The organism is Hyphomonas sp. (assembly GCF_041398385.1).
Lineage (GTDB): Bacteria > Pseudomonadota > Alphaproteobacteria > Caulobacterales > Hyphomonadaceae > Hyphomonas.
On sequence record NZ_JAWKUW010000005.1, the window covers coordinates 1 to 57,167 of the forward strand.

The 57,167-nt window shown below is 62.7% G+C and carries 51 protein-coding genes (1 of these 51 running past the window's edge); 27 read left to right on the top strand and 24 right to left on the bottom strand.

Annotated elements, in window-relative coordinates; all coding sequences use genetic code 11:
* The 3 genes from R3C13_RS10820 to rplJ all read right to left on the bottom strand — a co-directional run.
* Window positions 1-306, bottom strand: a 306-nt coding sequence (locus R3C13_RS10820; RefSeq protein WP_371310836.1) for a hypothetical protein, incomplete at its 3' end; no start/stop codon positions are given.
* A gap of 152 nt (window positions 307-458) precedes the next feature.
* Window positions 459-839 carry a 50S ribosomal protein L7/L12 gene (gene rplL, locus R3C13_RS10825; RefSeq protein ID WP_371310837.1) on the bottom strand — a complete coding sequence of 127 codons (381 nt, stop codon included), beginning with the start codon at window positions 837-839 and terminating at the stop codon, window positions 459-461.
* 60 nt (window positions 840-899) lie between these two features.
* Complete coding sequence (rplJ, locus tag R3C13_RS10830; protein ID WP_371310838.1) at window positions 900-1,415, bottom strand: 50S ribosomal protein L10; 516 nt, start codon at window positions 1,413-1,415, stop codon at window positions 900-902.
* 497 nt (window positions 1,416-1,912) lie between these two features.
* On the opposite strand from rplJ, the gene R3C13_RS10835 reads away from it, so the two are divergent.
* Complete coding sequence (locus R3C13_RS10835; protein ID WP_371310839.1) at window positions 1,913-2,440, top strand: hypothetical protein; 528 nt, start codon at window positions 1,913-1,915, stop codon at window positions 2,438-2,440.
* Window positions 2,441-2,502: 62 nt separating this feature from the next.
* The gene (locus R3C13_RS10840; RefSeq protein WP_371310840.1) at window positions 2,503-4,596 is read left to right on the top strand and encodes a TonB-dependent receptor; all 2,094 of its coding nucleotides are present in this window, start codon (window positions 2,503-2,505) and stop codon (window positions 4,594-4,596) included.
* Between the two features lie 170 nt (window positions 4,597-4,766).
* Here R3C13_RS10840 and rplA read toward each other — a convergent pair whose 3' ends face one another.
* The 6 genes from rplA to R3C13_RS10870 form a co-directional block, all read right to left on the bottom strand.
* The gene (rplA, locus tag R3C13_RS10845; protein ID WP_371310841.1) at window positions 4,767-5,468 is read right to left on the bottom strand and encodes a 50S ribosomal protein L1; all 702 of its coding nucleotides are present in this window, start codon (window positions 5,466-5,468) and stop codon (window positions 4,767-4,769) included.
* A 4-nt stretch (window positions 5,469-5,472) separates the two neighbouring features.
* Complete coding sequence (rplK, locus tag R3C13_RS10850) at window positions 5,473-5,919, bottom strand: 50S ribosomal protein L11 (RefSeq protein WP_371310842.1); 447 nt, start codon at window positions 5,917-5,919, stop codon at window positions 5,473-5,475.
* Between the two features lie 140 nt (window positions 5,920-6,059).
* On the bottom strand, window positions 6,060-8,342 hold the full coding sequence (locus R3C13_RS10855) for a pentapeptide repeat-containing protein (protein WP_371310843.1): 2,283 nt from the start codon (window positions 8,340-8,342) through the stop codon (window positions 6,060-6,062).
* A gap of 134 nt (window positions 8,343-8,476) precedes the next feature.
* Window positions 8,477-9,328, bottom strand: a complete 852-nt coding sequence (locus R3C13_RS10860) for a M48 family metallopeptidase (RefSeq protein WP_371310844.1) — start codon at window positions 9,326-9,328, stop codon at window positions 8,477-8,479.
* Window positions 9,329-9,464: 136 nt separating this feature from the next.
* Window positions 9,465-11,432: a hypothetical protein gene (locus tag R3C13_RS10865; RefSeq protein ID WP_371310845.1), complete on the bottom strand. Its 1,968-nt coding sequence runs from the start codon at window positions 11,430-11,432 to the stop codon at window positions 9,465-9,467.
* Complete coding sequence (locus R3C13_RS10870) at window positions 11,432-12,892, bottom strand: OmpA family protein (RefSeq protein WP_371310846.1); 1,461 nt, start codon at window positions 12,890-12,892, stop codon at window positions 11,432-11,434. Before R3C13_RS10870 ends, R3C13_RS10865 begins: the two co-directional genes overlap by 1 nt.
* A 98-nt stretch (window positions 12,893-12,990) precedes the next feature.
* Between R3C13_RS10870 and R3C13_RS10875 the strand changes: the two genes are divergently transcribed.
* From R3C13_RS10875 to R3C13_RS10885, 3 genes are all read left to right on the top strand, one after another.
* The gene (locus R3C13_RS10875) at window positions 12,991-13,812 is read left to right on the top strand and encodes a TrmH family RNA methyltransferase (RefSeq protein WP_371310847.1); all 822 of its coding nucleotides are present in this window, start codon (window positions 12,991-12,993) and stop codon (window positions 13,810-13,812) included.
* Window positions 13,809-14,708, top strand: a complete 900-nt coding sequence (locus R3C13_RS10880) for a class I SAM-dependent methyltransferase (protein ID WP_371310848.1) — start codon at window positions 13,809-13,811, stop codon at window positions 14,706-14,708. Before R3C13_RS10875 ends, R3C13_RS10880 begins: the two co-directional genes overlap by 4 nt.
* Before the next feature lie 244 nt (window positions 14,709-14,952).
* Window positions 14,953-17,919, top strand: a complete 2,967-nt coding sequence (locus R3C13_RS10885) for a TonB-dependent receptor domain-containing protein (protein WP_371310849.1) — start codon at window positions 14,953-14,955, stop codon at window positions 17,917-17,919.
* A gap of 177 nt (window positions 17,920-18,096) precedes the next feature.
* Here the strand turns inward: R3C13_RS10885 and R3C13_RS10890 are convergent, their stop codons facing one another.
* The 4 genes from R3C13_RS10890 to R3C13_RS10905 form a co-directional block, all read right to left on the bottom strand.
* On the bottom strand, window positions 18,097-19,215 hold the full coding sequence (locus R3C13_RS10890) for a DUF3667 domain-containing protein (RefSeq protein WP_371310850.1): 1,119 nt from the start codon (window positions 19,213-19,215) through the stop codon (window positions 18,097-18,099).
* A gap of 22 nt (window positions 19,216-19,237) precedes the next feature.
* Window positions 19,238-20,863: a peptide ABC transporter substrate-binding protein gene (locus R3C13_RS10895; protein WP_371310851.1), complete on the bottom strand. Its 1,626-nt coding sequence runs from the start codon at window positions 20,861-20,863 to the stop codon at window positions 19,238-19,240.
* 146 nt (window positions 20,864-21,009) lie between these two features.
* A complete protein-coding gene (locus R3C13_RS10900) occupies window positions 21,010-21,291 on the bottom strand; it encodes a hypothetical protein (RefSeq protein ID WP_371310852.1) in 282 nt (93 codons plus the stop codon).
* 246 nt (window positions 21,292-21,537) lie between these two features.
* Entirely contained in the window at window positions 21,538-21,972 is a 435-nt protein-coding gene (locus R3C13_RS10905; RefSeq protein WP_371310853.1) for a hypothetical protein, read from the bottom strand.
* 204 nt (window positions 21,973-22,176) lie between these two features.
* On the opposite strand from R3C13_RS10905, the gene R3C13_RS10910 reads away from it, so the two are divergent.
* Both R3C13_RS10910 and R3C13_RS10915 read left to right on the top strand, forming a co-directional pair.
* On the top strand, window positions 22,177-23,157 hold the full coding sequence (locus R3C13_RS10910; protein ID WP_371310854.1) for a Gfo/Idh/MocA family protein: 981 nt from the start codon (window positions 22,177-22,179) through the stop codon (window positions 23,155-23,157).
* Between the two features lie 166 nt (window positions 23,158-23,323).
* On the top strand, window positions 23,324-24,688 hold the full coding sequence (locus tag R3C13_RS10915; protein ID WP_371310855.1) for a tryptophanase: 1,365 nt from the start codon (window positions 23,324-23,326) through the stop codon (window positions 24,686-24,688).
* 4 nt (window positions 24,689-24,692) lie between these two features.
* On the opposite strand, the gene R3C13_RS10920 is transcribed toward R3C13_RS10915, so the two are convergent.
* The gene (locus R3C13_RS10920; protein WP_371310856.1) at window positions 24,693-26,696 is read right to left on the bottom strand and encodes a DUF4332 domain-containing protein; all 2,004 of its coding nucleotides are present in this window, start codon (window positions 26,694-26,696) and stop codon (window positions 24,693-24,695) included.
* Window positions 26,697-26,797: 101 nt separating this feature from the next.
* The gene (locus R3C13_RS10925; protein ID WP_371310857.1) at window positions 26,798-28,138 is read right to left on the bottom strand and encodes an acyl-CoA dehydrogenase family protein; all 1,341 of its coding nucleotides are present in this window, start codon (window positions 28,136-28,138) and stop codon (window positions 26,798-26,800) included.
* A 223-nt stretch (window positions 28,139-28,361) separates the two neighbouring features.
* On the opposite strand from R3C13_RS10925, the gene R3C13_RS10930 reads away from it, so the two are divergent.
* Complete coding sequence (locus R3C13_RS10930; protein WP_371310858.1) at window positions 28,362-28,709, top strand: UrcA family protein; 348 nt, start codon at window positions 28,362-28,364, stop codon at window positions 28,707-28,709.
* 139 nt (window positions 28,710-28,848) lie between these two features.
* The gene (locus R3C13_RS10935; RefSeq protein ID WP_371310859.1) at window positions 28,849-29,145 is read left to right on the top strand and encodes a hypothetical protein; all 297 of its coding nucleotides are present in this window, start codon (window positions 28,849-28,851) and stop codon (window positions 29,143-29,145) included.
* An 89-nt stretch (window positions 29,146-29,234) separates the two neighbouring features.
* Here R3C13_RS10935 and R3C13_RS10940 read toward each other — a convergent pair whose 3' ends face one another.
* Complete coding sequence (locus R3C13_RS10940) at window positions 29,235-29,633, bottom strand: VOC family protein (RefSeq protein ID WP_371310860.1); 399 nt, start codon at window positions 29,631-29,633, stop codon at window positions 29,235-29,237.
* Window positions 29,634-29,704: 71 nt separating this feature from the next.
* Between R3C13_RS10940 and R3C13_RS10945 the strand changes: the two genes are divergently transcribed.
* From R3C13_RS10945 to R3C13_RS10960, 4 genes are read left to right on the top strand one after another with little or no spacing between them, the layout of a single operon-like run.
* Complete coding sequence (locus R3C13_RS10945) at window positions 29,705-30,607, top strand: haloalkane dehalogenase (protein WP_371310861.1); 903 nt, start codon at window positions 29,705-29,707, stop codon at window positions 30,605-30,607.
* A 4-nt stretch (window positions 30,608-30,611) separates the two neighbouring features.
* Window positions 30,612-31,004, top strand: coding sequence for a hypothetical protein (locus tag R3C13_RS10950; protein WP_371310862.1), 393 nt, complete (start codon window positions 30,612-30,614; stop codon window positions 31,002-31,004).
* Entirely contained in the window at window positions 31,004-31,435 is a 432-nt protein-coding gene (locus R3C13_RS10955) for an NUDIX domain-containing protein (protein WP_371310863.1), read from the top strand. Before R3C13_RS10950 ends, R3C13_RS10955 begins: the two co-directional genes overlap by 1 nt.
* A 7-nt stretch (window positions 31,436-31,442) precedes the next feature.
* Window positions 31,443-32,081, top strand: a complete 639-nt coding sequence (locus R3C13_RS10960; RefSeq protein ID WP_371310864.1) for an ElyC/SanA/YdcF family protein — start codon at window positions 31,443-31,445, stop codon at window positions 32,079-32,081.
* A 30-nt stretch (window positions 32,082-32,111) separates the two neighbouring features.
* Here R3C13_RS10960 and lysM read toward each other — a convergent pair whose 3' ends face one another.
* On the bottom strand, window positions 32,112-32,645 hold the full coding sequence (lysM, locus tag R3C13_RS10965) for a peptidoglycan-binding protein LysM (protein WP_371310865.1): 534 nt from the start codon (window positions 32,643-32,645) through the stop codon (window positions 32,112-32,114).
* A gap of 172 nt (window positions 32,646-32,817) precedes the next feature.
* Here lysM and R3C13_RS10970 point away from each other — a divergent pair, with 172 nt between their 5' ends.
* The 6 genes from R3C13_RS10970 to R3C13_RS10995 all read left to right on the top strand — a co-directional run bounded on the left by R3C13_RS10970 (window position 32,818) and on the right by R3C13_RS10995 (window position 42,205).
* Window positions 32,818-34,410, top strand: a complete 1,593-nt coding sequence (locus R3C13_RS10970) for a phosphoenolpyruvate carboxykinase (RefSeq protein ID WP_371310866.1) — start codon at window positions 32,818-32,820, stop codon at window positions 34,408-34,410.
* A gap of 74 nt (window positions 34,411-34,484) precedes the next feature.
* Window positions 34,485-35,381, top strand: a complete 897-nt coding sequence (locus tag R3C13_RS10975) for a hypothetical protein (protein WP_371310867.1) — start codon at window positions 34,485-34,487, stop codon at window positions 35,379-35,381.
* A gap of 107 nt (window positions 35,382-35,488) precedes the next feature.
* Entirely contained in the window at window positions 35,489-36,697 is a 1,209-nt protein-coding gene (locus tag R3C13_RS10980; RefSeq protein ID WP_371310868.1) for an acetyl-CoA C-acyltransferase, read from the top strand.
* A 147-nt stretch (window positions 36,698-36,844) separates the two neighbouring features.
* Window positions 36,845-38,005 (top strand): redoxin family protein, encoded by a 1,161-nt coding sequence (locus R3C13_RS10985; protein WP_371310869.1) that lies wholly within the window; start codon window positions 36,845-36,847, stop codon window positions 38,003-38,005.
* Window positions 38,006-38,134: 129 nt separating this feature from the next.
* Window positions 38,135-39,754: a hypothetical protein gene (locus tag R3C13_RS10990; protein WP_371310870.1), complete on the top strand. Its 1,620-nt coding sequence runs from the start codon at window positions 38,135-38,137 to the stop codon at window positions 39,752-39,754.
* 192 nt (window positions 39,755-39,946) lie between these two features.
* Window positions 39,947-42,205, top strand: a complete 2,259-nt coding sequence (locus R3C13_RS10995) for a TonB-dependent receptor (RefSeq protein WP_371310871.1) — start codon at window positions 39,947-39,949, stop codon at window positions 42,203-42,205.
* Window positions 42,206-42,272: 67 nt separating this feature from the next.
* Here the strand turns inward: R3C13_RS10995 and R3C13_RS11000 are convergent, their stop codons facing one another.
* Entirely contained in the window at window positions 42,273-43,727 is a 1,455-nt protein-coding gene (locus tag R3C13_RS11000; RefSeq protein WP_371310872.1) for a TrkH family potassium uptake protein, read from the bottom strand.
* A 39-nt stretch (window positions 43,728-43,766) separates the two neighbouring features.
* Window positions 43,767-44,108: a hypothetical protein gene (locus tag R3C13_RS11005; RefSeq protein ID WP_371310873.1), complete on the bottom strand. Its 342-nt coding sequence runs from the start codon at window positions 44,106-44,108 to the stop codon at window positions 43,767-43,769.
* A 153-nt stretch (window positions 44,109-44,261) separates the two neighbouring features.
* Here R3C13_RS11005 and R3C13_RS11010 point away from each other — a divergent pair, with 153 nt between their 5' ends.
* From R3C13_RS11010 to R3C13_RS11035, 6 genes are all read left to right on the top strand, one after another.
* Window positions 44,262-45,308, top strand: coding sequence for a Glu/Leu/Phe/Val dehydrogenase (locus R3C13_RS11010; RefSeq protein WP_371310874.1), 1,047 nt, complete (start codon window positions 44,262-44,264; stop codon window positions 45,306-45,308).
* 83 nt (window positions 45,309-45,391) lie between these two features.
* Window positions 45,392-46,225, top strand: coding sequence for a universal stress protein (locus R3C13_RS11015; protein ID WP_371310875.1), 834 nt, complete (start codon window positions 45,392-45,394; stop codon window positions 46,223-46,225).
* 14 nt (window positions 46,226-46,239) lie between these two features.
* Window positions 46,240-46,608, top strand: coding sequence for a hypothetical protein (locus R3C13_RS11020; RefSeq protein WP_371310876.1), 369 nt, complete (start codon window positions 46,240-46,242; stop codon window positions 46,606-46,608).
* A gap of 96 nt (window positions 46,609-46,704) precedes the next feature.
* Window positions 46,705-48,606, top strand: a complete 1,902-nt coding sequence (locus R3C13_RS11025) for a DUF3604 domain-containing protein (protein WP_371310877.1) — start codon at window positions 46,705-46,707, stop codon at window positions 48,604-48,606.
* Window positions 48,607-48,623: 17 nt separating this feature from the next.
* On the top strand, window positions 48,624-49,490 hold the full coding sequence (locus R3C13_RS11030; RefSeq protein ID WP_371310878.1) for a peptidyl-prolyl cis-trans isomerase: 867 nt from the start codon (window positions 48,624-48,626) through the stop codon (window positions 49,488-49,490).
* Window position 49,491: 1 nt separating this feature from the next.
* Window positions 49,492-50,472 carry a HupE/UreJ family protein gene (locus R3C13_RS11035; protein WP_371310879.1) on the top strand — a complete coding sequence of 327 codons (981 nt, stop codon included), beginning with the start codon at window positions 49,492-49,494 and terminating at the stop codon, window positions 50,470-50,472.
* Here R3C13_RS11035 and R3C13_RS11040 read toward each other — a convergent pair.
* Window positions 50,469-51,290 (bottom strand): sulfite exporter TauE/SafE family protein, encoded by an 822-nt coding sequence (locus R3C13_RS11040; protein WP_371310880.1) that lies wholly within the window; start codon window positions 51,288-51,290, stop codon window positions 50,469-50,471. The genes R3C13_RS11035 and R3C13_RS11040 overlap by 4 nt on opposite strands.
* Before the next feature lie 310 nt (window positions 51,291-51,600).
* Between R3C13_RS11040 and R3C13_RS11045 the strand changes: the two genes are divergently transcribed.
* Entirely contained in the window at window positions 51,601-52,950 is a 1,350-nt protein-coding gene (locus R3C13_RS11045) for a pilus assembly protein TadG-related protein (protein ID WP_371310881.1), read from the top strand.
* Window positions 52,951-53,007: 57 nt separating this feature from the next.
* Window positions 53,008-53,916, top strand: coding sequence for a DMT family transporter (locus R3C13_RS11050; RefSeq protein ID WP_371310882.1), 909 nt, complete (start codon window positions 53,008-53,010; stop codon window positions 53,914-53,916).
* Here the strand turns inward: R3C13_RS11050 and R3C13_RS11055 are convergent.
* The 4 genes from R3C13_RS11055 to R3C13_RS11070 all read right to left on the bottom strand — a co-directional run.
* Window positions 53,913-55,037, bottom strand: a complete 1,125-nt coding sequence (locus tag R3C13_RS11055; RefSeq protein ID WP_371310883.1) for a hypothetical protein — start codon at window positions 55,035-55,037, stop codon at window positions 53,913-53,915. The two genes, R3C13_RS11050 and R3C13_RS11055, sit on opposite strands and share 4 nt — an antisense overlap.
* A gap of 83 nt (window positions 55,038-55,120) precedes the next feature.
* Window positions 55,121-55,537 (bottom strand): DUF1489 family protein, encoded by a 417-nt coding sequence (locus R3C13_RS11060; RefSeq protein ID WP_371310884.1) that lies wholly within the window; start codon window positions 55,535-55,537, stop codon window positions 55,121-55,123.
* A 42-nt stretch (window positions 55,538-55,579) separates the two neighbouring features.
* Entirely contained in the window at window positions 55,580-56,284 is a 705-nt protein-coding gene (locus R3C13_RS11065; RefSeq protein WP_371310885.1) for a hypothetical protein, read from the bottom strand.
* A 43-nt stretch (window positions 56,285-56,327) separates the two neighbouring features.
* Window positions 56,328-57,167, bottom strand: the 3' portion of a protein-coding gene (locus tag R3C13_RS11070; protein WP_371310886.1) for a hypothetical protein. It continues 87 nt past the right edge of the window; only the last 840 of its 927 coding nucleotides appear in the window; the start codon falls outside the window, past its right edge — the gene reads right to left on this strand; its stop codon occupies window positions 56,328-56,330.

Sequence of the window (57,167 nt, forward strand, 5' to 3'; positions counted from 1 at the left end):
GACCTTCAGCGGCGCCTGGAAGGTCAGGTCGCGCTGCATGCATTCTTCGACGTCGAATTTCGGCGCTTCAAACTCGTAGGAAACATATTCGAGCGTTGCCCGCTCGGAGAAGTCGGTGATCGGGAAGACGGATTTGAAAACGCCGCCCAGGCCATCATCCGTGCGCTGCTGCGCCGGCGTGTGCATCTGAAGGAAGTGCTCGTAGGACTCGCGCTGAACCTCGATGAGGTTTGGCATTTCGATGGCTTCGGGAATGCGCCCGAAGGATTTGCGGATACGTTTCTTTTCCGTGAAGGAGAGTGCCATCCCAGGATCCCAATTTTATCGCCGCAGCCACCCTGGCCGCAGGCTTATCGCCAGAACGCGAGTACGCGGCAGCCCCGGAAGGGACCGCCGCGCCGAACTGTACAAGGGTAGCGCCTCGCGCGAACGCCACCCGTTTGAGAAGCAGCCGGAGCTTACTTGAGCTCGACTTTTGCGCCGGCAGCTTCAAACTTCTTCTTGATCTCTTCGGCTTCAGCCTTCGGAGCAGCCTCTTTGATCGGCTTCGGAGCGCCTTCAACGAGGTCCTTGGCTTCTTTGAGGCCGAGCGACGGAACGACTTCGCGGACGAGCTTGATCACTTCGATCTTCTTCGCGCCGGCATCGGTCAGGATGACGTCGAATTCGGTCTTCTCTTCAGCAGCAGCGGCCGGAGCGTCGCCACCGGCGACAGCAGCGACTGCGACCGGAGCAGCAGCGGACACGCCCCACTTCTCTTCGAGAAGCTTTGCGAGTTCTGCAGCTTCCAGAACGGTGAGGGCCGAAAGGTCTTCGACGAGTTTTTCGAGGTTAGCCATTGTGGTAATTCCTGATTGGTTCGGTTGTTTGTTTGGTCTTCAGATTGCGAAATCGGTGGATCAGGCCGCGTCTTTGTTGGCGTAGGCCGAGACCACACGAGCGAGTTGGCCAGCCGGGGCCTGCAGAACGCCAGCGATCTTCGTCGCCGGTGCCTGGATGAGGCCGATAAGCTTGCCACGAAGCTGGTCGAGCGAGGGCAGTTTCGCGAGGGCTTCGACGCCTTTGGCATCGAGCACCACGTCGCCCATCACGCCGCCGATGATTACCAGTTTCGCGTTTTCCTTTGCGAACTGGTCGGTTGCTTTCGCAGCCGCCACCGGGTCCGGCGAGAAGGCGATTGCCACCGGACCCTGGAACAGGGCCTTGGCATCGTCGCCGCCTTTACCCTCGAGCGCGATCTGCGCCAGGGTATTCTTGACCACCTTCAGCTGCGCGCCGTCCTTGCGGAGCATGCCACGCAGCTTCGTCATTTCCGCAACAGACAGACCGGTATAGTGGGTCACGATGACCGCACCGGACTCAGCGAAAACCCCTTTCAGGGATTCGAGAGCCACAGTTTTTCCAGCTTTATCCATAGCGGGTCTCCATTGAGGCGCCCGGACCATCCGGCCGCCCTGGTATTCGCCTTCTGGCCGAAGCCTTCCAGCGCCTGCCCAGGGATTGGCCGCCTGCCCGGTCAGCTAAACGAGGACAAACCCCATTTTTCCGAACCAAAACAACGCCTCACCCCGTCTGCATAGGTGGCCAACAAGCCGTTATCACGTTAAGAAACGTGACCTATGGTCTAGGACAGGAAAACGGGAGGCCCCCGATGCACATCGGTGAACTCCCGTCAAGGGCGCGGTGTTAACGCTTCTTGTGCAGCGCCGCAACCCCCTTGAGTCATAAAAAGTCAAGGGGCGGGCTTAGTCCGCCTCCTGCAGCACCCGGCAAGCGCGGTCGAGACCGCCCGTCACAGGCCTTCAGAAGGGCATAGCGCCGCTCCTCCGCGGACACCGACAGGGCCGGCCGTCATCAGGGCGCGGGCGAGCGTCCTTATCAAACTGACCGTCCTCGACTGCCGAGCATTGTGATGCCGCAGGCCCGCCCTGCCAACCCGCTTTTGACCGTCCGCAGCGAAGGCGCTTTTGTCGCGTTCGCAGCGACCGCGATCCGGATTATCCCGCTTCTGATGGCCAAGGCTGCCTCTCTCCTGAAGCAGGTCCGCTTCTATGCGGTCATGCTGCTCGTCGCTGCGCTCAGCGTGCGCGGCGCGGTCCCGTCCGGCTACATGCTGGACGAGGCACAGGACGGGCGCGGCATCGTCATCCGCATGTGCGGCGCCGGCGGTGGCGCCCACGACGTCTATCTCGACCTGACCCGCGGCAAGATCGGCGAAGTTCCGGACAAGTCCGGCTCGCAGGATGACGGCGACGACGACAGCACCGCCCCCTGCCCCTTCGCCATGAATGCGGCCGTGGACGTAACCGAGCCGCCCGCCTTCCATGCCCCGGCCCTGTTCGGCCCGCCACAGATCGGCGCCCGGATCTATGTGCGCCAGATCGCCAGCGATCCCGTCACCGCCCCCCTGCCCGCCCGCGGGCCCCCAGTCCTCGTCTGACCTGACCTTTCCAGCACTTTCAGACACTGCCCGCGCCCCTGCGGGCTCCAAGGACTTGTATAATGAAAATCCGTCTTCTCTCCGGCGCGGGCCTCGTCGCCCTCGGCGCCTTCGCCCTTCCGGCCGCTGCACAGGATGCCGAGCCCGCCCTGCAGGACGTCATCATCGTCACTGGCACCCGGCCCGTCTCGGCGACTGAATCCGCCGTGAACCCCGAAGCCGCCCCGCTGACCGGTGGCGATGTCACCTATCTCACCGCCCGCACGCCCGGCGGTGCCCGCATCGCGAACGGCGAGCTCTCCGGCCAGATGCAGTATCGCGGCCTCTTCGGCGAGCGGCTGAATTTGCGCGTTGACGGCCAGCGCCTTGCCTCCGGCGGGCCGAACCTGATGGATCCCGCCTTCCATTATGCCCCGGCCCCGCTCGTCGCCTCCGTCGTCATCGACCGCGGCGTCAGCCCGGTGTCCGAAGGCCCGGGCCTCGGCGGCGGTGCAGATGCCGTGTTCAAGCGGATCGACTTCTCGACCTCCGCCACCCCGCAACTCGGTTACGATCTCAGCTTCGGCGCCCGCAGCATCAATGAGAGCTTCTCCGGCGGCGGCGTGGTCGGCGCTTCCACCGACAGCTGGCGCTTCAACCTGATCGGCTCCTGGGAAGAAGGCGACGACACCGAATTCAAGGACGGCACCATCGCCGGCACCTCGTTCGAGCGCGGCGTCTTCGGCGTATCGACCGGCGTCAAGGTCGCGGGCGGCACGCTCAGCCTCGACGTGCGGCGCCAGAACACCGGCCCGTCCGGCAACCCGCCCTTCCCGATGGACATCCGCTATTTCGATACGGACTTCGCCCGCCTCGCGTATGATACCGAAATCGGCGGCGTCGATCTCACGGCAGAGGTGCACTACACCGACGTCGAGCATGCGATGAACAATTACGACATGCGCCCGCCGCCGGCCATGATGAACCTGCGCGAAGCCTTCGCCAGCGCCACCACAAAGGGCGGCAGCCTGAAGGCCGGCTTCGACTCCCTTGGCGGCCATCTTGCGCTCGGCCTCGATGGCGACAGCGTCGACCATCACATGTTCATCGTGAACCCGGAGAATGCGAACTTCTATGTCACGCCCTACCCGCACATCACGCAGGAACGCCTCGGCGCCTTTGCCGAATGGACCGGCGGGCTCGGCCTGTTCGACAGCGAGCTTGGCCTGCGCATCGACCAGCATTCCTATGATGCCGGCGATGCCGTGCTCGGCGCCGCCCTGCCCGCGATGCCGCAGATGCTGGCCGCGCAGTTCAACGCCGCGGACCGTTCGTCGGACGACACCACGGTCGACGCCGTCGCCCGCTTCTGGACTCCGTCCGCAAACGGAGTGTCCTGGCGCCTGACGTTCGCCCACAAACAGCAGATGCCGGGCTATATCCAGCGCTATGGCTGGCTGCCCCTCAATGCCAGCGGCGGCCTCGCCGACGGCAATATCTATGTCGGCGACCTTGACCTGAAGCCCGAAACCGCCTGGATCGCCGAAGCCGGTTTCGACTTCGCCAGCACCAACATGTATGCCCGCCCGACGGTCTACCTCCGTCAGATCGACGATTACATCCAGGGCGCACCCTATGACGCGACGCCCGGCGTGATCGATACGCCGGTCGAAATGGTCGCGAACATGAGCGGCGATCCGACGCCGCTTATCTGGGCCAATGTCGACGCCCGTCTCTACGGCTTCGACATGGATTTCGGCTGCGACTTCGAAGGCCCCCTGCGGATCGACAGTGTCCTGAACTATGTCCGCGGCGAGCGGCGTGACATCGACGACAATCTCTACCGCGTCGCCGCGCCAAGCCTCACCACGGGCCTCACCTGGGATGCGGCCGTCTGGTCTGCCACCTTCGAGGCCCGCGCGGTCGCCGATCAGGACGATGTCTCCGTCACCAACAGCGAGGCCGCCTCGTCCGGCTATGTCGTCCTCAGCCTCTATGGCGACTGGCAGGTGAAGGACGGCGTGCGTGTCTCGGCCGGCGTCGAGAACCTGCTCGACCAGGTCACACGCGATCATCTCTCCGGCTACAACCGCAATGGCTATGGCGATGTCGCCGTCGGCTCGCGCGTGCCGGGCCCCGGCCGCGGCGTGTTCCTGCGCCTCTCCTTCACCGGTTGACAAGCTTCGTCATCCCGGCCGGGCGCATGCGCTGACCTTTCCCGCCGGCCCCGTGTCCCCTACCACGGGCCACCCGGCCGGGATGACGGATAACCCCGCCCCCAAAGCGGCAAACAAAAAGCCCGGCGCCTTGCGGTGCCGGGCTTTCTTTAATCTGTGAGCTGAAAGTCTCAGACTTTCTGGCTGACTTCCGCAGTGTCGATCACGATGCCGGCGCCCATGGTGGACGACAGCGAGATCTTCTTCACGAAGGTGCCTTTCGCGCCGCTCGGGCGGGCTTTCACCAGCGCGTCGAGGAACGCCTTGACGTTCTTCTCGATGTCGCCTTCGGCGAACGAGGCCTTGCCGACGCCGGCATGGATGATGCCGGCCTTTTCGACGCGGAACTCGACCGAGCCGGACTTTGCGTCCTTCACGGCCTGGGCGACGTTCGGGGTCACGGTGCCGACTTTCGGGTTCGGCATCAGGCCGCGCGGGCCCAGCACCTTACCGAGACGGCCGACGAGGCCCATCATGTCCGGCGTCGCGATGACGCGGTCGAAGTCCATGAAGCCGCCATTGATCTTTTCCATCAGGTCTTCGGCGCCGACGATGTCAGCTCCGGCAGCCGTGGCTTCTTCTGCTTTCTTGTCCTTTGCGAACACGGCGACGCGGATGTCCTTGCCGGTGCCGGCCGGCAGGTTGACCACGCCGCGGACCATCTGGTCAGCGTATTTCGGGTCAACGCCGAGGTTCACGGCGATTTCGACGGTCTCGTCGAACTTCGCCTTGGCGTTGGACTTCACGAGTTTCACGGCGTCCGTGATCGTGTAGGCCTTGTTCTTGTCGACAGTCTCCGCGATGGCGCGGGTGCGTTTTCCAGCTTTCGCCATGTCCCTACTCCACCACTTCCAGGCCCATCGCGCGGGCCGAGCCTTCGATGATCTTCGCCGCAGCGTCGATATCGTTGGCGTTGAGGTCTACCATCTTCATTTCCGCGATTTCGCGGATCTGAGCCTTGGTCACCTTGCCGACGGTCTCGTAGCCCGGCTTCTTGGCGCCCGAAGCCGGCTTCTTGCCGAGCTTCAGCTTGGCGGCCTTCTTCAGCAGCACGGTGGCCGGCGGCGTCTTGGTGACGAAAGTGAACGACTTGTCTTGATAATAGTCGATCACGACGGGGGTCGGCAGACCCGGTTCCATGGACTGGGTCTTGGCGTTGAACGCCTTGCAGAATTCCATGATGTTGATGCCGCGCTGGCCCAGCGCCGGGCCGACGGGCGGCGACGGGTTGGCCTGGCCGGCAGGAATCTGGAGCTTGAGCTGCCCCAGCAGTTTCTTGGCCATCTTGTCCTCTCGAACGTTTCAGATGGGGCGGTGGTCTTTCGATCCGCCCGGTTACAATGGAGGTCTGCGGTCCGGCATGGCGTGCCTCCCGCAGAAGCGCGGCGTATGGCTGAATTGAAAGGCCCGGTCAAGCGGGCGCGTCAGCTGATCTGGAACCGCCGCCGAACGGCCAGCGCCAGCAGGAAGGCAAGGACGATCGCAAACAGGGACTGAACCGTCGACACGGCCCTTATCCCGAACCCATAGAGGTCCACCCCGCCTTCCTCGTCGTAGAGCAGACGGAAAGCCAGCGCATTCTTGTCCTTGAAATCGTTTTCGGTCGACAGGGCCGACAGCGGCTTGAACACATTGCCCCAGGAGAGGTCCGCCGCCTGCACGGCACGCGCGAACCAGCCATCGCTCACCGGCTGCGGGTCCACGGCAAAGTCCCACCCCACAAACCCGGCCGCGAACACAGCCATCATCAGGAACAGCGCAATGAACGGGCGCACCATCGAGGCGCCATAATCCGACACCCAGCTGTAGAGATAGGAAAACGTCTTCTCCCCCGGCGGCAACCGCTTCTGCGCCCGCCGCGCCTGCAGCTCGAACCGATAGAGCAATTGCTCCCGCGACTTGTGCGAGGCCTGCTCCATTGCAAGTTTCAGCACGCGGCAGCCTCGCTCAAGTTCCCGAAGCCGGTGTTCCCGCTGCTGTTTGGTATGCCCGGCGATCTCCCTCTTTGAAACTGACTTGCCGGATTTGAAATCCTCACCGTCAACAGTCGAAGCCTCAACCGCCTGATTCAGCTCGGATCGGAAAGTCTTTCGGGCAGCGGCCTCATCCGTCTCGTCGAGCTGGATACCCCGCTCTAGGGTCGCGCCGTCGAACGCCGCGAACGATCGAAAGCCGGCGCCATAAAGGTTCAGCGTACCCCGGAACAGGGCCTGATCGAAAGCGCCATGCCAATGGCGGCAGTCCTGTGGCCATTTGATATTCTTGAAAGATACCAATTTGTCGAAGACAGCGGCCGTGAAGTCCATTGGTCCGCAGAAGGAGAATTCTTTGAACCAGACCAGACCAGCAAACGTGCTTCTTTGAAGCGAGATCCGTCGGTGGCAAACTCCCTCGGAAAAGCTAACCTTGCCACGGAAATTCACGTCCGAAAATATGGTATTTCCCGTGAACTTGGCCCGATTAAAGTGGACATCTTCAGAAAACGTCGTACCGGCAAAATGGCTCTCCCCCGAAATATTCGATTCAGAGAAGCGGGCAGTTCCCGAGAACGTCGCGTGTTGAAAACTAATATCTCCCGCGAAGGTAGCGTACTGAAAATCGGTGTCTCCTGCGAATGTACTGCTATCGAAACGGACTTCGCCTTGGAATTCGGAGCTTCCGAAGTCGGCATCACTTGAGAATCTGACGTATTCAGCGAAGAAGTGCTTGGTGCAGGAAACGCCGCCAAATCTGGCGACTCCTCCGACTTCAGCGCCATTGAAACGAATCCCCGCCGAAAACTTGGCGCGTGAGAAACAGACTTCGCCCAAAAAGGTGACTTTGTTGAAGGAGGCGTATTCCTGAAACCTAGCGCCGCCAAAATCGGCGTCTCCTGACACGGACGCGATGACGAAAGAGGCATATTCCGAGAAGGTTACATTCTCGAAGCCTGCATTTCCCAGGAAGTATGCTCTGTCGAAATCTGCCTTTCCGGCAAAAGTGGATTTGTTGAAGAAAGCGTCCGCGGAGAATGTGGCAGCTGTGAAGCTGGACTCTCCCAAGAATTTCACGTTGTGGAAATTAGACCTTCCGGCAAAGAATGCGTTGTTGAAGGAAACGTCTCCCAGAAAGGAGGAGCGCTCGAACTCGGCGTCCCCAATAAACTTTGCGAAGTCATATCTAACACTGTGTCGGCCCAAATTTCCTTTCGCTCGAAACCAGACGCCACCCTGAAATTGAGCGCGGCCATCCGCTCCGACGGGCTCCCTGAAATCTCGTTCGCCGCCAAACGCCGTTTCGGTCGCAGCGCTTTTTCGTAAGCCGATAAGTTCATCGAGAACCTCAATTGACCAGTCAGCCTTTCCGGTCTCGCTGCCGTCTTCATACGCCAGCGGCAGATGCACCGTGTGATATGTCCGCTTGCCGTCCACCACGACGAATTCGCCTGCCATCGCCGCATCAGGACGCAGGCGCCCGGTCACCGGATCGGCCCGCCAATAATCCTGCACGGTCGCCTTACGCCCCTCCGCACGCGCCGGCACCTCAGGCTCCAGACCACCATAGACGCGCCCTGTATCTGCCACCACGGCGTACTCGCCGTCGTCCCGGCTGACAATTACCCAGCCATGCCAATGCTTACGGGCCAGCCCCTCCCAGCTGAAATCCTCCTCCCGCCACGCCTTCCACCACGCTGCTTCGCGTTCTTCTTTCAATTGCGTGTCTGCCATGGCGCATTCCCTTTGCCGGTTGCAGGCAGCTTAACCGCAGGGTGCGGTGCGTCGAGCGGCAATCGCCGCATGCCGGAAACGAAAAGCCCGGCAGCTTGGGGCTGCCGGGCTTTCAGGCCGGAAGGCCGCGCGGATCAGACGATCGCGTAGCCCTTGGCGTTGATATAGGTGCGCAGTTCGTCGGCGCGGCGGGCCGGGTCGGGGTGGGTCGACATGAATTCCGGCGGGCGCTGGCCCTTGGAATTGGCGTCCATCAGCTCCCACAGGCGGATCGACTGTTTCACGTCATAACCAGCGGTGTGCATGTAATCGACGCCGAGCTTGTCGGCCTCCAGCTCGTGCCGGCGGCTGTAGGGCAGGATCACGCCGAACTGCAGCGCCGCGCCGCCCAGCGCACCGATGGCCGTGCCGTACTTCTTCAGCTCTTCCGACTGGGTGATGGCAATCTGGCCGGCGACGAGGGCCGCCTGCGACACGACCGAGACCGACATCCGCTCCGCCGCGTGGCGGCCGACGACATGGCCCGTTTCATGACCCAGCACGGATGAGAGCTGGTCGTCATTCTCGGTCAGTTCGGTGATGCCGCGATACACGCCCACCCGGTTGCCCGGCATGACGAAGGCGTTGACGTCATCGGTGTCGAACACAGCGACATCCCAGTTCTGGCCGGCCGTGATGTGGCCCTGGTTCTCTGCCCCGTGCAGCGTGCGTTCCCAGACGCTGAGCACGCGGTTCTTCAGGCGCGAGTTCGCCGTCACCGGCGTCTGCGCCTTCATGTCCGTCCATGCGGTGGCCGCCATCGAGGCGATCTGGTCATCCCCGAACAGCAGGAGCTGGCTGGAGCCGGTCGCCGGATTGGTCGTGCAGCTCGACACGAAGGGAAACACCGTGCCCGCCGCCAAGCCGCTGATGATCGCTCGACGCGACATGTTAATGCGCGGGGCGCCTTCAAAAATCGAACTGTCGATGTCGATCCGCTGGGTCATGTGAACCTCTCCTCAATCCCTGCCGCCAAGGTTAATCGCGCGAGGGCAAAATGCAATCGCGTAGCGTCCGTTCTCGCGTTTAGTTTCCCTGCAGGCGCCTGAATGCGGTGTGAATGCCTCAGGCGGGCAGATCGCCTCAGGCGTCTTCGGAATCGCCAACCAGCGCCGCGGCCTGCTGGACCCAGCCTTCGCGCACGATGCGCCCGCTGAAATTCAGGTGATCGTCGATCCAGGCGACATTCTCCGGCGTCCACGCAGCGATCTGGTCATAGTGGAAAATGCCCAGCTCGTTCAGGAGAACCTGGATCTTCGGCCCGATGCCGCCGATCACGGTCAGGTCATCCGGATGGCCTGCGACCGGCTTGTCCATGGCGAGCGGGCGGACCGTATCGACGCCGTCGGCGCGTTCGGACTCGTCATCATCCTCGCCCTCCTCGTCGTCATAGTCTTCATCGTCATCGTCGAGGTCTTCGTCCGCCTCATCCCAGTCGCCGTCCTCGTCCTCGTCCTCGTCACCGTCCTCGTCGTCTTCGTCGGAGGCTTCGTCTTCGTCCTCAAAGGAATCTTCGTCATCGTCGGCGTCTTCGTCGCTCTCGTCGTCGAAGTCCTCGTCTTCCTCGAGGTCTTCGTCGAATTCCCCGTCGTCTTCGGAGGATTTGTCATCATGTTCTTCGTCGAGGTCTTCGTCGTCCTCGTCCCAGTCGCCGTCCGCGTCCTCTTCATCGGACTCGACGTCCTCGTCTGAAGACTCTTCGTCATCGTCGGCGTCTTCGTCGCTCTCGTCGACGAAGTCCTCGTCTTCCTCGACGTCTTCGTCGACTTCCTCGTCGTCTTCGGAGGACTCGTTATCTTCTTCGTCGAGGTCTTCGTCGTCCTCGTCCCAGTCGCCGTCCGCGTCCTCTTCATCGGACTCGTCGTCCTCGGAATCATCCCCCTCATCGACAAGCGCGTCGTCATCCTCCGCTTCGTCGTCAGCCTCGTCGCCGTCATCGGCATCGGCATCGGCATCGGCATCGGCATCGGCATCGTCTTCAGCTTCCGCCTCTTCGTCGATCTCTTCGTCCGCCTCTTCGAAGTCCTCGACCTCCTCGGCCTCGTCCAGATCGATCTCTTCCAGGTCGAGGCCTTCGAGGTCGGGGTCCTCAAGGTCGATGTCCTCGACGGCCTCTTCGACCTCTTCGACGACCTCGTCCACGATGTATTCAGCCGTGTCGCCGGCGTCGATCTCGTCGGCCATGGCGGCGAGACCTTCCTTCATATCGGCAGCCGTGTCGGCGATTTCGAGTTCGTCCAGCATGGCCGCGGCCGCCGAAGGCGGCGCCGCTTCTGCGGCAGCTTCGCCCTTGCCTTCCTCGAAATAGGCAAGCCGCCCTTCCAGGAACCGGTTACGCCAGCGCAGGCGCGCAAGCTCTTCGCTCGCATCTTCTGCCGGCGCCGCAACAGCGGCAACGGCAGCCGCCGCCTCGGTCGCCTTGGCCAGCTCCGCTTCCAGGCCTTCGACGCGCTGCTTCAGGTAATCGGCCTGCCATTTCAGCTTCGCGATGCCCTCCTCGTCCACGGCCGGCAGCGCAGCCGCCGCCGCAACCGGCGCCGCCACGACAGCGGCCTTTTCGGCGAGTTCGGTTTCGAGATGCTTCACCCGCGCTTCCAGGTGACGGTTGCGCCATTCGAGCGACGGCTCGTCCTGCTGGCTTTCAGAAGACGACGACGCGCCCTCTGAGCTTGAACGCGAAGGGGCGCGCACGATTACCGGCACATCCGCCTCGGCCGGAATCGGAACAGCGGCACGCGGCGCGCCGGATTTCAGCGCCGCCAGTTCCGCCTTCGACTTCTCCAGCTCCGCCGTCAGCGTTGCAATCTTGCGGGACGAGGTGTCCGCAACTGCGGCGCCAGCGCCCTGCCCTACGGTGCCACGCTGAGCGGCATACAGACGTTCGACTTCTTCCTTGGTCTGGTCCAGTTCGGTCTTGACGATCTCGCGCTCGACAATGGCGCGGCGCACACGCCCGCCCATCAGGATGCCGCGCAGCGTCCAACCGAGCGTCAGGGCGCAGACAGCGGCTCCCGCCAGTGCCATCCACATATGTGTCACAAGCCAGGCCATCACTCGCTCCGTTTCCGAACTTTGAATTCTATGCGCCGGTTTGCAGCCCGGCCTTCTGCCGTGTCATTAGACTGTGCTGGCTGGTCTGGGCCATAGCCGATTGCAGACAGGCGCGATGCGTCAAAGCCTGCATCGGCCATATAATTCCTGACCGCCGCGGCGCGCGCCTCGCTGAGCGTAATATTTGCAGCGCGGTCGCCCGCCGAGTCCGTGTGGCCGCCGAGTTCGAACACAAGATCCGGGGCACATTGCCGCGACACCGCCATCAGCTTGTCCAGCGTCAGGCCGCTGGCGCGCGAAATCACAGCCGATCCCGTTTCAAACGTCACGGAATTGCTTGTCATCACTGAAGCGAACGCCTGTTCGCACGCAGCCACCGGGTCGCCGCTGAAATCAATGCCGGCAATCTCCGTCACATCCACCGCGACCTCGTCGGTCATGATGTTGACGGGATACTTGCCGCCCAGTTTCGCCATGTCCTGGCGAAGGTATTGCAGGGTCGATCCGCTCGCCTCGCCTTCGATGGCAAAGCCGACATCGCCGGGCTCAGGGTGCAGGCCCATTTCACCGGACGTGAAGCGCGCAAAATGCGGCAGACCCACGCGCACGCCGTCCAGCCAGTCATCAGGCGTGTCGCCCACGGTTTCCATCCGGTCGATCACCGCACCGGCATAATTGGCCTTTGCGATGGAGACGATCTCCGCCCGCTCCGCCTCGGTCCGCACCTTGCCCGACAGGACAAGTCCGTCGGCCTCGTGCGTCGCCGTCCACAGCGACGGCCCCTTGATCAGCGGCTGGCCGCGATAAGGCGGCGCGATGTTCGCAACGATGGCTGACAGGCGCGCCCGTTCGGCCGAATCCATCACCACGGCGCTGACCCGCAGAGTCCGGTCGATCAGGCGCGCTTCGCCGGAATCGGTATCGCTGAGGATTTCGAGGCCCATGCGGGCGACGCCCTGCCAGTTGCCGCCGGGCGCACCGGCGGCCAGCGTCATCTGATTGTCGACCGCGCGGCCTTCGGCCCAGCGTTCGGCATCGCCGAGGATCTGCTCGCGGATACGCCGCGTCGGTGCATAGCCGGCCAGTACCCAGTCGCCGTCCGGCGTGCGGATCGCGCGCCAGTCGAAGGGCGATACCGGCTTGCCGGGCTCGACCGCACTTTCGACGATGGTGACGCCGCCAAACACCACGCCGCCGGGCCCGTTCGAGTGCAGCAGGGTGTCCGCCGCGCTCATCACCGCATCTTCCGAAGGGGCCGCGCCGCCCAGCACGGCGCGCTGGCCGCGCATGGTCACATGCGCCCAGTCATGGCCGTCATCCGCCAGTGCGGCACTCGCGCGCTGCTGAAGCTGTGCCTCAAGGTTTGCCGGTCGTTGCGGGGACTGGTACAGCCCCCACCAACCCGCAACGAGCAAGCCTGCGAACGCGGCGGGCGCGAACAGGTAGTCAAGCACCTTCATGCGGGACCCCGCTTACCTCCTGTAAGGCATTCCCTTTGCCGAGGGATGCCCTATTCAGGAGCGCGTCGCAAGACTGCCCCGCAGACCACCGGACCAAGATGAAACGACTGCCTGAAACCCTGACATCCGCTGCCAACCCCCTGATCAAGCAGCTGAAAGGCCTCGAAAGGAAAAAGGAACGGCAGGCATCCGGCCTGTTCCTGGCTGAAGGGGCCCGCCTCGTCGAACAGGGGCTCGCCAATGGCTGGACACCGCACACGCTGGTCGTCGCCGCTGCGGTGGCGGAGCGCCCGCACATCGCGGCACTGGCCGATCGCGCGGATGCAGCCGGCGCGCGCATCGTGCTGGTGCCGGACCGGCTGATGAGCAAGATCACTCATAAAGACAATGCACAGAGCGTAATTGCGACATTCCAGCAGAAAAAGCGGTACCTGAAGGAGCTGGAAGTCAAAAATGACCACCTCCGCAGTCACTATATTGCCCTCTATGAGGTACGCGATCCGGGCAATCTCGGCACCATCCTGCGCACCGCCGACTGTGCGGGGTGCGGCGGCGTTATCCTCGTCGGGACTTGCTGCGATCCCTACAGTTTCGAAGCGGTGCGCGCCTCCATGGGCTCGGTCTTCGACATGCCGTTCGTTCAGGCAAGCTATAAAGAGTTCGGGGATTGGCGCCGCAGCGCGGGCCTCAACTGCGTTGCCGCTTCCGTCAACGGAAAGGCCCGCCACGACCGCACCGACATGGCGCGGCCGACCGTCATCCTGATGGGCAACGAGCAGGCCGGCCTGCCGGCAGAGGTCGAAGCGGAGTGCGACGATCTTGTGCTGATTCCCATGCGCGGCGGCGCCGACAGTCTAAATCTTGCCCAGGCGACCGCCATTATGGTCTACGAGGCCTGGCGCCAGCGGGATTTCCAATGAGTTCGATGAAGACTGAAACCAAACTCCTGATCGCGGACGATTGGGAGGATTACGCCCTGCTCGATTCCGGTCACCTGCAAAAGCTGGAACGCTTCGGCAGCCAGACCGTGATCCGCCCTGACCCGCAGGCCTTCTGGGACCCGGCGCGGCCGGTGTCGAGCTGGAAGGCTGACGCACGTTTCTCCAGCAGAAACAATGACGAAGAAGGCTCCGGCCAGTGGGAGGTGCTCTCGCCGAAGGCTGTCGATGTGTGGCCCGTGCGCTGGAACGGCCTGACCTTCAATGCCCGTCGCACCGCCTTCCGGCATATGGGCATCTTCCAGGAACATTCGGTCCACTGGCGGTTCGCGCAGGAGAAGATTCGCGCGGCCGGCCGGCCGGTCAGGGTTCTCAACCTGTTCGGGTACACCGGCATCATGTCGCTCGCCTGCGCGGCGGCGGGCGCCGACGTCGTGCATCTCGACGCCAGCCCCAAGTCGAACGGCTATGGCAAGGAAAACCAGACGCTGAGCGGGCTGGACGACCGCACGATCCGCTGGATCGCCGACGATGCGATGAAGTTTGCCGCGCGCGAAATCCGGCGCGGCAATACCTATGACGCGATCATTCTGGATCCGCCGAAATTCGGCCGCGGACCGAAGAACGAGACCTGGCGGTTCGAGGAAAACCTTACAGAAATTCTGAACCATGTCCGCGCGCTGCTGAGTGACGATCCGCTGTTCGTCATCCTCACCGCCTACTCCGTGCGACTCTCGCACCTCGCTTTGTCGCAGACTTTGTCCGACAGGCTCGCGGCGCGCGGCGGAATCATGGAGACCGGCGAAATGGCCCTGCCGCAGTCCGGCACCCCCCGCCTCCTCCCCACCGCCATCTACGCCCGCTGGTCAACAGCTTAAACTCTCCTCGCATCTGCCAAACGGCGTGATTTTGTTCCCACATTACGGATTGTGGGCAAAACATGATGCGCGAATGCCACAATTATGAGTTTTTAGAGACGCAACGGATTCCCATTGATTGACACTTATTAATCTGGAACGCAGCGTGTCTTCACCTGGTCGGTCGTCTGTTCGGGGCGACTGAGATTTGGTGACTTGTCCTTAACTTGAGCTGGCGGGGGCCAGTTTCCTCTGGAGGCAACACGTGACTACATTGAAATCAAAACTCCTTCTAACTTCCATGTTTGCCGGCATTGTCGGCGGCATGTTCGCTGTCCCGGCGATCGCTCAGGAAGATACTCCTGAAACGGTTGCTACGACTTCGGACGCCGATGAAGCAGAAGCCGTACAGGAAAAGGTCTATGTGACCGGTTCGCGTATCGTTCGCGACAGCAACCTGACGTCTTCCATTCCGGTGACCGCACTCGGCCTCGAAGACATCCAGGCTTCCGGTGCGTACAACATCGCTGAAGTGATCCGCGACCTGCCGCAGGCTGGTGTGCCGGGCCTCACCGCATCGACGACCAACTTCTCGGTCTTCTCCGGTGGTCTCGAATCCATCGACCTGCGTAACCTCGGCGACAGCCGCACGCTGGTCCTCATGGACGGCCGCCGCGTCGTTCCGGGTGCTCCGGGCTCGTCGATCGTCGACTTCTCGATGATCCCGCCTGACTTCATCAAGAACATCGAAGTCGTCACCGGTGGTGCGTCTTCGGTCTACGGTTCTGAAGCCATCGCAGGCGTCGTGAACATCATCCTCAAGGACGACTTCGAAGGCGTTGAACTCAACGTCCGCGGCGGTTCGACCTTCGACAAGGGTGGTGAGCAGGGCCGCGTCTCTCTGACGACCGGTGGCCCGATCGCCGAAAAGGGCAGCTTCCTCGCCAACATCACCTATGACGTTCGCGACGGTATCTTCGCCCGCGACACCGACCATCCGGATGACGAGTTCTACCTCGGCGCTCCGTATGGCTTCATCATCAACCCGGCTTACTCTTCCTACTCCGAGTATGGCCGTTTTGACGTTGGCCAGGGCAGCACGTCTGCTTTCAACAACCTCGTTTACGACAACCTGCTCGATCAGGTCGTCGGCTATGACGACGTCCCGGGTGCCTACGGCTACAACCGTAACCCGAACCGCCGTATTCTCATCCCGCAGGAACGCTACTCGGCTGCCCTGAAGGCACAATACGAACTCAACCCGTACGTCAATCTCAGCACGTCGCTGCTGTACGCGCACGTTTCGTCCGATACGGACATCGAGCCGTTCCCGCTGTCGTCTGAGGACATCTACGACCCGACGGGCCTGATTGCTCGCCGCGATCCTAACAACGGCGTTCCGCTGACGAACCCGCTGATTCCAGCGGATATTCTCGCTGCGGCCCTGTCAAACAACATGCAGAGCCTGCCGTTTGCTCGTCGTATGACGGAAATTGCCTACCGGACCGGTCGTTATGACCGTGAAACGCTCGACCTGACGATCGGCGTTGACGGTCCGCTCGGCGACACGGGCTGGACCTATGACGCCTACTTCAACCATGGCCGTTCGTCCTCTGTCCGTATCGGTACGGGTCAGATCAACGTCCTGAACATGCGCTTTGCCCTCGACGCAGTTGACGATGGCAATGGCAACATCATCTGTCGTGACCCGACGGCTCGTGCGTTCGGCTGTGTGCCGATCAACATCTGGGGCAAGGGCGCTGTTTCTCCGGAAGCTGCTGCTTACGTCTCCGCTCCGGGCCTGCGCTCGGCTGAAACCGAGCAGACGGTCATGCAGGCCTCCATCACCGGTAACGCTTTCGAGCTTCCGGCTGGCCCTGTTGGCCTGGCTTTCGGTATGGAATACCGCGAGCTGAGCACGGTTGACCAGGTTGACGCTCTGACCTCTGCAGGTCTGAACGCTGGTAACCGTATCGACCCGACCATCGGTGGCTATGATGTGTACGAAGTCTTCGGCGAGATCCTGGTCCCGCTGATCAAAGACGCCGGCATCATCGACAATGCAGACTTCGAAGCAGCGTACCGCACCGCAGACTACTCGTCTGTCGGCGGCAACGACTCCTGGAAGTACGGCATCACGGCGTCGATGTTCGACGAGCAACTGCGTTTCCGCGCCGTCGGCGCACGCGCAGCCCGCGCTCCCGACATCGGTGACCTGTACTCGGGTAACTCGCAGAGCTTCACCTCTACGACCGACCCGTGTGCCGGTATCACGACGGCAACGACCGGTAACTACCCGGCCGCGTGTCTTGCACTTCCGGGCGTTCAGGCCGCTCTGGCTAACAACCAGGCGTTCTTCTACAACCAGCTGGAAACCCAGAGCCAGTACGTGTTCTTCTCGGGTTCTGAACTGCTGAAGCCGGAAGTCTCCGACTCCTATACGGTCGGTTTCGTGTTCCAGCCGAAGTTCCTGGAAGGCCTCTCGGCGTCTGTTGACTACGTGAACTTCGAAATCGAAGACGCGATCACCAGCCTGAGCACCACCCGCTCTGCACGTCTGTGTATGGAAGGTGGCAACCTCGCCGGTGACCCGACCTGTCAGAACATCATCCGTGATCCGGCCACCAGCAAGATCCTCTACGGCTTCGCCGTTCCGATCAACGCTGCTGTGTTCAAGACGGATGGTATCGACGTTCAGGTGTCGTATGCCAACGACGTGCCGACCTTCGGTAACGCCAATGCTGACTACGGTTCGTACTCTGCACGTATCCTTTACGGCTACACCAACGAGTACGAGTACCAGTCCAGTGCAGACTCGGCTCCGTCCAGCTTCATGGGCTCGGTCGGCTATCCGGACCACAAGGTCAACGTGACCCTGGGTTGGGACAAAGGCCCGCTCTCGCTTGGCTGGCAGATCTACGCTCTCAGCGAAGTTGACTACGGCACGACCCCGGATTGCGACACGGCCTACGCGGCTCTGTACGCTAACTACTATCCGGGCAGCCGCTGCTACCACCTCGAGCCCGATTGGTACATTGAGCACTCGTTCAATGCTTCCTACCGCATCGAGGACTGGGGCATGGAACTGTACGGCAACATCGACAACGTCTTCGACGAGTTCGTGTACCTGCCGTCCGGCCTGCCGGACAGCGACACCGGTCTGTCGACCGCTGGTGGTGTGTTCGACCCGATCGGTCGCCGCTACACCGTCGGTCTGCGCAAGACCTGGTAAGCTGCTGGTCTGAGCAATCAGACAAGACAAAATCAGGCGGGCCCCACCTTCGGGTGGGGCCCGTTTCTTTTGCGCGGCAGGAGTTCAGCTGTGAACGGAAGATGCAATCGCCGCCTCCGGCACGGCAAAATACTTGCTTGTGCAAGGCAGGAGGCGGCGGCCTGGGGGGCAGCCTGCTCAGGTCAGAAGGAAGCTGATGACGACCAGCAGGGTTCCGAGCAAAATCAGGACGCTCAGCGAGCCAAACATCAGGAAACCGACCCGCAGGACAGACATGATCCATCCGCTGCCATACGCCACGCGCAGGAAGCGGACGAGATAGAGGCTCACCGCGCCGAACCCGACAGCCGTCAGCGTGCCGGGCCCGACCGACGTAAACGCACCAGCGAGGATCAGCGCCGTCAGCAGCAGGTACAGGAAGGTCTGGAAATGCAGGGCGCCGATTACATGATCGTACACATACAATCGCCGGTGCCAGGCGAAGGCCATGGTCAGCATCAGGGCGAAGATCGGCATGAACAGAAGGCTGAAGCGCGGCGCCCATTCGCGGAAGCGCGCGCCGAACTTATCCTGGTTTTCGAACACGCGCGCCGCCTTTTCGGCGGCCGCCATAGCCTGCGCTTTTTCCGCCTCGGTCGCATCCGCGCTGGTCGTTTCGTCCACCATCGCCTTCAGCGCATCGCGGTCGACATGACCGTCCGAGGCAACAAGATCTGACAGCGTAACCTGATTGGTTTCGAGCGATTTTAGCTCGGCCTCGAGACGCGTGCGTTCCTCTTCCGGCAGGTCTGCCCCGGCAAGTTTGTCGCGAACAGTCTGAAGTGCCTCTTCCTGCGTCTGTGTCGGCGCCGAAGCATCCGGGCCGGAGAGAAAGGCATTGCCCCGGCCATTGGATGCAAGCTTCCAGTCGGCATACCAGCCCATCTGGTCGCCGATGCCAAACACCGCCAGAAAGAACAGGACAGAGCTCAGCAAGAACAGCCGGAACGGCGGCACATAGCGCGCGCGCTTGCCCTCGATATAGTTTCGCGTGAGCCGCCCCGGCCGGAACAGCAGCAATGGCAGACTGCGCCACAGCCGGCTGTCGAGCGCGAACGTATCGGCAATGCTCGATGCAATCAGGCTGAAAAAGGGCCGGTGAAAATCGGATCCGAGCTGGCCGCATCGCGGACAGTACCGCTCGGAAACGATCGCCCCGCAATTGCCGCAGGGTTTGCCCGGTTCCACCGGATGGTGCTCACCGGAGACCACGGCGCCAATCGACGCCGCGCCGATCACCTCAAGTTCTTCACCCATGCTGCCTCCTGCGCAGCAGCCCCTACTCCGCCGTCTTCATACCATCGCGGCACAGGAAGCGCGAGCGGTGCTGGTCTTTGGCGTTCTCTTCCCAGCCCGTCAGCGTCGGGTCGACCAGATTCTTCGTCACCTGGAACCACATCGGGGTGATCGGATATTCCTCCAGCATCAGCTTCTCGGCCTCGGCGAACGTCTCGGCGCGCTTCTTCAGGTCAAGCTCGGCATTCGAGCGTGCCAGCAGGGTGTCATATTCGGCATTGTTGTACTTGCCGTAGTTCTGCTGGCCCGTGTCTGATTTCAGGAGATAGAGGAAATTGATCGGGTCATCGAAGTCGGCCACCCAGGCCGCATCGGCAACCGTGAAGTCAGACTGGCGCAGACGCGAATACAGAACCTTGGTGTCCTGCTTCACGATGGTCGGTTTCACCCAGGGGGCAATTTCCGCCCAGTTGGCCTGTGCCACCGGGGCTACCTTCGGATTGTCGTCGGTCGAGCGATGGATGAACTCAAATTCCAGCGGCTTGCCCGGCCCGTAACCGGCGGACTCAAGCAGGCGTTTGGCTTCAGCGAGCCGCTCCGCGCGCGGCAGGTCTTCCCACTCCACATGCGGGCGCGGTGCGTCGTAATTGTCGATGCCGGGCGGCACCATCGAATATGCCGGGACATAGCCGGGCGTCAGCACGTTCTTGACGATGAATTCGCGGTCGAGCGCCATGGCCAGCGCCTTGCGCACACGCATGTCGTCGAAGGGCGCGACCGTCGTGTTGAACGTCCAATAGGTCGTGATCAGCGCCGGCGTCGTGCGCGGCCAGCCCGGAAGCTTTGCTTCCAGTTCGGGGGTGCGGGCCCCGTCAAATGAGTTGTTGATGTCGAGATCGCCTGCCTGGATCTTGTTCTCGACCGCGGTCAGGTCTTCCAATTCGAAATAGACCACGCGATCGAAGCAGACATCGTCGGCACCGAAGCCGGTCGGGTTCTTGTCCGCCACCAGCTGGTCACCGGTCCTCCAGTAGACCAGTTTATACGGCCCGTTCACGACAATATTGTCCGGCTGAATCCAGGCATCGCCATATTGTTCGATCGCATGGCTCGGCACCGGATAGGTTGTGTAATGCGACAGCAGGCCCGGAAGGTAGGGCGCCGGGTATTCCAGTGTGACTTCCAGCGTTTTGTCGTCAATGGCCCGTGCGCCGAGTTCCTCAGGCGCCAGTTCGCCGGCATTGATGGCTGCGGCATTCTTGATGAGATACAGCAGCGAGGCGTATTGCGAGGCAATTTCCGGCGCCTGAATGCGGCGCAGGCCGTAGACGAAATCGTCCGCGACAACCGGGTTCCCGTCAGACCATGTGTAGTCGCCGAGATGGAACGTCCAGACGAGGCCGTTTTCGCTCGTTTCCCAGCTGGTCGCCATGCCCGGCCGGGGGCGCGCATCCGGCCCGTCCGTCGTCAGGCCGATGAACATGTCGCCGATGATGATGTTTTCCCATTGTGCCGATGACTTGTGCGGATCCAGCGTATCGACCTTCGCCGAAATGCCGCGCCGCAGCGTCGGGACGTCTGCATCCTTGTTACCTCCGCCGCCGCAGGCGGCCAGGGCGAGAGCGAATGCACCAGCGGCGGCGAAGGATGTCAGGCGGGAAAGCTTCATGCGAGGCTCCAGTTCGGCTCGTAAATTACAGGTCTGTATGCTTGCTGCCAGATGACGGCGCCGTTGGAAAGCCTTGCCCCACATGGCTGAACGTAGCGTGACCGCCTCCGGTGCTTCCTTCCCCGTATCCGCGCGAAAATGGACGCTCAGGCTGTCGGGCGGATGGAATAGACCGCTGTCGCGGTCATCACGACCTTGCCACCAATCGACGCCGAGCCGCCTGCGAAGAGGATTGTGCGCGTGCGCCGGTCGATGCGCGCATCGAAAGAGGGCGTCCCCGGCATGTCGGCACGCGCAGAGACGTCCATGGTGACAGACACAAGCTCCAGGCTGTCCGGCGAACAGGTCTTTTCGGCCGCCTCCCGGATGGATGACATGAGATCCAGCGCCAGCGCTTCATCGGCCTGCCGCACCAGTGATTCCGCCATGTCGTGCCTCCGGTTTCCGTGCCTGCACATAGACAGGTGTGCCGGAAATGAAAAGGGCCGGGCCAGCCCGGGGGGAATGCGGGTGAGGCGGCCCGGTCCTTCTTCACATCGATGCGGCTGTTTCGACGGGGGACGGCGGCGAAACGCCTGCATCACACCTTCTTACGCGCTGTGCCGTGTTCCGGATCAAAAAAGAAAAAGCCGCCTGGCAGAGGCGGCTTTGCATCCTGAGTGGTGGCAGGCCGGTCAGGCGGCGCGCGTGTCGGGATCTTTCGAAACGGTCCCGGCATCGAGATCGGACCCGATCAGGTCGCCCAGATGTCCGAACCCGGTGAGGCCGTGCACGTCTTCCATATGGGTCGCAATTGCCGGAAGAAGCGCGCCGATGTCTTTATGGTCGAGGCCGGCGGCCTGCAGGGCGGTGATCATGTCGCGCGCGACCAGCTGCTTGCCGCCCGGCGTCTGCTCGATCATCCGGGCAATGATCCCGGTCGGCGCGCCGAGGTCTGCGCCGGCTTCGTCGGCAAGGTCGCGGGCGCCGGGGATGGTCTTGAACATGGCTTCAGCGAAAGGGGATTCCTGCCGCTCTGCCGCATTCAACACAATTCCCAGCGCCTGCTTTGCAATAGGGTCCGCAAGGCCGCTGGTTTTAGCGATGTGCGCCGTCAAGTCATCTAGCATGGGCGAAGGCACTCCTAAGATTAACGGCCTTGGGAAGTCCCATTAACCCATGCGTGCCTTTCTGTTTGGTTACTGCAATCGTGAAATCCTGCACTTCATCGCAGCACTCCGGTGAGGAATTCAGCTCGAATGTAAACAAACCAGCCGGATTTGTTTACGAAGCGTGGTACGCCGGCAACATCGGCAGCAACAGGAAGCAACATCATGATCCGCATAGGCATTCTCGGCGCGGCAAAGATTGCCCCCAAGGCGATCCTCGATCCGGTCTCCCGCAGGACGGATTGCGCAGTCACCGCCGTTGCCGGTCGCGATGCCGTAAGGGCCGCCGCCTATGCGGCCGAACACGGGATCGCGCAGGTCGCCGCCTCGTATGAAGACCTCGTCGCGCGCGACGACATCGACCTCATCTACAATGCCCTGCCCCCGCATCGCCACGCCGACCTCAGCATCGCCGCCCTGAAAGCCGGCAAGGCCGTTCTCTGCGAGAAGCCATTCGCGATGAATGCCACCGAAGCCCAGCGCATGGTCGACGCTGCACGCGAGGCCCGCAAGCCGCTGATCGAGGCGTTCCACTATCGCTTCCATCCGGCATTCCTGTACGTGCTGGATCTCGTCCGCTCCGGCGAGCTCGGCCAGATCCGGACACTGGAAGCCGAATTCACCGTCGCCATCCCCTATCGCGACGGCGAACTGCGCCACACGCTGGACGTCGGCGGCGGCGCCTTGATGGATCTCGGCTGCTATCCGATTCACCAGGTGCGGACAGTCACCGGCGAAGAACCCGTCATCGCGTCTGCGCATTGCAAGTGCGACCGCCCCGGCGTCGACATCACGACCCAGGCGCGTCTCGACTTTCCGGGCGGCGCCAGCGCGGAAATCACGACCTCCATGTCGGAAACGCGCCGCCGCCGGATCGAACTCAACATCCGCTGCGCCAATGGCTCGGTCAAATTCGTGAACCCGATCCATCCCTATCTGGGGCACGAAATCGAAATTCACTCAGGTGGCAAGACCCGCAAGGAAACGGTGCCGGGCGAGACGACCTATGACCACCAGCTGGCGCATGTGATGGACGTCCTCACCGGCAAGGCGCGCCCGCTCACCGGCGGCGCCGATGCTGTCGCCAACATGGCCGCCATCGATGCCATCTATCGCGCGGCCGGGCTTCAGCCACGCGGTGCCTGACCGGTGTCTTGCCGCACCTGCGGGGTTCATGTTAATCGCCCGTCATTGCAACAGGCGCTGAGCGCGGTCGCGTCACGAAGACGAGGCAACCGCGGCGCAGGATAAGTCCTGTGTGCGACGCCGAACGGCACCCTCCAGGACGAGTCGAGAGCCAGGAGTAATATCCGTGAAAACCATCATCGAACCCTTCCGCATCAAATCGGTCGAACCGATCCGGATGACGACGCGCGAAGAGCGCCGCGGCCTTCTGAAGGCGGCGAACTACAACCTGTTCAAGCTGCACTCCGACGATGTGATCATCGACCTGCTGACCGACAGCGGAACCTCCGCCATGAGCGCCGCGCAATGGGGCGCGGTGATGACCGGCGATGAATCCTATGCCGGCGCGCCGAGCTTCTACCGCTTCGAGGCCGCCGTCCGTGACCTGATGGATTTCGCGCACATCATCCCGGCCCACCAGGGCCGCGCGGCCGAACACCTCCTGTTTTCGCTGATTGCAAAACCGGGTCACATCATCCCGTCGAACACGCATTTCGACACGACGCGCGGCAATATCGAAGCCATGGGCGCCGAGGCCGTCGACCTGCCGATTCCGGAAGGAAAGGTTCCGTCACTCGATCATCCGTTCAAAGGCAATATGGACCTCGCCGCGCTCGACGCACTGCTGAAGGAAAAAGGCGACGCCATTCCCGCAGTGATGATGACCATTACCAACAATGCCGGCGGCGGCCAGCCGGTGAGCCTCGAGAATATCCGCAGCGCGGCGGCGCTCGCCCATGCGCACGGCAAGCCCTTCTTCATCGATGGCTGCCGCTTTGCCGAGAATGCCTGGTTCATCAAGCTGCGTGAGCCGGGCCAGCACGACCGTTCGATCAAGGAGATTGTGCGCGACACCTTTGCCGTGGCCGACGGCATGACGATGAGCGCCAAAAAGGATGCCTTCGCCAATATCGGCGGCTGGCTGGCGCTGAATGATGACGCCCTCGCCGAACAGGCCCGCACGCGCCTTATCCAGACCGAGGGCTTCCCCACCTATGGCGGCCTTGCTGGCCGCGACCTCGACGCCATCGCGCAGGGCCTGAAAGAAATCATCGACGAGGATTACCTTCGCTACCGTGTACGGACGAACAGCTACATCGCCGAACGGCTCGACGCGATGGGCGTGCCCGTGGTGAAGCCGGCCGGAGGCCATGCCGTGTTCATCGACGCCCGCGCCTTCCTGCCCCACATTCCGCCGCTCGAATATCCGGGCCAGGCCCTCGCCTGCGCCCTCTATGAAGCGGGCGGCATCCGGGGATGCGAGATCGGCACGGTCATGTTCGGCCGGAAACCGGACGGCACCGAAGAAGCGGCCCGGATGGACCTTGTTCGCCTCGCCATGCCGCGCCGGGTCTACACGCAGTCACATGCCGATTATATCGTTGAGGTATTTGAAGAGCTGGCGGCCACGAAGGACGCCCTCCGTGGCCTGAAGATCGTGAAGGAACCGCCGATGATGCGACACTTCACTTCAGACTTTGAACCGCTCTGACGCCTCAGCCGGCGCCGCGTGCCCGCTCGATCCATTCCTCGACTTCGTCTTCGACGAAGACATCGTCTCCGCGTTGGATGTGTTCGCCTTCCGGCGAGTTGAGGAATTCGGTCGCCAGAAGGAACAGCGTGCGCGCCGGCGCATCGGCCAGCTCGGCGGCCGTGCGGATGCCCGCCCCGACGAGGATCTGCACATCGTGCACCCGCAGGCCGGGCACATCCATCATCAGCTTGGTCTGGTCCTGCCAGTCGCGCAGGGTTTCGCTGTCGATGTAATGCACGTCCAGCTGGAAGGCGGTTTCCTCGATGTCGCAATCGAGCAGGTCGCCAATGGTCGTGATGCCGACGCGGGCGAGCCGTTTGGCTGTCTTGCGGCCGATTGACGGCGCGTCCGCAACAGGATCCTCGCGCTTCAGGCCCGGAGCATTTTCATATGCCTCGTCCTCATCGGCTTCGGCATCGACTTCTTCGGCTTCGGCAGAGTCCTCATACTCGTCCGCGTCCTCATCGTCGCCCTCGTCATACTCCTCGTATTCCTCGGACTCGTCGTCTTCGTCGTCCTCTTCCTCGTCGTCCTCATCGTCCTCGTCATATTCTTCGTCAGAGTCGTCATCATACTCTTCGTCATCGTCGGACTCGTCTTCGTCCTCATAGTCCTCGTCGTCTTCGTCATCGTCGCCGGCGGAGAGCAGCACGTCCTCTTCGACTTCTTCTTCGAAGATATCAGCATCGTCTTCGATCAGCTCTTCGGCCTCTTCGTCGACAATCTCGTCGTCGGTCTCGGCCTCAGCCTCGTCTTCTTCGATTTCGTCGGCGTCTTCATAGACCGCGTCTTCGTCCGAAACCTCTTCCTCAGCTTCGAACTCGATCTCCTCGATCACGTCCTCGTCCGCGATCTCTTCGGTGACGTCTTCATCCTCAAGGACGATGTCTTCATCGGCTTCGGGCTCCGGCACAGGCACAACGGCGGCGGGGATGCGATGCTTCGGCTTGATGACCGGTGCCTCTTCAGCCTCCACAGTCTCCTCGACCGCCTCTCCTTCAGGGCGGACATGTTTCGAGCCGAGCGGCGCGATCTCCTGCGCGTCCAGCTCTTTCAGCGGAATGCGTAGAACCTGCTTTGCATGCAGCTTGCGGATAAACTTGTCGTCGTCCGGCAGGGTTTTGATCACCTTGCCGGTCTTCTGGTATTCCTTGTACATCCGTTCGACCTGCGCACGATCGGCGGCATCGGCCATCTTCGACGTGATCCAGCGCAGCGGAATGTCCAGCGTCTCGATATAGCCCTGCAGGGTGAGGTTCACTTTCGGCGGCGCCACGGCCGCTTCCTCGATCGCCTTCGATACCAGCGCCGCGAACCCGGCCGTCGCATAGGCGACGAGTTCGGCGATCGCCTCGCGCATCGTGTCGTCGAGGCCGGCCGGCGGATGGGCGACGCCGCGGTCGATATCGTAATGGTCAATGAAGGTATCGTAATAGACGTTGGCGAGGGTTGCCCCTTCCAGCACCATATCGGCGACGAAGCCCGGCCCCTCCGGCACATCCACATCCGGATAGCCGCTCGCCTCGATCAGCGCGTCGATCTCGTCCCGGCTCTTGGCAATGGACCATTCGACGGCGCGGTGGATGACACCTTCTTCCTCTGTCTGCCCCGTATGGAAGGGCTGGATCGGGTCGGCATAGTAATGGCTGAGCACGCCGAGCGCGTAGGCGGCCTTGCTCCATTTCTTTTCCCGCAGCAGCTCAACGGAGCGGGCATACCAGGTCATCGCCTCGCCGCGCGCCCCGCCCCACTGGCCTTCATTCACATGGCAGACATGGTTCTTGAAGTCCTTGAACTTCGAATCAGGGGCCTTGGCGCCTTCCAGAAGGTGCTCGTGATGGACCAGGAACAGGTCTTTCCAGGCGCCCCCCTCCTCGCTCGAAATCAGGGAAAGTGCATCAAAAGCAATGTAGTGGTGCGTAGAACGGCAGCGATTCGCGCGAACAACGCGTTCGAGCAGGGACATGGCGAGACTCCTCAGCCTGCATTTCGTCAGTATGAGGAGAGCTTAAACTTGGTTACCCGCGCGTTAACCGTTCGCCCCGGAAGCGAAAATTCCGCTGCAGATTACCGAACTGCAAAGTCCGTCGGTTCGGTGCTCTTGCCCTTCCGGTCCGTTTCGCCCTTGTTCTGGCCGTGCTTGCCGGGGCCCATGAAGCCGAACAGGTGGCCGGCCACCTTGCGCATCTGGATTTCTTCGGAGCCCTCGGTGATGCGATAGCGCCGGTGGTGGCGGTAGATGTGCTCGAACGGCTTGTGCCGGGAATAGCCCATGCCGCCATGCACCTGCATCGCCCGGTCGGCCGCGTTGCAGCAAAGGCGGTTTGCCCGGTAGTTGCACATCGACACCTTGTCGGAGAGGTGGATCGCCACTTCGGGCTTGGACATCTGGTCCATTTCCCAGGCCGTCTTGAAGATCAGGAGGCGCAGCATCTCCGCCTCCGTCGCCAGCTCCACCAGCGGGAACTGGATCGCCTGGTTCGTCGCCAGCGACTTGCCGAAAGGCTTGCGCTCGCGGGCATATTTGACGCTCTCATTGATGCAATAGATCGCCGCACCGACCGAACTTGCCGCCTGGCGGATGCGGTTTTCGTGCACAAAGTGCTGGGCGAGCGCGAGGCCCCCTTCCGGCGGGCCGAATACCGCCTCTTCCGGCACCCAGACATTGGTGAGCGACACGCGCGGATGGTCCGTCGGCATGTTGAAGGTCCACATATATTCCTCGATCACCACACCCGGATCGTCGGCCGGCACCAGGAGGCAGGTAATGCCCTTGGCGTCGCCATCCTCCCCGCTTGTGCGGGCAAAGCACATCATGTGGCTGGCGACGTGCATGCCGGTCGTCCACATCTTCTCGCCATTAATCAGCCAGCCCGCCTTGCCGTCGCGTGTCTCGCGCACGGCGCGGGTCTCCATATGCGTCGCGTCAGACCCATGGTCCGGCTCGGTCAGGCCGAAGGTCGCCCGGAACTCGCCGGCCAGCGCCGCATCGGCGAGGTGTTTCTGGTCGGGCCGGGCAAAGTCGCGCAGCATCAGGATCTGCGGGAAATTCCCGACGATCGAGTGCTCGTTCTGCAAGTCGTTGTGCAGGCCAAGGCCCTGCTTGGCGAAGTGCTCGCGGATGATCGCCATGCCGAGATTGGTGCCGTCCTGGCCGCCATATTCCTTCGGCAGGGCGTAGCGCAGGTGGCCGGCCGCGTCGGCCCGGCGCTTCGCCTCGCGCAACAGCGCTTCCCATTCGTGCCGCGGCAGGCCGCCATTCTCGAAATCGGTGCGGGCCCATTCGCGGCGGTGATCGAAGAACCGGATATTGTCATCCTGCTGCTCCAGCGGGCGGATCTCGTCCTCGATGAACTTGTCGAGCACGACGAGATAGTCGGCGATATCCTTGGGGATGTTGAAGTCCATGGGCGATCCTCCTGCCGCAGCGTGTCCCGCCTGCTGCAAGCAGCATAGCCCACCCTCCGGCGGCGGCAATTTGTGCCGCCGGGGCAAGTCGTTCTCAGAACAGCGCCGCTAAACCGATGGGATAGAAAAAATTTATCACTGAATGATTGACTAATTGTTCAATCCTCATAAGTTGAGAGCACGGCACCACCCGCCGTCAATCCCAGCAAGAAGGTTTCCTCCCATGACCTCCCGTATCCTCCCCCTCGCCCTCACCGCCGCCCTCGCCGGCAGCCTGTTCTTCGCGGCCCCGGCCTCTGCCGAAATCCAGCGCCAGCTGGAGCTGGACGTACAGTATGACGTCACCGCTCTCAGCACGGCCACGGGCGCAGAAACTGTGCTCGATTCTCTGCTGGCACAGGCTGAAGACGCCTGCTCCTATGCCCGTCCCATCGCTGGTGCGGATCGTCTGGACCGCGCCTGTGCCGCCGAAGTCGTGGCCAAGGCCGTCCAGGGCATCGGCGATGCCGGCCTCACCGAAGCCTATGAAGCGCGGTTCGGCCAGGCACAGCTCTTTGCCTCACTGGACTAAGCCCTGATCTGAAATAGGAAAAGCTGAACGCTTGACGTTTTTTTCAGCAGTATATATTTGGAAGGGATCGGGCGCTCACCGTCGCCCGGTCCCTCCTCCCCCCGGGCCTTCGGGCCTGACCCACCAAAGGCATCCTCCCATGCTCCGTTCCGCACTCCTCGGCGCCGCCTTCATCGGCCTCGCCGCGCCGGCCTTCGCCGCCGGCTTCACCTTCGAGACCGCCGAGCCGGTCAAGGACAAGCGCATCACGGTCGTCGGCACCGTCTGGTCCTGCGAAGAAACCGTCTGCAAGGGCGACATGAACCGCAAGAAAGTCACCGTCAGCGATTGCAAGAAGATCGCGAAGAAGGCCGGCGAGATCGTCTCCTTCACCACTACAGACGCGGAACTCTCCGCTGAAGAGCTTGAGGCCTGCGCCGCCGCCGTCCGCAAATAGTTTCCTGCCCGGCCATCCGGCCGGACTCTCCAGACCTCTCCTCGGGCCGCCACGGGATACTTTCTCCGGGCGGCCGCTTTTTTTGCAGGTCAGGTTGCCGGATTGGACTCGACCGGCTGCCACAGCTCGACCTTGCGGCCGTCAGGATCCATCACCCAGGCAAACTTGCCATAGGACTCGATCATCGGCTCGCCTTCCAGCGCCACGCCTTCGGCCTTGAGGTGGTCCAGCATCCCGTCAAAATCATCGATCATCAGATTGATCATGAAATCGCTGTCGGACGGCTTGAAATAATCGCTCTCGCCCTTGAACGGCGCCCAGATCGTCCGGGCGCCCTGCGGGAACAGGGCAGCCGAGTCGGCATGGCCGAAACTGGTTCCGCCATACTCATCGATTGCAACGCCCAGGGCGCGCTTGTACCAGGCCCGCGTCGCCTCCACGTCGCGGCATTTGAAAAACACGCCGCCCAGCCCGATCACTTTTGCCATCGATCCCATCCTCCCGTTGGCTTTCCGTCCCGCCTGACGCATCCTCACCTGCCTTGGGGAGGACCGAGCCAATGACCATAGACGCCAAACGCACACCTGACGAGCGCTTTGCCGGCCTGCCGGGCTGGCCCTACGCACCACACTATGTCGACGACCTTCCGGGCTATGAAGGCCTGCGCGTGCACTATGTGGACGAGGGCCCGCAGAATGCCGTGCGCACCTATCTCTGCCTGCACGGCCAGCCGACCTGGTCCTACCTTTACCGCAAGATGATCCCGGTGCTCCTCGATTCCGGCGCCCGCGTCATCGCGCCCGACTGGCTGGGCTTCGGGCGCTCCGACAAGCCGGTGGACGATGCGGTCTACACCTTCCATTTCCACCGCAACATGATGGTCGAGCTGATCAAGCGCCTCGACCTCAAAGAAGTGACGCTGGTGTGCCAGGACTGGGGCGGCCTCCTCGGCCTCACCATCCCGCCGGACATGCCGGAACGGTTCGAACGCCTGATCGTGATGAATACCGCCATGCCCGTCGGCGAATCGCTTGGCCCCGGCTTCGACAACTGGAAGGCCTTCGCCCGTACCCAGCCGGACATGGATGTCGCGGCCCTGATGAAACGCGGCGTGCCCGTCCTGTCGGACGCCGAGGCGGCCGCCTATGGCGCACCGTTCCCGGATGCGACCTATAAGGCCGGCGTGCGCCGCTTCCCCGAACTCGTGATGATCGAGCCCGGCATGGAAGGCATCAAGACGACAAAGCGGGCCGTCGAGTGGTGGTCGAAGGAATGGGATGGCGACACGTTCATGGCCGTCGGCGGCGCGGACCCCGTCCTCGGCCCGCCGGTCATGGAGCGCCTGCACCAGCAGATTCGCCATTGCCCGGAGCCGTTGGTGATCGCCGAGGTCGGCCACTTCGTCCAGGAATGGGGCGAGCCTGTCGCGCGCACCGCGCTCAAGTCTTTCGGGGAACTCTGAGGCCATGCAGGAATTGATGACCTCGTGGAACGCCGATGTCGCCGCACAGCCTCAATGGGTGCAAATCTGGCTGAACGTCATGGTGGCCGTGCTGGCGCTGGGCGGCCTGGTCTTCAGCTTCATGCGCGTGGAGGCGCGCTGGGTGTTCGCCGGCTTCGTCGCGGGCGCCGTCGCAATGTTCGCCCTCTACAGCCAGATGGGCTATGTCCGCCTGCTCGGCCTCGGCCATGTCATCTTCTGGACGCCGGTGCTCATCTATCTTTTCCGCCGGCGCAGCCAATGGCGCGTGAAAGAAACCCTGTCCGGCAAATGGATCGTCCTCGCCGCCGTTGTGATGACCGTATCGCTCGTGTTCGATTATACCGATGTCATCCGCTGGCTTATGGGAGGGCGATGATGCAGAAACCCGAAGCCGGCTGCGGTGCGGCGATCCTCGACGAGTCCGGCCGCCTCCTGCTCATCCAGCGCCTTAAAGAGCCGGAGGCCGGGGCCTGGGGCCTGCCGGGGGGCAAGATCGATTTCGGCGAGCGCGCCGAGGACACCGCCCGCCGCGAAATCGAGGAAGAACTCGGCGTTGTCATCGACATCACCGGCCTCGCCTGCATCTCGGAGATCATTGATGGCGGCGACGGGCGGCACTGGGTCTCGCCGGTCTATGCCGCGCGTATTGTCTCCGGCACGCCGCGGATCATGGAGCCGGAGAAACATGGCGGCTGCGGCTGGTTCGACTTCAGCGCAATGCCGGAGCATCTGACGACGCCTGCAATCACGTTTCTCGACGCCACTGCAAAAGGGGCATGGCGGCGCAAGGTGAAGCAGTCTTTATAGAACGCGCATGCGCCGACTTCGCAGATTTCTGTTCTGGCTGATCGCCCTGGACCTGCTCGCCACAACCCTGTTCTGGGGTGTGACCCGGTTCATGGACGAGGCCCGCGGCATTCAGGGCGGCACCGGCGTTGTCTTCTATACCGACAATGAGCGCGACGCAGCGGCGCGCATCGCCAAGGCCGTGAACCTCCTGAAGGCAGGCAAGCTCGACCGGCTCTACATGGTCGGCGGACACCGACCGCAGGAAGGCTGGCTCGGCAGTCAGGAAATGGCCCTCATCGCAGCACGCGGTTCCGGCCTCGGCGGGCGCATCTCGGCCGATGTCGAAAGCCGTGACACGATTTCAGGCCTGAAGAATCTCGCCCGCGACGCCTATACCCGCGCGCCGGGCGAACTCGTCTTCGTGTCCAACTGCATGCAGCTGGTCCGCGCCAAGGCGATCTACAACATGCAGCCGGAGCACCAGCCGCGCGTTCTGGGCGCCTGCCCGCCGGGTGACCTCAACCCCATCGATATCTGGCGCCGTGCCCATTACGAAGCCGCCGCCTGGATCCTGCTGGTCCTTCCGGAAAAATGGCAGGACACGGTGCTCGACCGCCTGCGCGGTGCCGACGAGGCCGCCAGGGAAACCGAGGACGCGGGCTGATACCAACCCGCGTCTCGTTGCATCCCTGACTCAGGCCATCGGTTCGTCGCGCACATCCGGACCCTTGCCGCCCGGAATGCGGATCATCTGGCCCGGATAGATCTTGTCCGGATCGGTCAGCATCGGCCGGTTGGCCTCGAAAATCTCCGGGTACTTCATCGCATTGCCGAGATAGACCTTGGCGATCTTGGAGAGCGTGTCGCCCTTCTTGATGATGTAGAAGACGGCCTCTTCCTCGTCCTCGGTTTCCGTTTCGACTGCCGTCGCGTCCACTTCGGCGACGCCGTCGATATTGCCGGATGTCAGGATCACCTTCTCCAGCGTCGCCCGGTCCGGAACCTTGCCTTCAAGCTTGACCGTCTCCCCTTCGACGACCACGCGGTAATCCCCGCCAAGGCCCATATTCTTCGCTTCCTGCCGGATCGCCTCGGCTTTCTGCTCGGCTTCAGCCTGTTTCTTCTTGTCATCGTCGCCGTCGAACACGTCGACGATGGCCTTCAGGTTGCGCTTCTGCAGGTCGACATAACTCTGTCCCGCATTCTTCAGGAATTTGAATACACCCATGGGATCCTCCTTGAACTGGAAGGAAAACCTATCGGGGAATTCTCCCCGTGTAAGTGAAAAATAAATGAAACAAACGCTTTCGCCGCAGGCACGGATGTTGCAAAATTTTCACGGTTAGGCCAAACCCGGCCCGTTAAAATGCGCCCCAGAACCCGCAGAAGTAGAGGCAAAAATGAGCGACACTGTAACGATCCTTGCAGAACTCGGGATCAAGCCAAAATCCGTCCGCAAAAACTGGAACGAAGCGCGTCTCTATGAAACGAGTGTTGCAAGTGGGGAATCCCGGATCGCCCAGGGCGGTGCACTTGTTGTTGAAACAGGACAGCACACCGGCCGCTCCGCCAAGGACAAGTTCACTGTCCGCGATGATTCTACCGAAAAAACAGTCTGGTGGGACAATAACGCCTCGATGACGCCGGCGCATTTCGACGTCCTTCTCGAAGACTTCAAGGCCCACCTCGCCGGCCAGGACGTGTTCGTCCAGGATCTCTTCGGCGGCGCAGACCCGGTTCACCGCCTCTCCGTCACCGTCGTCACCGAGCTGGCCTGGCACTCCCTCTTCATCCGCCACCTGCTGCGCATTCCGGACGCGAAGGAATACGAAGCCTTCAAGACCGAATTCACCATCATCAACTGCCCGACCTTCAAGGCTGACCCGAAACGGCACGGTACGCGGTCCGAAACGGTCATCGCCGTGAACTTTGCCAAGCGCATGGTCCTGATCGGCGGCACCTCCTATGCGGGCGAGACCAAAAAGTCGGTCTTCACCGCGCTCAACTATTACCTGCCGACCAAGGGCGTCATGCCGATGCACTGTTCGGTCAACACCTCGCCGGACAATGACGCCGCCATCTTCTTCGGCCTCTCCGGCACCGGCAAGACGACCCTGTCGGCCGATGCCAGCCGCATCCTGATCGGCGACGACGAGCACGGCTGGTCGGAAAACGGCCTCTTCAATTTCGAAGGCGGCTGCTACGCCAAGATGATCAAGCTCTCGGCCGAGGCCGAGCCGGAAATCTACGCCACGACAAAGATGTGGGGCACCGTCCTCGAAAACGTCGTGATGGATCCGGCGACCCGCGAACTCGATCTCGACGACGGGACGCTCGCGGAAAACTCGCGCGGCGCCTATCCGATCTCGGCCATCCCGAACGCGTCGCTCGGCGGCCAGTGCGGCCAGCCGAAAAACCTCATCATGCTGACGGCTGACGCGTTCGGCGTGATGCCGCCAATCGCCAAGCTGACCCCGGCACAGGCGATGTACCACTTCCTCTCGGGCTACACCGCGAAAGTGGCCGGCACCGAGAAAGGCGTCACCGAACCGACGGCAACCTTCTCGACCTGCTTCGGCGGGCCGTTCATGCCGCGCCATCCGTCCGAGTACGGAAATCTCCTGCGCGAGCTGATCGCAAAGTATGACGTCGACTGCTGGCTGGTTTCCACCGGCTGGACCGGCGGGCCTTACGGCACCGGCCATCGCATGCCGATCAAGGCGACGCGCGCCCTGCTGAACGCCGCCCTCGACGGCTCGCTCAACCAGGCGAAATTCCGCAAGGACGAAACCTTCGGCTTCCTGGTTCCGGAATCGGTGCCGGGCGTCGATGCGAAGATCCTCGACCCGCGCTCGACCTGGGCCGCCCCGGCCGCCTATGACGCGCAGGCTGCGAAACTGGCCGACATGTTCGTCGCGAACTTTGCGAAGTTCGAGCCTTATGTGGACGATGCCGTGAAGGCCGCTGCGCCGAAGGCGAAAGCGACGGTCTGATCGCCGCACAATTCACGAAGGGCGCCTCTCCTACGGGTGGCGCCCTTTTTCCTGTCGGGTATTAAATGGCAGCCATGCTCAGCCGCAGATACCTGCTTGCCCTGATCGCCAGCCTTCCGGCCGCGTGCGTCCGGCCGGGCTCGGGCGCATCGCTCGTCAGCACCTACGATCCGGCCCGCGAGGCGAGCATCTATCCGGAAGGGCCGCCATTCGTGGCCGTCTTCGCAAAGGGAAAGACGAAACTGGGCTGGGTTGCGGCTGTTCACACGCCGGCGCCGCAATCGCCCACGGCTGACACGATTGCCCTGGCCTTCGCCGCAGTCCGGCCCCGTGCCGTCGTGCTGGAAGGCTTCCCGACCCGTTGGGGCGCGAACCCGGACCGCATCCTCCGGCGCCTGTCGCGCCTGCCCGAGGATCAGGGCGACGAAGGGGACGTTGCAGCGCGCGCCGCCCTCGCCTCCGGCGCCGACATCTGGGGTGGCGAACCGACCGATGCGGAACTTGCGGCCGCCCTCGCCGGCGAGGGATATGCGGCGGACGATATTTTCTACACAGCCCTGCTCGGGCCGCTGGAGCAGGACCAGAGGAATGGGGTGTTCAGCACCGTTCAGGGCCCTGAATTCGAGGAATCGTTCCTGAGCATCGCAGCTGCAATGGCGCCCTCCTACGCTGTCGACGCGCCGTCCGGCCCGGAGGGGTTCCGGAACTGGTTCAACGCCCGGTTCGGCGTGCCGCTGGAAGACGACCCGGAATGGTTCACGCGGGGCTGGCCCGGAAAGACCGGCATCGGCGCCGAAATATCGAGGGCCTCGAACCGCTTGCGGGACGTTCACGCCTACACGGTCGCGACCGATCGGGTACGCACGCACGGGCGCGTCGTCGTGGTCTATGGCGGCAGCCATCTCTCGAGCGTCTGGGGCGCGCTGGAACACGACTTCGGTCCGCCGCACCTGCAGCGCCCGCCGCATTAACCCTGACACAGCAACTTCGCGGACGTTTACGCAAAGGGAAGGCTGGCGCCACCGGCGCCAGCCGACTAGTGTGCGCCGCAACAAGCACCGCACACTGGAGGGAACCCATGCGTGAAGCCGTCATCGTATCCTATGCCCGTACAGGCATGACCAAGACCCATCGTGGGGGCCTCAACGACACCCACCCCATCGTTATGGGCGGGCACGTCATGTCGGCCGCCCTCGAGCGTGCAGGCGTCGAGGCGGCCGCTGTCGAAGACGTGTTCTTCGGCTCCGCCCAGCCGGAAGGTGCCACGGGCATGAACGTTGCGCGCAACATCGCGCTGGCCGCAGGCTGCCCCTCGTCCACCGCGGGCGCCACCATCAACCGCTTCTGCTCCTCCGGCCTGCAGGCTATCGCCAATGCCGCGCACACGGTCATCAATGAAGGCGCCCCGGTCGCCGTCGGCGGCGGCGTCGAGAGCCTGTCGCTGGTCGCCCATTCCGGCCAGACCAACCGCCACCGCATCGTCGAGGAAGGCCTCTACGCGAAATGGCCGGCCATCTGGATGAGCATGATCGAGACGGCGGAAATCGTGGCCGAGCGCTACAATGTCAGCCGCGAATACCAGGACGAATATTCCGCCGAGAGCCAGAAGCGCACCGCTGCCTTCCAGGAAGCCGGCTACATGTCCCAGGAAATCGTGCCCCTGAAGACCAAGATGAAACTGGTCAACAAGGAAACCGGCGAAGCCACGTTCCAGGACGTCGTGGTCGACCGTGACGACTGCAACCGCCCCGGCACCACAGTGGAATCCCTCGCCGGCCTGAAGCCGGTCTTCTCCGGTGGCCAGCAGGTCAAGGAAGGCAAGTACATCACCGCAGGCAACGCCTCGCAGCTGTCGGATGGCGCCGCCGCCGTCGTGGTGATGGAAGCCAAGGAAGCTGCCAAGCGCGGCCTGAAGCCGCTCGGCCGCTTCGTCGGCTTCAACGTCGCTGGTTGCGACCCGGATGAAATGGGCATCGGCCCGGTCTTCGCCGTGCCGCGCCTGCTTGAGCGCCATGGCCTCAAGGTCGACGACATCGACCTCTGGGAACTCAACGAAGCCTTCGCCTCGCAGTGCCTCTATTCGCGTGACCGCCTCGGCATCGACCCGGCGAAATACAACGTCAATGGCGGCTCCATCTCCATCGGCCACCCCTTCGGCATGACCGGCGCCCGCTGCACCGGCTCCATCCTGATGGAAGGCCAGCGCCGCGGCGCGAAATGGGGTGTCGTCACCATGTGTATCGGCGGGGGCCAGGGCGCAGCCGGCCTGTTCGAAATCTACAGCTAAGCCAGATCCGATCTGCGCAGATGGCCCCGGACCCGCAGGTCCGGGGCCATTTCTTGTGCACCCGGCATCCGAAGGCCGATGTACCGGTTTCAGGCTCAGGATATTGCTGCTAGGCAGGACTTCAGAACCCGAAGGGAGGCTTCGCCCATGTATCGTGCAGTCCTGGCTACGGCCGCGCTGTTTTCCGCGGCCTGCGCGTGTTCGCCAGCGCCGATTGAGTCAACTACGTCTACACCGGAAGTCACAGTTCTGCCCGAGAAAGCGACCGGCTTCATCACCGCCAATCCCCTCCCCCTGGGCGGGGATTGGAAGGAAGATGTCCGACGCGACGATTACGGACGGCCCTTCGAATATGCCCTTCTGGGAGAGAAGCTTCCGGCCTTTACCGGCACGCTGCTCGACGGCACGGCGTTCGACTCCCAGGCGCTCGCGAACTGGACCGTGATCGATGTCTGGGGCATCTGGTGCGGCGACTGCGTGGAGGATGGCCCCTACGTGTCCGCCCTCGCCACCGCCATCGCGCAGGATCCGGATCTCGACTTCCTGTCGATCCACACGCCTGCCAGCGCGGCCCGCATCACGCCGGAAGAAATGTTCGGCAAGTACGGCTCGGTCGAGGCCTATTTCTCGTCCAAGGGCTACAATTATCCCACCCTCGTAGCGCCCGACACCTCAATCCGTGAAGCACTGAGGATCACCTGGACCCCCTCCTATCTCCTCGTTGCGCCCGATGGCACGGTGAAGGGATACCGCAGCGAGTTCTATGCCGCCGAAGGTGAGCCGGTTAAGGACTTCCTGAAGGACATTGCCCGCGTAAAGGCCGAGTCGAAGAAGACAGCGCTCGATGGCCTGTCCATCGGCCCGGCCGGCATTCCGGGCCTCGCATCGCCCACTGTCTTCACCCTCGATGCGGTGCAGGCAAGCTTTCCCGGCCAGCAGGTCGTCACCACCCAGGTCAAGGCGGGCGGCGACCTCTATCCCGCCTTCGAAGTGCGCGATGGCGCCGACACGCTCTTCACCCTCACCCCCGGCTGGTCCCTCGGACAGATCGAACGCATTTCGACCAGATCTCCCCTCATTGCCGGCCCCGCAGGCGAACGCATCGGCACGTCCACCCTCTCCGGATTATCCCCCGCAGATCGCGCGGAATGTGTTGCAGGAGAAGGCGACTATGCCGGCGCTCTCCTCTGTCCCAGCGCCGGAACCCCGGCCTTGCAGCTCGTCTTCACAGCCCCCGAAAAGGGCGGACCGCCTGAGACGCTGTCCGAGATGGTCTATCTGGTGCCCGACACCACGGTCTCCGAATAGGCAGACTGCCCGCCCGCTCCGTACCGCCTGCCAGCCCGTTTGGGTCCGCTCCTTGCATGGGCTGCATTTGAACATTCACGCCGCAAGGGCTAACACGTAGAACCGGATAGCAAACGGAGACTCCCGGGAATGCTGCATCCATCGACCAAACGGCTGATCGACAAGCTCGAGGAAATGACCCGCAAGGAACGCGTGGCATGGACCGAAAGCGATGATGGAAGCGTCACCCACGATACCGAAGGCTACCGGGTTCTCATCACGGCGCCGCCGCACGAGGTAAGGCTCAGCGATGCGCGCGGCCGCGAAATCGAGGTCTGCACGCCGGATGAATTCGCCGGGGAATTCGACGGTGCCGACCGGCCCTATGCCGACTTTGTGGCAGACCTCTACCGTGAAGCCCTCCGCCATGCCCGCGGCGCGGAGAAAGCCATTTCCGCCCTCCTTGAAAGCCTTGATGCGGCCGACGCAGAACCGGCAGTGCCGCCTGCGCCTGCAGAGGTGCCGGAAACCGCCGCTGTGGTCGCACACGAAGCGGCAGGCGAATTGCCTGAACCGGAAGAGGCTGAGCCGGAAGTGCCCGCCACTGCGGCGATCGACGGCCAGGACGAGATGCAGCAGGCCGTCGCCGACATGGCTGACCGCATGACCGCCCCGGAGCCGCTTGAAGAAGTGCCCGCGCCCGTCCATCAGGCCGAAGTATCCGCCCCACAGTTTGAGGAACCGGCATTTGAGCCGGAGCCACCCGACGCCGAATTTGTCTTAGAGGCAGAGCCTGAAGACACGCTGCCAGAGGCTTATGCAGAAGACCTGCTCTCAGAAGACGCCGCCGAAGACTGGACGCCCGAAACCGAACCCGCCGCAGAACCAGAACCAGAACCAGAGGCAGAGCCCGAATCCGTCTGGTCCGCCCCACTGATCAGCGCAGCCAGGCCAGAAGCTCCTGAAGAACGGATGCCTGAACCGGCTGTCGAGAAAGTTGAAGAAACCATCGATGCGGTTTTCGAGGCCGAAGCCCCTGCTGATCCCGAAGCGCACGAACCACCGGCCGATGACTATATGCCATTTGGCAGCGGCGAGTCTGCGCCGGAACAGGACACAACCGCACCGGCGGCCGAACGGGAAATTATGGAAGTGGGTACGCCCGACCAGCCTGAACCTGCACCTGAGCCGGAGCCTGCACCCGCGCCGCCGCCACGCCCCCCGGTCTTCGGAAGCGGAATCTTCGGCGGCTCTATGGGCGACGTCAGCCGTTACCGGACAGATGCTCCGGCCGCAGAACCAGAGTCGCCCGCGGCTCAGCCCGAACCGCCAGCACCCGCTACCGAGCCGGCCCGCCCGGCGGCGCCGTCTCTGACGCAGCCGATCAGCTTGTCGGGCATAACGTCCGGCTTTGGCCTTGGCGCCACAGCACCGCAGCGCATGGCACCGACGCCCGCGCCGGCGCCCGCCACCCCCCCAGCGCCCGAGCACCGGGTCATCGACGGCACTGCAGACCTTCCCGACGAGTTTGCGCTGCCGGAGCAAGACGAAGCACCCGCAGATTTCAGCTTCGAACCAGCTCCCCATGAGGCGTCGGCTTTCGCGGAAGACACCACGATTCCGGAACCGGCTGCGGCGCAGGTCGAAGAGATGCCTCCACCGCGCGCGATGCCCGACAATCAACCGGAAGAAGCTGTCCAGGCACCGGATGAGTCGGATCCTGAACCGTCGCCTTCACGGCCAGTGCGCCGGTTCAATCCCTGGAATTGAGACGCGCTCCCAAAAACCTACACAGTCTTGCATGATTTTGTTGCTTAGCAGCAACAAAGCAGGAGCAATTGATGCACACCGGCCCTGAGGCTGGCCCCGACAGTTCATTCTGACCGTCAACTATGCCAAAGGCAGGATCATAAGATCCCGCGCCGAGACGGGCTTCCTCCATCGACAACAGGGTGATCATTCATGACCACGAAGCTTCCCATCCGGGCATGGCTCGGTGCGAGCGCCATCGCGCTGGCCGCTGCTGCCTTTCCCGCCTTTGCACAGGAAACAACCGACACCGAAGCGCGCCTCTCCACGGTGACCGTGACCGCGCAGAAAGTCGAAGAAAACCTGCAGGACGTTCCGATCTCGATTACGACGGTTTCCAATGAGAAGCTGGACGTTCTGAAATCCTCCGGCGCTGATGTGCGTTTTCTCTCGGCCAAAGTGCCGAGCGTGATCGCTGAGAGCTCTTTCGGCCGCGCCTTCCCGCGCTTCTATATCCGCGGCATCGGCAATACCGACTTCGACCTCAATGCCTCGCAGCCGGTCAGCCTCGTCTATGACGACGTTCCTTACGAAAATCCGATCCTCAAAGGCTTCCCGGTCTTCGACCTCGACAAGATCGAAGTGTTGCGCGGGCCTCAGGGCACTCTGTTCGGCCGCAACACGCCGGGCGGCATCATCAAGTTCGACTCGGCAAAGCCGACCGACACGACGGGCGGGTACATCCGCGCTGCCTATGGCAACTACAATACGACCGACATCGAAGGCGCCTACAATTACGCCGCCGTGCCGGGCCAGATGGCTGTGCGCGTGTCGGGCCTCTACCAGAAGCGGTCGCCCTACGTGGACAACGCCTTCACCGGCCAGAAAGACCGCTATGAAGGCTTTGAGGAAATGGCCGGCCGCGCGCAGGTTCTGTTCACGCCGGCGGACACCGGCTTCACGGCCCTCGTCAACCTGCACGCCCGCTCCAACGACGGCGATGCGCGTCTCTTCCGCGCCAACATCATCGATGCTGGCAAGAAAGGCCTCGGATCCGGCTTTGACCGCGACACGGTCTATTTCGATGGCGACAACTTCCTGACGCAGGATGCCTGGGGCCTCACCTCGCGCCTGACCAAGACGCTCACCGATGCCGTCGAGCTGACCTATGTGTTCGGGTACGAATACGCCCAGATCGAAAGCCGGGGCGACATTGACGGCGGCTTCGGCGCGTCGTTCCTCGGTGCCGGCAATTTTGGCCCGGGCTCCATCCCGTTCCCGTCGGAAAGCTCCGGCGCCGTGGATGACCTCGACCAGACCACGCACGAAATCCGCCTTGCCTTCGACAATGGCGGCCCGCTACGCGCACAGACCGGTATCTTCGTGTTCGACGAAAAAGTCTTCATCACTTCGAAGAGCTTTGACACGCTTTCGCCCGGACGTCCGGTCAACGGCATCGCCACGCGCAAGAACGACACGCAGAGCTTCGGCCTCTTCGCATCGCTCACCTATGACCTGACCGAGCGCCTCACCGTTTCAGGCGGCGCCCGCTGGACGGACGAGTCGAAGAAGTTTGAAGTCGAACGGACGCTTGGCCCATTCGGCGCTCCGCCGCTCGGCCCGATCTCCGACACGGTCAAGGACGACCAGGTCAGCTGGGATGTCTCTGCCACCTATCAGGCTACGGACAATGTCAACGTCTATGCCCGTATTGCAAAAGGCTTCCGCGGTCCGTCGACCCAGGGCCGCCTCGTGTTTGGCGACGACGTCTCGACGGCCGACTCCGAAACCGTGCTCTCCTACGAAACCGGCGTGAAGTCCGAACTGTTCGACAATCGCGTCCGTCTCAATGCGGACGTTTACTTCTATGAACTGAACGACCAGCAGCTGACCATCGTCGGCGGCCTCAACAACACGGTCGCCCTGTTCAATGCCGACAAGGGCGAAGGCTATGGCTTCGAAGCAGACGTCGAAGCCGCGCCGACCGAAAACCTGCTTCTGACGGCAGGCCTGTCGTACAACCACACCGAAATCAAGGACGACGTCCTGCTCGCCCCCGGTTGCGGTGCAGGCTGTACGGTCCTCGATCCGGCTGTGTACGACACCAACAATGTCCTGCTCGGCTACAACATCTCCGGCAATGCGTTCCCGAATGCACCGGAATGGATCGCCAACGTCACGGCCCGTTACGCCGTCCCTGCTCCGAACGGCGAATTCTACGCCTACACGGACTGGGCGTATAAGGGCGAAACCAATTTCTTCCTCTACGACTCGATCGAGTTCGGCCAGGAAGGCTATTGGGAAGGCGGCCTGAAGATCGGCTACAAGTCCGACCGCGGCTATGATGCCTCTGTCTTTGTGCGGAACATCCTCGACGAGGAAACCCTGGAAGGCGCGATCGACTTCAACAACCTGACCGGCTTCGTCAACGAACCACGCACCTACGGAGTGCAGATCCGCTGGGACTTCTGATCCCTGCCGGATACCCGATACAGAAAGGCCGGACCGTCAGGTCCGGCCTTTTTCTTTTCAGCCAAGGTCAACCGCGCCAGAACCGGCGTGTCAGCACAACGAACACGACCACGAACTCTAGCCGTCCGAGCAACATGTTGATCGTGCACACCCAGGTCGCAAAATCGGAGAAGGACTGGAACGTCGTCGACGGCCCGTTGATCGGCCCAAGGCCCGGACCGACATTCGACAGCGTTGTTGCCGCGCCGGAAATAGCCGTGACCGGATCGAGCCCATCGAGGCCCAGCAAGGCTGCTGAAACCAGAAAGGTCGCAAAGTAAAGGAACATGAAGACCATGACCGATTGGAGCGTGTCTTCGTCCACCGTCTTACCGCCATATTTGATCGGCGAGCGGCGGTGCGGCTGCACCATGCGCTGCGAATAGGCCAGCAGCGCTTTTGCCGTAATCTCGATACGGAAGATCTTGAGACCGCACGCAGCGGACCCAGCGCACCCGCCGACAAAGGTGATGCCGAGGATCATTGCCATGATCGGCGTACCCCACGTGTCGTAAGGCGCCGTGGCAAACCCTGTCCCCGTCATCACAGCCACCGTGTTGAAGATGGTCAGCTTCAATGTGCCCGCGACGCCTTCATCGGTCAGGGTCGAAGAGTTCATGAAATAAAAGACCGAGATCAGCGCGGAAAAGACGATCGCCAGCGCGAAATACAGGCGCGGCTGCGGATCGGTCACAAATTGCATCACTCGTCCCTGCAGGACCAGCATCGCCATGAGGCTGAACGGAAGGCCTGCGATCAGCATGAACACAATACCCGCCCACGGCGCCATCGTGTCGTTGAAGTATCCGAATGACGCATCGTGCGTGGAGAACCCGCCCGCCGACATGGTTGCCATTGCATGGCAGATCGCGTCGAACCATGTCATGCCGCAAACATAATAGGTCAGCGCACATGCCATGGAGACGATCACATAGGTGAGGCCCAGATAGGCCGTGATGTCTGTCACCCGCGGCAGGAACTTGCCGGACCGGTCGGAATTCTCGAGCTGGAACAGCTGCATCCCGCCGACCCGCAGCTGCGGCAGGATCGCGATGGCCGTCACGATGATACCGATGCCGCCAAACCAGTGGATGATCGCACGCCACAACAGCAGGCCCCGCGGAAGGGAATCGAGCCCCGACAGGACGGTCGAGCCGGTCGTCGTCAGGCCCGAAACGCTTTCGAACACTGCATCGGTGAAGCTCATACCGGATGCCATGAACGGGATCGCTGCGATGATTGGCAGTACTGTCCAGACCATCACGGTCAGCAGGAATCCTTCCCGCTGCCCCGTCCGCTCCGCACCGCCACGCGATAGCACCCAGACGCTGGACCCGAAGAAAATGGATGCAAAAGACGACACCGCAAACACATGCGCCTCGGGCCGCTTGTCGGCCCAGTCGATAAGGGCGCAGGGCAGCATCGCCACGCCGAGAAGCACGGTCATGATGCCGATAGCGAGGAGGAGCGGGCGCAATTGCATGTCAGGCGGACTGTTTACGCTTGAAAAGCTGCAAAGATGTCAACGCCCGGCGCGGGCCTTCTCGGCCATCGGACCACGGCAGACCGCTTCCAGTTTTGGCCGCGAATAGGGGTGCGGCCCGCCCTCGATCCGGCCTTCCTGCCCATCGGCAATGAGATCACAATTGCAGTCGAGGCCGATTACGGTTTCGACCTCCATCGGCGTGGTGAGGGTGTGCTCGATCCGCTTGCAGCCCTTTTCCCCGGTCGTCCAGATCTGGGTACGATAGGCGGTGTCGCCGATTTGCCAGCTGGCCGAGACGGCCCGGCAGGTTTCCGCCACGGCGGAACCGGCGAGGCCCAGGGCCGCCAGCAGGATCACGTATTTGCGCAGGCTCTGCATGACTTTCTCCAGCCTACGCCCCCCGCAAGCGGCACGCCAGCCCGGCCTGCAGGGTCGCCAAGCATTGCCGCCACTCATTGACGCTACGGAATCGGCCGATAAAAGGCGGCAAATTGGTTTCATTTGTATCCATTTCCTGCCGCCGGAGCCTGCATGTTTGATCACCCCTCCTATGACGCCCATGAGGGCGTGCACCTGTTCGAGGATGAAGCGAGCGGCCTGAAAGCGATTATTGCGATCCATTCCACTGCCCGCGGCCCGGCTGCCGGCGGCTGCCGCATGTGGAACTACGAAACCGGCGAGGCGATGCTCAAAGACGCCCTGCGGCTGAGTCAGGGCATGAGCTACAAGAACGCCATGGCCGACATTCCGCTCGGCGGCGGCAAGGCTGTGATCTGGGGCGATTCCCGCAAGGACAAGTCGCCCGCCCTGTTCCATGCCTTCGGCCGCGCCGTGGAAAGCCTTCAGGGGCGCTACATCACCGCCGAGGATGTCGGCATCGATGTCAGCGACATGGCGATCGTGCGCCAGGAGACCGCCCATGTCGCGGGCCTCGACCATGGTGAGGCCGCCAGCGGCGACCCCTCCCCGGTCACTGCGAAAGGCGTCTATCTCGGCCTTCGCGAAACGGCCCACCGGGCGTTTGGCACGGATGATCTTTCCGGCCTGACGGTCGCCGTGCAGGGCGTCGGCTCGGTCGGCGGCTATGTCTGCGACCATCTTGCCGAAGCGGGCGCAAACCTGGTCATCACCGATATCGACGAGAAGGCGCTTGCCGACGTGGCCGGCCGCACCGGCGCGACCATCGTTGCACCGAACGACATCTACGACGTTGATGCGGACATCTTCTCCCCCTGCGCCCTCGGCGCCATCGTGAACGAAAAGACCCTCGACCGGTTCAGGGTCAAGGCAATCGCGGGCGGTGCCAACAACCAGCTGATCGTGCCGGAAATGGGCGAACTGCTGCGCCGCCGGGGCATCCTCTACGCCCCGGACTATGTCATCAATGGCGGCGGCATCATCAACGTCGCGGCCGAGATTTCCGGCACTTATTCGCGCGAATGGGTCGACGAAAAGCTGACCCGGCTGGTTGCGACTCTTGGCGAGGTGCTCGACGAGGCGCTCTCGACCGGTACGCCGACCAACCAGGTCGCCGACCGGATCGCCCGGCAGCGGATTGCGGACGCAAGGACAGCCTAGTAACACTACCTAGAACACGGGCCGACCTGCCGTGTTATGTGGAGATCGGGGCCGATGGGGCCCGGCATCTCAGGGAGGTGGTCATGACCGTTGTCGCGATGTTGCAGGGGGCAGAAGCGCCAGACCGCGCCGTAACGCTTGATGCGCTGGCGCTCGCTCAGAGGCTGAATGTGCCGGTTCGCGGCGTATGCGCCCTGCCCGACCCGAACGCCGCCATGATCGTGATGTCGACGCCTGAAGCCACGGGCCTCGCCGCCTCCGCGACCCGCGATCTGGCCGCCCTGCAGGACAAGATTGTTGCCGGAGCCAAGGACATATTTGACGATGTGACCTCCACCGGCGCGCACGGTCTCGCCTGCACCTTCACGCATGAGGTCAATATCGCCGAACGCGCCGGAGCGAATGCCGCCACGCTGGCCGACGCTGTCGTCTTTCCGCACAGCTCCCAGAAATCCACCGACCCGCTCGGGCCCTCCTTTGAACATGTGCTGATGGAGGCGCGCCTGCCGCTGGTCCTTTCCGGCACCCGCCCGATCGAATCCGGCCCTGTCGTGATCGCATGGGACGGGTCCAATGGCGCGGCGCGCGCCATCCGCTTCCACCTCGACCTCGTCAAGGCATTCGGCGCGGTCGTGATCGCGCAGAGTTCGAAAGACCTCGAAAAGGACGACCACCGCGCCTCGGCGGACCCCACAGTCCTTGAAGACTGGCTGTCGGCGCACGGCATCAGCGCCCAGCGCATGCCGATCGAAGGTGAGGTCGCCAGCGGCCTCCTGTCGCTTGCTAAGCAATGCGACGCCTCCATGATCGTCGCGGGCGCCTATGGCCATTCCCGCATCGGCGAACGCCTCTTCGGCGGCACGACCCGCAACCTGCTTGAAGCCAGCGACGCACCCGCCCTGGCCCTCGCCCGCTAAATACGGAGACTTACATGAGCCTGAAACGCATCACCCTGCAGCTTGCGCGCAATCCGGGGATCACTGAAGGGGACACGCGGATCGGATACACCATCGTCGCCCCGCTGACCGCCGACGGACACCTCGATGTCGATGCCTGGCGCGAAGCCAAGAAGGATTGCCGGGTCGTGCGCTTCCATCCCGATCCGGACGAGCACGCCACAGGAAAGCTGACCCATCGCGGCAGCCACTGGATGTTCCATTACGATGATGAGGACGAGGGCGACGACGAAGCCGGCTTCCGGCTCGGCGATCACGTCTTCAAGGAAGGCGAATACGTGACCATCGCCAGCCACGGCGAAACGCCGCTGACCTACAAGATTACGGACGTTTCGGCCCTCTGACGCCGGAAAAGGCGCCCCTGCGTCAATCTGGACAGGGCGCCCAATCCCGCCCAAAATGCCCTCCAAGTGCCGAAACGGCACATGAGGGAGGAAAGCATGTTGAAGAAAACGACGGCTCTGGCCGTGATCCTGCTTTTGGCGGGCTGCGGCAAAGCGACTGAAAGCAAGGCACCGGGGGCGGACGGCGCGAAGGCCGCACCGGACGAAGCGGGGCGCACATCGGGCTACAATCCGGATCGCAACGCCTATTTCGGCGATCTGCACATCCACACCCGCTCCAGCTTCGACGCCTACATCTTCAACGTCCGGCGCACGGCCGACGATGCCTACCGCTTCGCCCTCGGCGAAACCATCCAGCATCCGTCGGGCTTTGACATGACCATCGCCGGCGGCCCGCTCGACTTCTACACCGTCACCGACCATGCCGAATATCTCGGCATCCTGCCCGCGATGAACACACCGGGCACCAAGCTTTCCGAATTGCCGGCCGCCAAGCAGATGTTCTCGGCTGACCCGGATGTGATCCTCAGCTCTTTCCAGAAGGTCGGGACCTCGGTGCGCGAAGGCCAGCCGATCGCGGAAATGTATGATCTGGATACGATCAATTCCGTCTGGGCAGAAAATGTCGCCGCAGCCGACAAATACTACCAGCCCGGCAAGTTCACGACCTTTGCAGCCTATGAATACACGTCTGTCAGGTCCGACATAGATGAGGAAGGTTTTGGCGGGGGCAACCTGCACCGCAACGTCTTTTTCAAGGGAGCGGCGCCGCCCAAGGCCTTCTCGACGCTCGACTCGTCAAATCCCGAAGACCTCTGGGACTGGATGGATGAACAGCGCGCCAATGGCATGGAGGCGATCGCCATTCCACACAATTCCAATGTGTCCAACGGGCAGATGTTCCGTCTACAGACCTATTTGGGCGAACCGCTTGATTCCGCTTATGCCGAACAGCGGATGCGAAATGAGCCTCTTGTCGAAGTCACCCAGGTCAAGGGCACCAGCGAGACCCATCCGGACCTGTCACCCAATGATGAATGGGCCGATTTCGAAATCTATGAAGAGTTGCTCGGATCGTATGCGCTTTCCGCAGTCACCGGTTCCTATGTCCGCGAAGCCTATCGCAACGGGCTGAAGCTGCAGGAAACTGAAGGCTTCGATCCGTTCCACTTCGGTCTTGTGGCGGCTTCAGACTCTCACGTTGCCGGCGGCGCCTATGCCGAGAACGACTACTGGTCGAAAGTCGGCATTGTGGACGGTACGCCGGTTGCCCGTGGCTCAGTGCCTTTCCCCGGCACGACCAGCTGGGACGAACAGCCCGACAACCAGATCGTCAACAATGCCAACCATTGGTTCTCCCGCTGGAGCGCCAGCGGCCTGACCGGCGTCTGGGCGGAAGAAAACACGCGCGAAGCCATTTTCGACGCCTTCCGCCGCAAGGAAACCTTCGCCACGACCGGGCCGCGCATGAAGGTCCGCTTCTTCGGTGGCTTCGGGTACAGCGACGACATGCTCACATCGGCAGACCTGGCGCACCAGGCCTATGCGGATGGCGTACCGATGGGCGGTGACCTCGTCGGCACCGGAGACACGCCGGCCTTCCTCGTCTGGGCACAGCGCGACCCGAATGCCGGAACGCTCCAGCGTGTCCAGGTCGTAAAGGTCACGAGCGACGGTGAAGAAGTCATCGATGTCGCCTGCGACAACGGCACGCCGGACCCGTCGACCGGCCGGTGTACGGACAATGGCTCAAGCGTCGACATGGCCAGCTGCACGCCGGTCAATACCGGCGCCAACGAGTTGAAAGCCATCTGGCGCGATCCGGCCTTCGACGCATCGCGCCGGGCAACCTATTATGTCCGCGTGCTGGAGAACCCCTCCTGCCGCTGGTCGACCTGGGAAGCCATGCGCAACGGCACGCCGCCGCGCCCGGATGTGCCCCAGACCATTCAGGAGCGTGCCTATACCTCGCCCATCTGGTACATTCCCGGCAACTAAGACACCAGGACCAGACTTTGGCAGACACATCTCAATCGACGGCTCGCTGGCGCGCATGGCTCAGCGAGCCGTTGTTCCATTTTATTATCGCGGCGCTGGCCGTCTTCATCGGCTGGAATGCCATCAACGGCTCGCGCAGTGATGCCGAGCGCACGATCCGCATTACACAGACCGACCTCGAACGGCTCGCCGCGCTCTATGCCGCGGAATCCGGCGCCCTGCCGTCGCAGCAGGACATGGCCGCCATGGTCAATGATTATGTCCGCGACGAAGCGCTCGCCCGGGAAGCACGCAGCCTTGGGCTCGACGACAATGATACGATCGTCACCCGCCGGCTCGCCCAGAAGATGACCTTCATGATCTCGGACCTCGCCGACGATCCGGACCCGGACGAAAAGACCTTGCGGGCCTGGCACGAGAGCCATCCCGACCGTTTCACCGATCCGCAGACGCTGACATTTACACATGTCTATTTCAGCGAAGATGTCCGCGGAGAAACCGCAGAGACCGATGCCGCCGCCGCGCTTGACGGCCTGAATGCCGGGGAAGACTGGCGCAATGCCGGCGATCCCTTCATGCTCCAGCGGTCCTATGGCGACCTGCCGATCCGCGAAGTCGCGCGCCTGTTCGGGCCGGACTTTGCCCGAACGCTCGCGGCATTGCCGGCCTCCGATAGCTGGACCGGACCAATACGATCCGCGTTGGGCGTGCACCTTGTCCGCGTCACCGCAAATGTACCTGCCCGTCTGATCCCGTTCGAAGAGGTCCGCGAGGCCGTCCTGGCCGACTGGAAGGAAGAGACCCGCCGTCAGGAAAACGAGGAGGCTGTCCGGGACATTATCGCCAAATACAAGGTCGAGATCGAAGGCAGCGGCTCGAAATAGGATGACAGCACTGCGGTTCGCATTCCTCTGGCTGGCCTGCGTCCTTGCCCTTGCTGCGCCCGCCGCGGCGCACGAGGTGCGCCCCGCCTATCTCGAAGTGACGGAATCGGCCCCGGCCGTGTTCGATGTCACATGGAAACAGCCCGTTCTCGACGGGCGGCGCCTCAAGATGGACCCGGTCTTCCCGGAAGGCTGCGCCCGGTCCGGCGAACGCATCAGCTCGGCCGGCTCCACCCTGATCCAGCGCTGGCAGATGGCCTGCGACCTGTCATCCGGTGAAATCCGCATCGACGGCCTCGACCGTACCCTGACGGATGTGTTCGTGCGCCTGAACCGCCTGAATGGCGAACAATCCGGCGTGGTGCTGCGGCCGGGCAGCAGCGTGCTGGACCTGACCGTTCCCAGCGGCGCACCAACCGCCACCTATTTCATCATCGGCGTCGAACACATCCTGTTCGGATGGGATCACCTGCTGTTCGTGCTCGGCATGGTGCTGCTGGTGCGGCCGAAGCAATTGCTCCTGACCCTGACGGCCTTCACGGTCGCACACTCCATCACACTGGCCGCTGCATCGCTGGGCGGGATCACGCTGCCCGGTCCGCCGGTGGAAATCACCATCGCGATGAGTATTGCCCTGCTCGGCGCCGAGGCGATCCACCGCCTGCAGGGCCGCATGACGCTCAGCCAGCGGATCCCTTGGGCCATCGCTTTCGGCTTCGGCCTGATTCATGGATTCGGTTTCGCGGGGGCACTGTCTGAGATCGGCCTGCCCAAAGGCGCCGAAGTTCTGGCGCTCCTCCTCTTCAATGTCGGCGTGGAAGCTGGCCAGATCCTGTTCGTCGGCGCTGTGCTGGCGGTCGCCTGGCTCTATTTCCAGGTCGCCAGCAACCGGATGGCACTTGCCCGCGGCGTCCTCGCCTATTTCATCGGCATCATGGGCACGTTCTGGGCCATCGAGCGGCTCGCGGCGAGCTTCCTCTAGAGCCCGATCGCCTTCCACAGCATGCGCGCCGCCACCAGCGCCAGAAGGATCGCGAACAGCCGCCGCAGCCGCGCCGCGTCCAGCTTGTGCGCCAGTGACGCCCCGACAGGGGCCATCGTCACGGTAAACAACGAAATCAGCGCAAAGGCGGCAAGGTTCACATGGCCGAGCGAGAAGGGCGGCAACCCCTCTTCTCCCCAGCCGATGATGACCGCCACGATCGCCGACGGCAGGCCGATCGCCACGCCCCACCCGGCCGCGGTGGCCACCGCCTTGTGGATCGGCCGGCCGTAGAGCGTCATCAGGCTGACACCGAACGTGCCCCCGCCAATCCCCATCAGGGCCGACAGTGCCCCGATCCCGGTGCCCAGCCCGGCCCGCAGCGCGCCCTTCGGCATCTCCTCCGCGATCCGCCAGGTCGGGCGGCCGAAGAACAATTGGGCCGAAAGCAGGAAAGCGAGGCTGCCGAAAATCCCGAGCAGCGCCCGCTTCGACAGGAAGCCCGTCAGTGCCATGCCGATCAGCGCCCCCAGCACGATCCAGGGCGCCCAGCTGCGGATGATGCTCCAATCGACCGCCCCATGGCGGTTATGCGCCATCACGCTGCGGGCCGATGTCAGGATAATCGTCGCAAGCGACGTCGACACCGCCACATGCATCGCAGTCTCGCTGTAGCCCATGGCATCGAACAGGAAATACAGCACCGGCACGATGATCGCCCCGCCGCCGATGCCGAACAGGCCGGCTGCCAGCCCCGCGGCCGCGCCCGCCAGGGCAAGCGCCACCAGGAGCGGCCCATATTGAGTCAAGAGATCCATCGCCGCCTTTTGCATGAGGCGCAGCCAGAATGCCAGAGATCGTTCCGTCCCGACTTTTGAGAGCGCCGATTTCGCCGCGCAAGGGGCGCCATCCTCAACAATTTTACGCTTTCCGACCAATTTTTTTGCGCCGGGCCGACACGAAAACAGACCCCCAATGCACTGTAATTACTGTATTTTTTCTTCCTGGTTACCAGGATGTTGATCGGACCCTGCAATCTCCCCGCTGGAATTGGCAAATCGCCAAAGCTTTCAGGCCATTCTGCATTGTCGGGGAGAATAGCAGGACGCGCATAAAATGGTGTGGGACATGATGAAACGTTGGAAAGACAACAAGGACGGGAACATTTCCGTCATTTTTGCCGTGGCGATGGTGCCGATCCTTGCTCTTGTGGGCATGGCGATCGACCTTCAGAACACGAACACCAGCCGCAATTTCGTCCAATATGCGCTCGACAATGCTGTGATCGCTGGCTCACGCGAGATGCAGAAGGGCAAGTCCGGGGATGACATCAAGGCCTATGTGGCCGACTTCCTGAACGCCTCGATTGCCGCCAAGGGCCTCAGCATCTCCTGCAGCCAACCCAAAGTCGTGCTGACTGATGGCGCACAGGATATCGACATCAGTATTTCCTGCTCCCAGCCGACCACGCTGACCGCGCTCATCGGCTACAACAATCTCGATTTCTCCGTTTCCTCCGGTTCGACCTATGGCATTGGCAAAGTCGACGTTGCCTTTGTTTTCGACGTGTCAGGCTCCATGGGTTCGAACGGCAAGATGGATGCGCTGAAAGACGCGGCGCAGGATGCCGTTGACGTGCTGCTGCCGGAAGATCGCGACACAAGCCGTGATGGCGATGTGCGCCTCGCAATGGTGTCCTATTCATCCATGATGAATGCGGGCGAATACTTCGAGGATGTCACGAACTCAAATCCGACGCGGTCTCATGTCGGCAGCGGTGGCCAGTGGGTCAAAGTCTGCACCAGGACCAAGAGAAACGGCAAGTGCCGGAAGTATAGCTGGCAATGGCAGTCGGGCACATCGGTCAGAACGATCACCAATACCTGCATCAAGGAGCGCATCGGAACCAATGCGTTTACGGACGAAGACCCCGGCCCGTCGGCCTGGTTCGTGCCGGCGACGGTCTCTTACAACACCTCCAAGAACCAATGGGACGAAGAAACCTGTAACGATGCAACGCCGCTTCCGCTGACCTACAATCGCGCCGACCTCAGCGAGTATATTGAAAGCCTCGAGCCCGAGGGCGGCACCGCCGGACATATCGGCATCGCCTGGGGCTGGTACATGATTGCGCCGCCGTGGAGCACTGTCTGGCCGTCGGGTTCCGATCCGATGTCCTACACCGAACCGGATTCGGCAAAGGCAATCGTCCTGATGACCGACGGCGAGTTCAACACCTGGTATAATAATGGTCAGGGCAACTCCTTCGAGCAGGCGCAGAAATTCTGCGACAACATCAAGGACAAGCGCGTCAAGATCTATACGGTCGCCTTCAATGCACCGACGGCCGGCAAGGAGATCCTCGCCTACTGCGCCTCGTCACCGGAGTTCGCCTTCACGCCGGAAAACGCGTCGGACCTTCAGGACGCCTATACGCAGATCGCCCAGTCCATTTCGGACCTGCGCATCCGCTACTGATCCGGACAGACACATCCGCTTGACGGAAGCATCGGCCACCAGCAAACGCTGGTGGCCATGCGCCTTCCCCATCCCATCCTGATTGTCTGTGTCGCGGTCTTCTGCGGCTGCTCCGTCGATGCCCTGATGAAGGGAATCACGCTGGGCGGCACACCCGTCATCACGGCAACAGCCTGGCGCTACATTGCAGCCTCGGCCATCATGGTGGCGCTGTTCCTGCTCACGAAAAAGAAGATGCCCGGCTGGTCCGCCATCCGTTTCCACATCCTCCGTTCGGTCGCGCAGGTCTCGTCCGCCGTTACCTTTTTCTACGCGCTGACCCAGATCGCCCTCGCCGAAGCGGTTGTCCTCGGCTTCACAGCAGCGCTGATGATCGCGCCCATCGCGCGCATTGTCCTCGGCGAAAAAATGAGCCACATGACAATCGGCGCATCGCTGGTCGGTTTCTGTGGCGCGGCGCTTGCCGCATCGGGGCAAACCACCGGTGTCGCGCCGGACGGCAACCGCGTCCTCGGCATCGCGGCCATGCTGTTCTCAGCGGTAGGCTACGCCCTCAACATCGTCCTCCTGAGACTTCGCACACGTGACGAAGATAGCCTCACGCTCGTCACCTTCATGAATGTGCTGCCGGCTCTGTTCCTGCTGCCGTTCCTTCTCGCGACGGAGCCGCTGCCTCAGGCCAATGCCTGGCCGCTGATCGGGCTTGTCTCGATTGCGGCCATCGGCATCTGGTGGCTGATGACGCTGGCCTATGCCCGGGCACAGGCGCAGACGCTCGCCCCGTTTGACTATACCGGTCTCATCTGGGCATCGCTGTTCGGCTATGTCTTCTTTCACGAAGTGCCGAGCCTCCGCCTTTATGCCGGGGCCGCGATCATCATTGTCGCCTGCCTCGCCGTCGCCTTCGACACCCATTTCGCCGCGCGCCGCGAAGCGCGTGCTACGGCAGCGGAAATCACGCCCTAATTGCCGATCAGCAGCAGCGTGTTGCTGGTGCCGCGCGCGGCAAGGCCAGCCTGCAAGGCATAGAGGTGCCCGATCAGGTCGAGTGTCGACTTCGCATTCCGGCAGGTGTCGTCGACATGGAACCAGTAGCCGCGATAGGGCACGGCCACCGCCGCGCCTTTCGGCTTTTCCTTGCTCCAGCGCACGGCGAAATAGTCGTCCATCACTGTCGCCCACGGCGCAGCCGGGCTGCAGGTCGTGATCTGGCGCTGCGGGATGCCGCCGCTCGTATTGCCGACCAGCGCTGCATGTTCCGGCGGCACATCCACCGTCTGCGACAGCGCCGACAGCATGCCGAGAATGGAACGCCCCCGTGCCGGCGACGTGCCGACCGTCCGCCCGGTCGAACTGATGTCGGCAACATGGAATCCGTTATCAAGGCCGGGGCGCAGGCTGATATGATGCTGGCGCATCTGCGCGGCCAACGCTTCGCCCGCCGGCGTTCCGCCGTGCCAGCTGACCACCACACGCGGCTTGTCGCCTTCCGCATCGCCTTCCAGCACCTGCACCAGGAGGTCGCCAGAGATTTGCAGGTCACGCATCTGCGCCGCAAGGCGCCGGAAACTGGAATTGTCGGGCAGGACTGACGGCGTCGGCCCGGCAGCCGCCCGGGCATTGTCGAGATCGCCGATACGCGCGATGCAGCACAACATCAGCCGCTCGACGCTCCAGCCGGACTGGCTGAGCAGGAAGATCGATTCCGGCGCCACCGGTTGCAGCAGCTGCTCTGCATAGGCACCGCCGCGCAGGTTGCGATAAACGACCGTCGGCGTCGCAGAGCGTTCAACAGTCCCGGCCGGTGAGATGACATCCACCATGTCTCCGGGGCTGATGCCGACGACCCCGCCAATGCCGCCGGACACGGAACCGGAATCTTCCGTACTCAGCGTTTCAACTTCGACGAAAGACACCGGATCATTATAGCGCAACCGCACAATATTCAGCAGCAATTGCTCTTGCTGGGCGCGCGCAAGCTCGGTGGAATAGGTCATCGTATCGCGCGCGACCGGCGCCACCGTGCGCGGGCTGGCGCAGGCACCCAACATCAATGCCGCAACAATCGCGGCGGACAGGCCCTTCATGGCGTGTCTCCCCCCATCCGGATATGACCGGAAAGGCTAGGCATGCGCACATAAGGGTCAAACGGATTCGCCTGAGCGGCGCGTTACCAGACGCCGGCCTGCTTCAGCGCTGTATCGAGGTCCGGTGGTATATCCAGCGCCCGCTCGCCGGATTTGAGGTCGCGCGGTGCATCCTCGGGCTTCAGGTACCGCCAGCCCTGGAAGGGGCGCTTGCCTTGCGCATAGGTGCGCACCAGCTGTGGATCGAAGACGACGGCGCAAATTTCGCGCCCCTCTTCGTCCGGCTCCGGCCTGAGGTCGATAATGCGCTGGCGCACGCGGATTGCGCCCTTGATGACCCAGTAGATCGAGCCGCCGTCCAGCATTTCCTCCGCGCGCTTGGGGAACATGCGGGTGTGGTGCACCGGATGCTCCATCCGCTTCATCTGGCGCGCCTGCCAGTTGGCAAGGTCTTCGACATCTTCGGCGCCGACGCAGAGTTTCACCATGTGAATCGTCATGCTCGGCACTCTAGCGCATGTGCCGCGCCGATCCAGCCGCCCTTACTGCGACGCAAGCCGGACGGACTCGAATTCGTCCTGGGCTTCCTTGCTGGCGAAGAAGAATTCCGCCTTCACGATGTTCGCCGAGTAGCGCCGCTGGATCGTCCGGAACGCCGCGCGGGCTTCAAGGTCGATGGAGAAGCCTGAGACATAGCTCATCCCCCAGTGTGGCTCGGTTCGCAGGAAGTAAGACTGGTCGTAGCGTACCAGCGTGCCACCTTCAGGTCCGGGCACAGGCCTGGGCAGCGTATAATCGATGCGCAGAAACCGCTCACCCACCGGGTCCAGCCAAGCCGTCGCCGCCAGCCGCTGCGCGGCCCAGACATCGTACTCGCCATCATTGCTCGACGGATTGTGCCGGAACGCCAGCTTCCAGGCCCAGCCCTTGTCATCGACCGTTACCTGCTGGCCAAGGCTCGCGCGCAGGTCATCCGGAAACAGGCGCCCGTCCGGCGCGGCTTCATGCGCCCATTCAGCCGCGACAGCTTCCAGCTCGTCATCATCGCCCTTGTAGTCGATGACCTGCCAGCGCTTGTCGCCCTTCTCGCGCGGATCGAAATGGTAGACACGCGTCGCCGTGGAGGATTTCAGCTCGACCGTGAAGGCAGCGCGCAGCGTCTTGGGCGCCTCGGTCGCCGACAGCGCCGAATCCATTGGCCCCGACCCGGTCGCCAGGGCAAAAGTGAGCAACAGGTTGAGCAGCATGCCGATGTGTCCCGGACCATTGGTTACGGCCCGATTGCGGCATCTATGCGGCGGCGCGTTCCCGCAGCAGGTTCTCCGCATCCAGGTCGATTTCGAACGTCAGCGGAACTTGCTTCTCGAAAGCTTTACGGGAGTTGAACAGCTTGAGGCCCCGGGCCAGCGCGGCCTTGGCATATTTCGTCGCCACGCCGTCATTCTCGATCGACGGGTCGAGACCCCACCACCGGCGCATGGCACCATTCGCGTAGAGGGCATTGGCATGGACCAGCGCCTTGAAGGTCATGTATTCGCAGGAGAGCGAGACGTTCACGCAGTCGCCATTGTCGATCCGGTGCGGCGCCGTCTGCGGCCAGTTCGCCACCATGCCGGGCTTCAGCACGACCTGCTGGGCCCTCGCATCAAAGGCCGGATTGTAGTGGATATCTTCCTCGGTCTCGCGCAGCACGATCGCTTCCACCTGGGAATCTGCGGCAAAGGCCCGGCCGGTGGGATAGAGCCAGAAGGTCTTTTCGCCCTTGATCTGCCAGAGATTCACGATCGGGATATCGAGGTGATAGAACACCCGCGCCTTGGGGCTGGAAATCAGCACGCCGACATCGCGTTTCATCGTCTTGATACCGTTCAGCGCGTCGAATTCACCGAACATCTCGTCGCTGAGGTCGGCATAATCCTTCAGGTGATGGTTCGTTGCGCGCAGGTTCAGCCACAGGCGCCCGCGCTGCACGGCGTCAAGAATCTGCTCGCCGGTCAGATTGCCGGCGGTGCCACGCCGGAAGCTGCGCGTGTCACGGCGCTCATCGTCCATCGTGTAGACGTACAGGCGGTCACGCGGATAGGTGTCCAGCAGGCGCGCGAGACCTTCGTTCGAAAACATCGGCCGCTC

What these genes read in the sequence shown, in the direction of transcription:
- R3C13_RS11005 (WP_371310873.1), bottom strand. Translation starts at nt 44,108, where the DNA reads ATGCAGAGCCTGCGCAAATACGTGATCCTGCTGGCGGCCCTGGGCCTC.
- R3C13_RS10935 (WP_371310859.1), top strand. Translation starts at nt 28,849, where the DNA reads ATGCTCCGTTCCGCACTCCTCGGCGCCGCCTTCATCGGCCTCGCCGCG.
- R3C13_RS10945 (WP_371310861.1), top strand. Translation starts at nt 29,705, where the DNA reads ATGACCATAGACGCCAAACGCACACCTGACGAGCGCTTTGCCGGCCTG.
- R3C13_RS11040 (WP_371310880.1), bottom strand. Translation starts at nt 51,290, where the DNA reads ATGGATCTCTTGACTCAATATGGGCCGCTCCTGGTGGCGCTTGCCCTG.
- R3C13_RS10855 (WP_371310843.1), bottom strand. Translation starts at nt 8,342, where the DNA reads ATGGCAGACACGCAATTGAAAGAAGAACGCGAAGCAGCGTGGTGGAAG.
- R3C13_RS10950 (WP_371310862.1), top strand. Translation starts at nt 30,612, where the DNA reads ATGCAGGAATTGATGACCTCGTGGAACGCCGATGTCGCCGCACAGCCT.
- R3C13_RS10920 (WP_371310856.1), bottom strand. Translation starts at nt 26,696, where the DNA reads ATGTCCCTGCTCGAACGCGTTGTTCGCGCGAATCGCTGCCGTTCTACG.
- R3C13_RS10975 (WP_371310867.1), top strand. Translation starts at nt 34,485, where the DNA reads ATGCTCAGCCGCAGATACCTGCTTGCCCTGATCGCCAGCCTTCCGGCC.
- R3C13_RS10900 (WP_371310852.1), bottom strand. Translation starts at nt 21,291, where the DNA reads ATGGCGGAATCACTGGTGCGGCAGGCCGATGAAGCGCTGGCGCTGGAT.
- R3C13_RS10970 (WP_371310866.1), top strand. Translation starts at nt 32,818, where the DNA reads ATGAGCGACACTGTAACGATCCTTGCAGAACTCGGGATCAAGCCAAAA.
- R3C13_RS11035 (WP_371310879.1), top strand. Translation starts at nt 49,492, where the DNA reads ATGACAGCACTGCGGTTCGCATTCCTCTGGCTGGCCTGCGTCCTTGCC.
- R3C13_RS11000 (WP_371310872.1), bottom strand. Translation starts at nt 43,727, where the DNA reads ATGCAATTGCGCCCGCTCCTCCTCGCTATCGGCATCATGACCGTGCTT.
- R3C13_RS10930 (WP_371310858.1), top strand. Translation starts at nt 28,362, where the DNA reads ATGACCTCCCGTATCCTCCCCCTCGCCCTCACCGCCGCCCTCGCCGGC.
- R3C13_RS11025 (WP_371310877.1), top strand. Translation starts at nt 46,705, where the DNA reads ATGTTGAAGAAAACGACGGCTCTGGCCGTGATCCTGCTTTTGGCGGGC.
- rplJ (WP_371310838.1), bottom strand. Translation starts at nt 1,415, where the DNA reads ATGGATAAAGCTGGAAAAACTGTGGCTCTCGAATCCCTGAAAGGGGTT.
- R3C13_RS10925 (WP_371310857.1), bottom strand. Translation starts at nt 28,138, where the DNA reads ATGGACTTCAACATCCCCAAGGATATCGCCGACTATCTCGTCGTGCTC.
- R3C13_RS10870 (WP_371310846.1), bottom strand. Translation starts at nt 12,892, where the DNA reads ATGAAGGTGCTTGACTACCTGTTCGCGCCCGCCGCGTTCGCAGGCTTG.
- R3C13_RS10840 (WP_371310840.1), top strand. Translation starts at nt 2,503, where the DNA reads ATGAAAATCCGTCTTCTCTCCGGCGCGGGCCTCGTCGCCCTCGGCGCC.
- R3C13_RS11060 (WP_371310884.1), bottom strand. Translation starts at nt 55,537, where the DNA reads ATGACGATTCACATGGTGAAACTCTGCGTCGGCGCCGAAGATGTCGAA.
- R3C13_RS10835 (WP_371310839.1), top strand. Translation starts at nt 1,913, where the DNA reads ATGCCGCAGGCCCGCCCTGCCAACCCGCTTTTGACCGTCCGCAGCGAA.
- R3C13_RS11050 (WP_371310882.1), top strand. Translation starts at nt 53,008, where the DNA reads ATGCGCCTTCCCCATCCCATCCTGATTGTCTGTGTCGCGGTCTTCTGC.
- R3C13_RS10905 (WP_371310853.1), bottom strand. Translation starts at nt 21,972, where the DNA reads ATGCTAGATGACTTGACGGCGCACATCGCTAAAACCAGCGGCCTTGCG.
- R3C13_RS10895 (WP_371310851.1), bottom strand. Translation starts at nt 20,863, where the DNA reads ATGAAGCTTTCCCGCCTGACATCCTTCGCCGCCGCTGGTGCATTCGCT.
- R3C13_RS11010 (WP_371310874.1), top strand. Translation starts at nt 44,262, where the DNA reads ATGTTTGATCACCCCTCCTATGACGCCCATGAGGGCGTGCACCTGTTC.
- rplK (WP_371310842.1), bottom strand. Translation starts at nt 5,919, where the DNA reads ATGGCCAAGAAACTGCTGGGGCAGCTCAAGCTCCAGATTCCTGCCGGC.
- rplL (WP_371310837.1), bottom strand. Translation starts at nt 839, where the DNA reads ATGGCTAACCTCGAAAAACTCGTCGAAGACCTTTCGGCCCTCACCGTT.
- R3C13_RS10860 (WP_371310844.1), bottom strand. Translation starts at nt 9,328, where the DNA reads ATGACCCAGCGGATCGACATCGACAGTTCGATTTTTGAAGGCGCCCCG.
- R3C13_RS10940 (WP_371310860.1), bottom strand. Translation starts at nt 29,633, where the DNA reads ATGGCAAAAGTGATCGGGCTGGGCGGCGTGTTTTTCAAATGCCGCGAC.
- R3C13_RS10985 (WP_371310869.1), top strand. Translation starts at nt 36,845, where the DNA reads ATGTATCGTGCAGTCCTGGCTACGGCCGCGCTGTTTTCCGCGGCCTGC.
- R3C13_RS10875 (WP_371310847.1), top strand. Translation starts at nt 12,991, where the DNA reads ATGAAACGACTGCCTGAAACCCTGACATCCGCTGCCAACCCCCTGATC.
- R3C13_RS11045 (WP_371310881.1), top strand. Translation starts at nt 51,601, where the DNA reads ATGATGAAACGTTGGAAAGACAACAAGGACGGGAACATTTCCGTCATT.
- R3C13_RS10865 (WP_371310845.1), bottom strand. Translation starts at nt 11,432, where the DNA reads ATGGCCTGGCTTGTGACACATATGTGGATGGCACTGGCGGGAGCCGCT.
- R3C13_RS10880 (WP_371310848.1), top strand. Translation starts at nt 13,809, where the DNA reads ATGAGTTCGATGAAGACTGAAACCAAACTCCTGATCGCGGACGATTGG.
- R3C13_RS10980 (WP_371310868.1), top strand. Translation starts at nt 35,489, where the DNA reads ATGCGTGAAGCCGTCATCGTATCCTATGCCCGTACAGGCATGACCAAG.
- R3C13_RS11065 (WP_371310885.1), bottom strand. Translation starts at nt 56,284, where the DNA reads ATGCTGCTCAACCTGTTGCTCACTTTTGCCCTGGCGACCGGGTCGGGG.
- R3C13_RS11020 (WP_371310876.1), top strand. Translation starts at nt 46,240, where the DNA reads ATGAGCCTGAAACGCATCACCCTGCAGCTTGCGCGCAATCCGGGGATC.
- lysM (WP_371310865.1), bottom strand. Translation starts at nt 32,645, where the DNA reads ATGGGTGTATTCAAATTCCTGAAGAATGCGGGACAGAGTTATGTCGAC.
- R3C13_RS11055 (WP_371310883.1), bottom strand. Translation starts at nt 55,037, where the DNA reads ATGAAGGGCCTGTCCGCCGCGATTGTTGCGGCATTGATGTTGGGTGCC.
- R3C13_RS10890 (WP_371310850.1), bottom strand. Translation starts at nt 19,215, where the DNA reads ATGGGTGAAGAACTTGAGGTGATCGGCGCGGCGTCGATTGGCGCCGTG.
- R3C13_RS10995 (WP_371310871.1), top strand. Translation starts at nt 39,947, where the DNA reads ATGACCACGAAGCTTCCCATCCGGGCATGGCTCGGTGCGAGCGCCATC.
- R3C13_RS10955 (WP_371310863.1), top strand. Translation starts at nt 31,004, where the DNA reads ATGCAGAAACCCGAAGCCGGCTGCGGTGCGGCGATCCTCGACGAGTCC.
- R3C13_RS10910 (WP_371310854.1), top strand. Translation starts at nt 22,177, where the DNA reads ATGATCCGCATAGGCATTCTCGGCGCGGCAAAGATTGCCCCCAAGGCG.
- R3C13_RS11015 (WP_371310875.1), top strand. Translation starts at nt 45,392, where the DNA reads ATGACCGTTGTCGCGATGTTGCAGGGGGCAGAAGCGCCAGACCGCGCC.
- rplA (WP_371310841.1), bottom strand. Translation starts at nt 5,468, where the DNA reads ATGGCGAAAGCTGGAAAACGCACCCGCGCCATCGCGGAGACTGTCGAC.
- R3C13_RS10990 (WP_371310870.1), top strand. Translation starts at nt 38,135, where the DNA reads ATGCTGCATCCATCGACCAAACGGCTGATCGACAAGCTCGAGGAAATG.
- R3C13_RS10960 (WP_371310864.1), top strand. Translation starts at nt 31,443, where the DNA reads ATGCGCCGACTTCGCAGATTTCTGTTCTGGCTGATCGCCCTGGACCTG.